The following is a 55,758-nucleotide window of genomic DNA, read 5'->3' on the forward strand; positions in this document are numbered from 1 at the left end:
GGCCCAGGCGAACGTGAGGGCGTCCTCGCCGCGCAGGAAGCGCTGGCAGCGGACACCGCCGGTGGCGCGGCCCTTGCGCGGGTACTGCTCGAAGGGGGTGACCTTCCAGCTGGACTGGGCCTCGCCGGTGAGGGTGCCGGAGGCACCGGCGACCGAGACGACCACCGCGTCGACGGCCGGGTCGACGGCGGTGAAGGAGAGCACGCGGGCGCCGTCGGAGAGCTTGATGCCGGCCATGCCGCCGGCCGGGCGGCCCTGCGGGCGGACCTGGCCGGCGGGGTAGCGGAGCAACTGGGCGTCGGAGGCGATGAAGACGAGGTCCTCCTCGCCGGTGCGCAGCTCGACCGCGCCGATCACCTCGTCGCCGTCCTTGAGCGCGATCACCTCGAACTCGTCCTTGTTGGCGGGCCATTCGGGGACCACCCGCTTGACGACGCCCTGCACGGTGCCGAGCGCCAGACCGGGGGAGGACTCGTCCAGCGTGGTGAGGGCGATGGCGCGCTCGCCGGTCTCCAGGCGCAGGAACTCGGTGACGGCGGCGCCGCCCGCGAGGGTGGGCGAGGGCGTGGGCGGGAGCGCCGGCAGGTCGATCACCGGCAGGCGCAGGACACGGCCGGCGCTGGTGACCACTCCGATGTCGGCGCGCGCGGTGCTGGGCACCGCGGAGACGATCACGTCGTGCTTGGCGCGCTTCTCGGAGAGCTCGAAGGGCTCGCCGTCGGCGGTGCGGGCGAGCAGTCCGGTGGAGGAGAGCAGCACCCGGCACGGGTCGTCGGCGACCTCCAGCGGCACGGTCAGGGAAGCGGCCGGCGCGGCGCCGGCCTCCAGCAGGACCGTCCGCCGCTCGGTGCCGAACTGCTTCGCCACGGAGGCGAGTTCGGTGGAGACGACGCTGCGAAGCCGGGTGTCCGAATCGAGGATCTCGGTCAGCTCGGCGATCTCGGAGTTGAGCTTGGCCTGCTCCTGCTCCAGCTCGACCCGGTCGAAGCGGGTGAGCCGGCGCAGCGGGGTGTCGAGGATGTACGCGGTCTGCGTCTCGGAGAGCGAGAAGCGCTCGATCAGGCGCTCCTTGGCCTGGGCGGCGTTGTCGCTGGACCGGATGAGGGCGATGACCTCGTCGATGTCGACCAGGGCGACGAGCAGGCCCTCGACCAGGTGCAGCCGCTCCTGCCGCTTGCGGCGGCGGAAGTCGCTGCGGCGGCGGACCACCTCGAAGCGGTGGTCGACGTAGACCTCCAGCAGCTCCTTGAGGCCGAGGGTGAGCGGCTGGCCGTCCACCAGCGCCACGTTGTTGATGCCGAAGGTCTCCTCCATCGGCGTCAGCTTGTAGAGCTGCTCCAGCAGGGCCTCGGGGACGAAGCCGTTCTTCACCTCGATGACGAGGCGCAGTCCGTGCTCGCGGTCGGTGAGGTCCTTGACGTCCGCGATGCCCTGCAGCTTCTTGGCGTTGACCAGGTCCTTGATCTTCGCGATGACCTTCTCCGGGCCGACGTTGTACGGCAGCTCGGTGACCACGATGCCCTTGCGGCGGGCGGTGACGGCCTCGATCGTGGTGGTGGCGCGGATCTTGAAGGTGCCGCGGCCGGACTCGTAGGCGTCCCGGATGCCGGAGAGGCCGACGATCCGGCCGCCGGTGGGCAGGTCCGGGCCCGGCACGAACCGCATCAGGGTGTCGAGGTCGGCGCTGGGGTGCTTGATCAGGTGCCGGGCGGCGGCGACCACTTCGGAGAGGTTGTGCGGCGGCATGTTGGTGGCCATGCCGACGGCGATCCCGGTGGCGCCGTTGACCAGCAGGTTGGGGAAGGCGGCCGGCAGGGCCAGCGGCTCCTGCTCGCTGCCGTCGTAGTTGGGCCCGAAGTCGACGGTCTCCTCGTGGATCGACTCGACCATCGCCATCGAGGCGGCGGTGAGCCGCGACTCGGTGTACCGCATCGCGGCCGGCGGGTCGTCGTTGCCGAGCGAGCCGAAGTTGCCGTGGCCGTCGATCAGCGGCAGCCGCATCGAGAACGGCTGGGCCATGCGGACGACGGAGTCGTAGATGGAGGCGTCGCCGTGCGGGTGCAGCCGGCCCATCACCTCGCCCACCAGGCGGGCGCACTTGACGTGGCCGCGCTCCGGGCGCAGTCCCATCTCGTTGGCCTGGTAGAGGATTCGACGGTGCACCGGCTTGAGGCCGTCCCGGGCGTCCGGGAGTGCTCGGGAGTAGATCACCGAGTAGGCGTACTCAAGGAACGAGCCCTGCATCTCGTCCACGACGTCGACATCGAGGATGCGCTCCTCGAAGTCTCCGGGCGGCGGGGTCTGCGAACTGCGGCGGGCCATCGCGGCGGGGCTCCCTTACGTCTCGCTTGCGTCTCGTCTTCGCTGTGGTGTCGCCGGCTGTCGTCGGGTGGTGTCAACAGGGCTCAGCGCCCCCATTGTGGACCCTCGCGCCGACAGTCCCGGCCAGCGCCCCTCTTCCGCCCCTGGCGAACGCCCTGTCCGCGCGGACACATCCACGCCATTCGCGCGTTGCACCACAATGGGGGACGCCACACGAACCCCGACATCGACGACGGGAAGGACCCGAGCGCATGGCCAACCCGGCCCCCGCCTCCCAGCGAGGCATCGCCATCACCGAGCACCGCCTGGCCAACGGCCTGCGCGTCGTCCTCTCCGAGGACCACCTGACGCCGGTGGCCGCGGTCTGCCTCTGGTACGACGTCGGCTCCCGGCACGAGGTGAAGGGCCGTACCGGACTGGCCCACCTGTTCGAGCACCTGATGTTCCAGGGGTCGGCCAACGTCTCCAACAACGGCCACTTCGAGCTGGTCCAGGGCGCCGGCGGCTCCCTGAACGGCACCACCAGCTTCGAGCGGACCAACTACTTCGAGACCATGCCGGCCCACCAGCTGGAGCTCGCGCTCTGGCTGGAGGCGGACCGGATGGGTTCGCTGCTCGCCGCCCTCGACGAGACGTCGATGGAGAACCAGCGCGACGTCGTGAAGAACGAGCGGCGCCAGCGGTACGACAACGTGCCGTACGGCACCGCGTTCGAGAAGCTCACCGCGCTCTCCTTCCCGGACGGCCACCCGTACCACCACACCCCGATCGGCTCGATGGCCGACCTGGACGCGGCGACCCTGGAGGACGCCCGGGCGTTCTTCCGCACGTACTACGCGCCGAACAACGCGGTGCTGTCCGTGGTCGGCGACATCGACCCGGAGCAGGCGATCGCCTGGGTCGAGAAGTACTTCGGCTCGATCCCGGCGCACGACGGCAAGCAGCCGCCGCGCGACGGCGCCCTGCCGGACACCGTCGGCCGGGAGGTCCGCGAGCTGATCCGCGAGGACGTCCCGTCCCGGGCGCTGATGGCCTCCTACCGGCTGCCGCACGACGGCACCCGGGAGGCGGACGCCGCCGACCTGGCGCTGACCATCCTCGGCAGCGGCGAGTCCAGCCGGCTGTACAACCGGCTGGTCCGCCGCGACCGCACCGCCGTCGCGGCCGGCTTCGGCCTGCTCCGGCTGGCCGGTGCGCCCAGCCTGGGCTGGCTGGACGTCAAGACCTCGGGCGACGCGACCGTCGAGCAGATCGACGCGGCCGTCGACGAGGAGCTGGCCCGGTTCGCCGCCGAGGGCCCGACCCCGGCCGAGCTGGAGCGGGCGCAGGCGCAGATCGAGCGCGAGTGGCTGGACCGGCTCACCACGGTGGCCGGCCGGGCCGACGAACTCTGCCGCTTCGCCGTGCTGTTCGGCGACCCGAAGCTGCTGAACGACGCCCTGCCGAAGGTCCTCGACGTCACCGCCGAGGAGGTGCGGGCGGTCGCCGAGGCGCGGCTGCACCCGCAGAACCGGGCGGTCCTGGTGTACGAGCCGACCACGGCCGACGACGCCGGGACCGGTGTCGCGACCGACACCGAGGACACCGACACCGAGGCCGCCGCCGGCCAGACCGCTGCCACCGCCGAGACCGACGAGGAGGGTGCCGCCGTATGAGCACCGACTACGTCCCCGCCATGACCTTCCACCCCCAGCCCGAGCCGGGCACCCCGAGCCCGTGGGCGTTCCCCGCCCCCGAGCGCGCGGCCCTCGGCAACGGCATCACCGTGCTGCACTGCCACCGCCCCGGCCAGCAGCTGGTCGCCGTCGACGTGCTGCTCGACGTCCCGCTCGCGGCCGAGCCGGAGGGGCTGGACGGCGTGTCGTCGATCCTGTCCCGCGCGCTCAGCGAGGGCACGGACACGCTCACCGCGGAGGAGTTCGCCGCCGAGCTGGAGCGGGCCGGCGCCACCCTGGACGCCCACGCCGACCACCCGTGCATCCGCGTCTCGCTGGAGGTCCCGGCCTCCCGGCTGGCCCGCGGCCTGGACCTGCTGGCCTCCGCGCTGGGCAGCCCGGCGCTGCCGGAGGGGGAGATCGAGCGGCTGGTCGCCAACCGCCTGGACGAGATCGTCCACGAGCAGGCCAACCCCGCCCGCCGGGCCGCCAAGGCGCTCTACGCCGAGCTGTTCGACGCGGCCGACCGGCTCTCCCGCCCGCGCAGCGGCACGGCCGAGACGGTCAAGTCGATCGACCGGGCCGCCGTCCGGGCGTTCTACGAGGCGCACGTCCGCCCGGCCACCACCACGGTCGTCGTGGTCGGCGACCTCACCGGCACCGACCTGCCGGCGCTGCTGGAGTCCACCCTGGGCGTCTGGAAGGGCACCCCGGCCGAGCCCGCCGCGCACGCGCCGGTGACCGCCGACGACACCGGCCGGGTGATCATCGTGGACCGGCCCGGCTCGGTCCAGACCCAGCTGCTGGTCGGCCGGATCGGCCCGGACCGGCACGACCCGCGCTGGGCCGCCCAGATCCTCGGCACCTACTGCCTGGGCGGCACGCTCACCTCCCGGCTGGACCGGGTGCTGCGCGAGGAGAAGGGCTACACCTACGGCGTGCGGTCGTTCGCCCAGCCGCTGCGCTCGGCGGCCGACGGCACCGGCCGGGCGCTGCTGGCGATCAGCGGCTCGGTGGACACCGCCTCCACCGCTCCGGCGCTGGCCGACACCTGGACCATCCTGCGCACGCTGGCCGCCGAGGGGCTCACCGACGCGGAGCGCGACGAGGCCGTGCAGTTCCTGGTCGGTGTGGCCCCGCTGAAGTACGAGACGGCGGGCTCGGTGGCCGCGACCCTGGCCGACCAGGTGGAGCAGCACCTGGCGGACGACTTCCAGGCCGAGGTCTACCGGCAGCTGGCCGAGCTGCCGACGGCGGCGGCGACCGCGGCCGTGGTCGAGGCCTTCCCGCCGGACCGGCTGGTGACCGTCCTGGTCGGGGACGCCGCTGCGTTCGCGGACCAGGTGCGGGAGCTGGGCATCGGAGAGGTCACCGTGATCAGCGCCTGACGCGGGCCTGACGCGGGCCTGACGAGCGCCTGACCAGGGCCTGACGAGGGCCTGATCAGCGCCCGGGCCGGTGCCCGGGCGGGCCCCGGCAGGGCCGGAACGAGGCTGTGGGCAGGGCCCGGTGGAGCGTGTGTGCGCTCCACCGGGCCCTGTGCGTTATTTCCCTTGCGGACACCGCGCGGGGCGTGGGTAGATAGCTCCCGGCACCCGGTACACACACGGAGAGGAGGCGGTCACCATGCGGGTCGAGCAAACCGTTCGGCGCTCCCCGAGACTGTCCTCCCGATGCCCCTCGGCCGCCTGAGCGCAGCCACCCCCTGACATCCCCCGGGCCGCACCGGGATTCTTCGCGCGGCACCCACCTAGGCTTGAACCAACCGACCCCAGGAGGTCGTTCCACCATGTCGTACACCGAGGTACCCGGCGTCCGGGTCCCGATCCGGATGTGGACCGATCCGGCCACCGTCGAGGGCCAGGCGATGCAGCAGCTGCGCAACATCAGCTCGCTGCCCTGGCTGCACGGGCTCGCGGTCATGCCCGACGTCCACCTGGGCAAGGGCGCGACGGTCGGGTCCGTGATCGCGATGCGCGGTGCCGTCTGCCCGGCGGCGGTCGGCGTCGACATCGGCTGCGGGATGAGCGCGGTGAAGAGCTCGCTCACCGCCGGGGACCTGCCGGACGACCTCTCCCGGCTGCGGACGCGGATCGAGCAGGCGATCCCGGTCGGGCGCGGTCTGCACAGCGACCCGGTCGACCCCGGCCGGCTGCACGGCGTCCCGACCGGTGGGTGGGACGACTTCTGGCAGCGGTTCGAGGCGGTGGCGCCGGAGGTGAAGTGGCGCCGCGACCGGGCGGCGCAGCAGATGGCGACGCTCGGCGGGGGCAACCACTTCATCGAGGTCTGCGTCGACGACGGCGGAGCGGTCTGGCTGATGCTGCACTCCGGGTCGCGCAACATCGGCAAGGAGCTGGCGGAGCACCACATGGGCGTCGCGCAGTCCCTGCCGCACAACCAGGGGCTGATCGACCGTGACCTCGCGGTCTTCATCGCGGACACCCCGCAGATGGCGGCCTACCGGCAGGACCTCTTCTGGGCGCAGGAGTACGCCAAGCGCAACCGGGCGCTGATGATGGCGCTGCTCCAGGACGTCGTCCGCCGCGAGTTCGCCAAGGCGAAGGTCGCCTACGACGAGGTGATCAGCTGCCACCACAACTACGTGTCGGAGGAGCGGTACGACGGCGTCGACCTGCTGGTGACCCGGAAGGGCGCGATCAGGGCCGGAGCCGGCGACTACGGGATCATCCCGGGTTCGATGGGCACCGGTTCGTACATCGTCCGCGGGCTGGGCAACGAGGCGGCGTTCAACTCGGCCTCGCACGGGGCTGGCCGGAAGATGAGCCGGACCGCCGCCAAGAAGCGGTTCACCACCCAGGACCTCGCCGAGCAGACCAAGGGCGTGGAGTGCCGCAAGGACTCCGGTGTGGTGGACGAGATCCCGGGTGCGTACAAGCCGATCGAGAAGGTGATCGAGCAGCAGCGGGACCTGGTCGAGGTCGTGGCGCACCTGAAGCAGGTCGTCTGCGTCAAGGGCTGACCCCCGGTCGCCCGAGTGCACGAGCACGCGAGCACGTGCGGACACCTGGGCCCCCGACTCCGGTCGGGGGCCCTTTCGCGTCCGGAGCCCGGCGTTCAGACGTGGTCGCGCTTGGGGTTGAGCCGCCGGTAGCCGGGGTGCACCCCGGCGGTGAGGTGCTGCGCCTCGGCGACCCGGCGCAGCAGGCCGGCCAGGACGACGCGTTCCTGCTGGTCGAGGCCGGTGCAGATGGCCTCCTCGTGGGCGAGCGCCGCCTCGGCCAGTCCGCGCATCAGCTCCTCGCCCTTGGGCGCGAGGTAGAGGTCCTGGAACCGGCGGTCCTTGGGGTTCCGCCGGCGCTCGACCAGCCCGCGCGCTTCGATGGCGTCAATGAAGGCGACGAACCGACTGGGTGACATTCCCAGCCGCCGTGCGAGTTCCTGCTGGTGCAGGCCGGGGGAGAAGGCGACGGACCTGAGCAGGCCCGCCTGGGCGGGCGTGAGGTCGAGCTCGGCCACCCGCTGGGCGAAGGCCTGAGCTGCGTGTTCACCCAACTGTGAGAGAAGAAAAGCTACTTGTGCTCCCTGCTGGCCGCGGTGGAGCGACGGGGCGCGGTCGGGAGTTTCGGTCATGGAAACACGATACCAGTGGACAATGATGTCCCCTAGTGAACTATTCTAAAGTCGGAACTACCGGTGCCGATCCTGTCCGGCGCCGGCCCAAGCGACCCGTTTCGACTGGAGTGCCCATCATGACCACGACATCCGCGGCACCGGCCGCCTCCGCCCGGCGCCAGCAGTCAGGCCCCCCCTTGCTGCTGCCCGCCGTGGCGTTCGCGGCGCTGATGGTGGTGTCCATCGTGTTGTCCCGCCAGACCCCGTTGCCCACCGACTCGGCGGCCGACACCCTGGCCTACTTCCGCGACCACGAGACTGCCGCCCGGGTTGCCGGGACGCTGCAGTTCGGCGCCTCGCTGCCACTGGCGGTCTGGGCCGCGATCGTCTACCAGCGGCTGCGCCGACTCGGCGTGAGCGCCCCGGGCCCGGGCATCGCCCTGGTCGCCGGTGTGCTCTCGGCGGTCTCGATGGCGACCTGCGGTCTCACCGTCTGGGCCGCCTCGCGTGCCGGCGGCCTCGGTGACGCGCCGCTGGTCCGCGTGCTGACCGACCTGCTCTTCGCCACCGGCGGCCCCGGGCACGTCGTCCCGTTCGGCGTGATGCTGGCCGGCGTGGCCGTCCCGATGCTCCTGCTGGGCTTCGGCCCGAAGGGCTTCGCCTGGACCGGCCTGGTGCTCGCCGGGATCGGCGTGCTGGGCACCCTGGCGCTGCTCTCCACGAGCCTCGGGTTCTTCCTGCCGATCGGCCGCTTCGGCGGTCTGATCTGGCTGATCGCGGCCAGCGTGATCCTGCCCAAGCAGCGCCCGCGCCGCACCGCGGGCTACGAGGGTGACGGGGTCGAGGCCTGAGGTACCACTGACCGACCGGTCGGCGGAAACGCCGGCCGGTCCCGACTGCTCCGGTACGGCGGCGGCCCGGCACCTCGTAGGTGGTGCTCCGAGGCGGGGCCGCCCCGGCCGGGGGAGAGCGGCGGGGAGCGTGGCGCCGGGAGGCGCGGCGGACCGGTCGCGACCGAGCGGGCCGCGGGGCTCGTGAGGAAAAGGGAAGGCGGCGCGGCGGCGTCCTGGGGAGGAAGGCCGCCGCGCCGCCGGCCGCCGTTCGGCGACCGGAGGGGGGTCGCCGGGCGGCGGGGGGTTCGGGACGTGAGGGGCGGGTGACGGGCCCTGGGGCGCGTGGTGCGCCGGCCGGGCGTCAGGAAGCCGCGAGCCGGCGGTCGAGAACGGCGAGAATCAGCTCCTCGATCCGGCGGGCGACCGCCGAGGTCTCACCCTCGGGACCGGCCAGCAGGTCGAAGGTCTCGAAACTGGTGAGCATGAACAGCAGCTCGACCAGTTCCTCCAGCTCGGCCTCGCCGACCTCGGCGTCCCGGTCGGCGAGCAGCCGGCCGAGGACCACCTGGAGGCCGCCGCGCCGACGCTCGCCGCGGCTCTGCAGCGCCGTGTCCAGCTCCGGATCGAGGATGCCCAGGCCGCGGAGCCGGCGCAGGGCGATCCGCCCGGATCCGTAGAAGCCGCTGAGGACGTCGAGGATCGCGGAGAGCGCCTCCCGCCCGCTGGGCCGCATGAAGGCCGCGGGCATTCTGTCCATTCCGCCGCGCAGCGCCAGATCGTCGAAGAGCGCCTCCAGCAGGCCGGTCTTCGAGTCGAACTGGTAGTAGACGGTCATCCGCGCCACCCCGGCGGTCTTGGCGACGGCGTCCATGCTGAACGAGGCCGGGCCCTTCTCCCCGGTCAGCAGCTCGCAGGCGGCTTCCAGAATGCGGGTGCGGGTCTGCTCGGCGGCTACCTGGCGTTGGCCGGCTCGGTACTGGCGTGGGCTCATGGGCTGTTGACGTCTCCTGAGGCGGGTGCTATCACATTCATTGTACACTCAGTCTATATAAAAATACGGGGGCAGGGAACGGCCTGGCGGCCGGCTCCCGTGACCGTCCGCCCCCACGGAGGACCAGTGCCACTCCTTCCATGACGTCTCTCCACTGCGGAGGCCACGATGAGGTACCGCCACGTGAGTGTGCCGAGGCTCGGCGGAGCCGAGGTCCTACGGCTGTCCAGCGAAGAACTCCCGGCCCCGGCCGTCGGTCAGGTCAGGGTCAGGGTGCTCGCCGCCGGCGTCTCCTACGGTGACATTCTGCTACGCGCCGGGGTCATCCCCGGCGGGCCGAAGCGTCCCTTCACCCCCGGATACGACCTGGTGGGCGAGGTCGACCAGGTGGGCCCGGGCACCCGGGCCCCCGCAGTGGGGCAGCGGGTGGTCGCACTGGTGCGAAGCGGCGGTTACGCGGAGTACGCGATCGTGCCCGCCAACCGGCTCGTCGAGCTGCCCGAGGGGGTGGACCCGGTCGAGGCCTCCGCGCTCGCGCTCAACTACTTCATCGCGCAGCAGATGCTCCACCGGGTCGCCCGGGTGCGGCGGGGCGGGACGGTCCTGGTGCACGGCGCGTCCGGCGGCGTCGGCACCGCCTTCCTGGAACTGGCGGCGCTCGCCGAGGTGACCGTCTACGGCACCTGCTCCGGTGCCCGCGCCGACCAGGTGCGACGGCTCGGCGGCCACCCGATCGACCGGGACACCGAGGACTTCCTCCGGGTGGTGCGCGGCCTGCCGGGCGGCGCGGTGGACGCGGTCTTCGACCCGGTCGGCGGACCGCACTTCCTCCGCTCCTACCAGGCCGTCCGGCGCGGCGGAGTGATGGTCGGCTACGGCCAGAACGCCGCGCTGCGGGGCGGCAAGCCGGACCTGCTGGTCGGTGCCCAGGGGTTCCTGGGCGGCATCGTGCTGCCCAAGCTGCTCCCGGACGGGCGGCGGACGCTGTTCTACAACGCCTGGAGCCTGGAGAAGTCCCAGCCGGCCGCGTACCAGCAGGACCTCGCGACCGTCCTGGAACTGCTGCAGAAGGGGCTGGTCAACCCGCGGGTGGGCCGCACCATGGCGCTGGACGAGGCGGCCGACGCGCACCGCGCGATGGAGACCGCGGCCGTCAGCGGGAAGATCGTCCTGGTCCCGGCTCCGGCGTAGCGGGCCGGGACGGGGCCAGGAAACTTTCCCAGCGCGATGGGGATTCCCGCCCCATGACGGTGGGACGGCAGGTCACCAGGATGGCGGTAGCACCGCTTCCCCCCGCTGCCGTCCCGCCGGAGGCCTTCCGATGCGATCCGCTCTGCGCCGTGCCCACCGTCGTCTCCTGCTGCGCCGGTGGGCGCGGCGCTCCGGCCGGTACCTGGCCGACGGCATGATCTGGCTCGGGCTGGCCATGGCCCCGCTGACCTCGCCCTCGGCGCTGCCGGGCGCGCGCCGGCCCGAGCCGGTGCTGCCGCCGCCGGGTGTGCCGGACTGGCACCCGGAGCGGGCCGGTGCCGAGGCCGCCCCGTTGAGCCGGAACGAGGCCGAACTCTGGGCGCAGCTGGAGAGGTGACGGCACCCCGGCCGGCCCGGTCCGCCCCGGGCCGGTCCGCTCCGCCCCGGGGCAGGTCCGCGGGCAGGTCCGCGGACCTGCCCGCAGGGACGGGCGCTAGCTGCCGAGCCCGGCCCGCCGGGCCCGGACCGCGGCCTCGGCGCGGTCGGTGACCTGCAGCTTGCTGAAGATCCGGGAGAGGTAGTTGCGCACCGTCTTCATCGACAGCCCGAACTCGTTGGCGATGAAGGAGTTGTTGCGGCCGTCCGCCAGCATGGTCAGGACGGCCATCTCCCGGGGAGTCAGGTCGGGGAACGGCTCGCGCTCCGGAGCCGGTCGCCTGACCTGGGCCAACAGGTGGGCGGCCGCCTCCGGGCCGAAGAGGGCCCCGCCCTGGCTGACGGCGGTGATGGCCCGGCGCACGTCGTCCAGGCCGGCGCCCTTGACCAGGTAGCCGCGGGCACCGGCCCGGACCGCGGCGACGATGGAGTCGTCGTTGTCGTCGGCGGTCAGCATCACCACCGCGACCCGGGGGTGGCGGGCGAGCAGGGTGCGGGTCGCCTCGATGCCGTCGGTGCCCGGCATGCTGATGTCCATCAGGACGACGTCCGGGGCCAGGCGTTCGACGGCGGAGAGCACGTCGGCGCCGCTGGAGGCCTCGCCGACGACGGTCAGGGAGTCGATCCGGTCCAGGAGTTGGCGTAAACCAGCCCGGAAAAGCTCGTGGTCGTCGACCACGAGGATACGAAGGTTTCGAGGCGCGACCGGGTCCATGGGAGCTCCTAGGAGAGGGTGCGGATAGCGGGAACCCGGGGGACGGGCCGGGGGAGGCACGGGTCGGTCGGACACGGACTCCGCCGTACCGGCGGGCCGTGGGAGAAAGGCGGGAACGCGTGGGTCAACCGGTCCGGTCCGCGTCGCCGGTGAGCACCGAGTGCGGCAGTCGCACCCGGATCACGGTGCCGTGCGGGGCTCTGGTCTCGACCGAGAAAATCCCGCCGAGTTCCCTGGTGCGGACACACATGGACGGCAGTCCTATTCCGCCGACGGAACCGCTGGAAATCCCCACCCCGTCGTCCTCGATCGAAAGGTCGAGGCCGTTCCGGCCGATGGAGGCCGAGATCCGGCAGACGGTGGCCTGGGCGTGCCGTGCGACATTGGCGACGGCTTCGCCGGAGATATTCTTCAATTCGTTCTGGACACGGTCCGGGAAACCGTCGACGAGGGTCGGCAGCTCGGTGACGAAACGGAGCCGACCGGCCCCGGCCTCCTCGAACGCGCGGACCTGCCGGTGCAGGAACTGGCGCAGCGTGCCGGGACTGGGCGTGGAGCGGGACTCGGACGTGTCGAGGTCGCGGATCACCTGCCGGACGTCGGCGATGGCGGTGCTGACGTCCTCCCGGGCCTGGGCCAGCAGGGCCGGGGCCTGGTCGGCGTCGCCGGTCAGCGAGAGGCCGGCCAGCTCCATCCGCATGTGGAGGGCGGCAAGCCTGGGGGCGAGCGAGTCGTGCAGCTCGCGGCGGACCCGACGGCGCTCGTCGAGCCGGGCGGCGTCGGCCGGACAGGCGGGCTCCGGCTCGTCGGCCCTCGCCCCGTCCGGCCGGCGGCGCGGATGGGACAGCGCCAGATGCAGCCAGGACAGGGTGAAGGGGCCGGGCGCGGGCGGCGGAGCGGAGTCCTTCGGCCGGCCGCCGCGTGGTTCCGGGGCCGGTGGCAGGCCGGCGGCGCCGAGACCCGTGACCAGCCCGATGAGGGTGCTCACCAACCGTCCGATCCGGTCGGAGGTGTTCCGTTCACCGCGCGTAGCGAGTGTCGCCACGCCGTCCATGGCCAGGCTGGTTGGTCTTCGGTCTTCCCCGCCGGAGGTTTTGGCTATCTGATCCAGCATGGTTCCTGAAATCCCCCCGTCGCTCGCGTCGAACCCACAGTGCACGGGCGTTTCTGGCGCGGGGAAAAGGAATTCGTCGGACATACGCGCAAACCGGCACGGCGAACCCCGCACAAACGGTCCGTCGCGTGTTCTGTGCCGTGATCCCAATCCACCCGGGACAAGACCTTAGGCGGGCTGTTGCACAGGGCGCAAGGGTGGGCGGGGGGAGTGGTGTATGGCGCCGTGGCGGATTCGGACACTTGGTTGCACCCATGTGAGTGAGCACTTACCCTCATGGGAGTCGGGCCACGAGCGCGGCCGGCGACCGGGTCGCGCGGCGACTCGCCGGCCGTCCCCCGGAGAGCCGAGGAGGCGACCCCATGGGCACATCCCGTACCACACGTTTGACGGTTGATCAGATCGCTGAGATCTACCGGACGATGAGCATGATCCGAGCTTTCGAGGACCGTCTGCACGGGCTGGCGAAGAACCTGCCCGGCGCGGTCCACCTCTACAGCGGACAGGAGGCCGTCGCGGCGGGCGTCTGTGCGGCGCTCGCCCCCGACGACTACCTGGCCAGCACCCACCGCGGCCACGGTCACGCCATCGCCAAGGGCTGTGACGTCGAGGCCATGATGAAGGAACTGCACGGGCGCCCCGACGGCCTCTGCGGCGGCAAGGGCGGCTCGATGCACATCGCGGACTTCGACCGCGGCATGCTCGGCGCCAACGGCCTCGCCGGCGGCGGCGTGCCGCTCGCCTGCGGCGCCGCCCTGACGGCCCGTCAGCAGGGCACCGGACAGGTCGCGGTGGCCTTCACCGGTGACGGCGGTGCCAACCAGGGGGCGGTGCTGGAGAGCCTGGTGTTCGCCCGCATGCTCGACCTGCCGGTGGTGTTCGCCGTCGAGAACAACGGCTACGCCCAGGCGACCCCCGCCGACCGGCACTTCTCCGGCACCGACATGGCCCAGCGCGCGGCCGGGTTCGGTATCCCCGGCGCGGTGGTCGACGGCTACGACGTCCTCGCCGTGCACGCCGCCACCACCGAGGCGGTCGAGCGCGCCCGGGCCGGCGACGGGCCGACCGTCCTGGAGTTCCGGGCCGAGCGGTTCCACGGCCACATGGAGCTCTGGGACGACCAGTCCTACCGCCCGAGCGCGGACCCGGACCGGCTCCGCGCCGACTCCGACCCGCTGCTGCTGCTCCGCGCCCGGATCGCCGACGGCACCGCCGCAGGGCCCGCCGCCTTCGAACTGGACCGGATCGACCGGGACGTCGCCGCCCTCGTGGAGGCCGCCGTCGCGGCCTCGGCGGAGCCGTTCACGGTGGACCGGGCGAGCCTGCTCACGGACGTCTACACCCGCTGACGCGCGCGGCCTTCGACGCGTCCGCCCGCGGGCGCGCACGGCCTTGGACGAGTCCGCCCGCCGACCGGCGCCGGCCGGTCGGGACCACCTCCGGAGGAGAGAGTCACGTGCGTACCATCACCTACCAGCAGGCCATCGGGGAGGCGCTCGCCCAGCAGATGCGCTTCGACCGCTCCGTGGTCCTGATGGGCGAGGACAGCACCAACGCGTGGGGCCCGACCAAGGGCCTGCACATCGAGTTCCCGGACCGCGTGCTCGACATGCCGATCACCGAGGCGGCCTTCGTCGGCGCCGCGGTCGGCGCCGCGGCGACCGGCCTGCGCCCGGTGGTCGACCTGCTCTTCGTCGACTTCGCCACCGTCTGCTTCGACCAGATCGCCAACCAGGCCGCCAAGCTGCGCTACATGTCCGGCGGCAAGGTCTCCGTGCCGCTGGTGCTGCGCGCGATGTGGGGCACCGGCCTGCGCCGCGGCGCCCAGCACTCGCAGGCGCTGCACCCGCTCTTCGTCCACCTGCCCGGCATCAAGGTGGTCGCGCCGTCCAACCCGTACGACGCCAAGGGCCTGATGGCGCAGGCGCTGGTGGACGACGACCCGGTGCTCTTCCTGGAGCACAAGATGCTGTACTTCGCGCCCGGCCCCGTCCCCGAGGAGCCGTACGCGATCCCGTTCGGCACGGCCAAGGTGGTCCGCGAGGGCGCGGACGCCACCGTGGTCGCGATCGGCCGGATGGTCTCGGTCGCGCTCACCGCCGCCGAGCGGCTGGCCGCCGAGGGCGTGGACGTCGAGGTGATCGACCCCCGGACGCTCTCGCCGCTGGACACCTCGACCATCTACGCCAGCGTCGAGAAGACCGGCCGCCTGGTCGTGGTCGACGAGGCGCACCCGCGGTGCAGCCTGGCCACCGACATCGCCGCCCAGGTCGCGCAGGACCGTTTCGCGGCGCTGCGCGGACCGGTCAGGATGGTCACCGGGCCGCACGCGCCGGTGCCCTTCAGCCCCGAGCTGGAGGACGCCTTCGCGCCCGGACCGGACGAGGTGGTGGCCGCCGTGCTGGCCACCAGCGCCGTCCGCACCGCGGCCTGACGCTCCGTCCGATCAGGCGCTCCATCAGTTTCCGCACCGTTTCCGAGCGGTCCCGCGCGCGGGACCGCCGACCGAGGAGGAACCGAGTGACGTCCCAACCGTTCGTGAAGCAGCCCGACGAGGGTCGCGCCATCTGGCACGTGGGCGCCCTGCTCAAGTTCAAGGCGACCGGCGCCGAGACCAACGGCCAGTTCTGGCTCGCCGAGCAGCTCTCGCCGGCGGGCTACGCCTCGCCCGTCCACCTGCACACCCGCGAGGACGAGTTCTTCATCGTCCAGGAGGGCGAGATGGTGCTGCGGATCGGCGACGACGAGCACAAGGTCGGCCCGGGTGCCACCGTGTTCGCGCCGCGCGGCATCGCCCACCAGTACCGGGTGGAGACCGAGGGCACCCGGTTCCTGGTGCTCGGGACCCCGGCCGGCTTCGAGGAGTGGTTCTTCCAGACCGGCGAGCCGGCGACCAGCCTGGAACTCCCCCCGCCGCTCCAGGGACCGCCGGACTTCGCCCGGCTGCTGGGCGCGCTGGAGCCGCTCGGCGTGCAGCTGGTCGGGCCGCCGCCCGGGCTGGGCGGCCCCGCCGGACCGCCCCGCTGAGCGGTGCCGCGTCTGGACAGTGCCGCGCCGGCCCTGCCGTCCAACCGGGCGGCAGGGCCGGCGCCGTGCGTACCGGAGCCGGCCACGGACCGGCCCGAACGGGTGAGCGGGCGCTCACCTACACGCTATCCTTCGGTAACCACTCCGCAGTCGCGGACCGGGACGACCCCGGCCGCACCCGTCCCTTCGGAGCCTTCATGAGTATGCGCGAGCAGATCGTCGACGCCGCCGAGCGGGTGATCCGGGACCTCGGCCTGGCCCGCTGCACCACCAAGGAGATCGCGGAGGTGGCGGGCTGCTCCGAGGGCACCATCTACCGGCACTTCCGCAGCAAGGAGGACGTCTTCCTGGCCGTCCTGGCCGAGCGGCTGCCCGGGCTGCTGCCCGTGCTGCGCGCCCTGCCGGAGGAGATCGGCACCGAGGGGGAGGTCCGCGCGACCCTCCAGCAGGTGGCCGAGGAAGCGCTCGCCTTCTACCGGGAGTCGATGCCGATGCTGCTCTCGGTCTTCGCCGAGCCCAAGCTGCTCGACCGGCACCGGGAGTGGATGCGGGCCAACAACGCCGGCCCGCACCGGGCCTCCGAGCTGCTGGCCGACTACCTGCGCCGGGCCCAGCGGGTCGACGTGGTCAGCCGGGACGCCGACCCGATGGCCGCGTCCCAGCTCCTGCTCGGCGCCTGCTACCTGGCCGCGTACGGGGGCGTGTTCGCCGCGCCGTCGGCCGGCCAGGAGGCGCTGCGCGAGGCGGAGGCCTTCGTCCGGCAGCTGTGGCGGACGCTGGCCCCGGCGCCCGTGTAAGCACCGGCCCGGCCCCTGCGGGCCCGTCCGGACCGGTCCGTCGCCCGGCGAGCAGTGCCGGGCGGCGGACCTTCCGCGTTCCGACGCCGCGGCGCCGGCGGCCCGCCCCGCCCGGGGCGCCCCGCCCGGCCCGCCACGCCCGGGGCGCCCCGCCCCGGCGCCGGACCGCCGGACCGCCGGACCTGCCGGACGCCCCCCGTCGCCGGACCCGGGCAGGGAACGGGGGAGGGGCGGGTGGCCACTGGCCGCCCGCCCCTCCCCGCCGTGCCGTGGTCAGCCCTGGAGCCCCAGCACCTCGGCCGCGGCCGTGACCTGGTCGAGGTCCCGGGAGCACGGCATCAACAGCAGCTCGTCGCAGCCCGCCTCGGCGTACTTGCCGACGATCCCGCGCAACTTGCCCGCCGAGTCGGCGGCGCCGCGCAGGATGTGCTCGACGAACGGACCGGCGTCCCGGTAGTAGGACCGCAGGTAGCCCTCGGTGTGCTTGGTCGCGTCCCCGCCCAGCGCGAAGTACGCCAGCGCCACCAGCCGGGGCGCGCCCTCGCGGCCCTCCTCCGTCCACAGCTCGCGCAGCGACTGCGCGCCCTGGGCGAACATCATCGGGCCGGTGCCGCCGCCGATCCAGCCGTCACCCAGCCGGGCAGCCCGGCGCAGTGCGGCCGGCGAGTGGCCGCCGAGGATCAGCTCCGGCCCGTTCTGCCGGACCGGCGCCGGTCCGACGGCCGGCTCCCGGCCGGCCTGCGCGTCGGCCCAGTGCCGGCGCAGCTCGGCCACCTGGGTGCCGGTCCGGGCGCCCCGGCCGGTCTTCTCGATCCGGCCGGCCTCGAAGTCGTCCGGTCGCGAGCCGACGGCCAGCCCGAGGGTGAGCCGCCCGCCGGAGAGCCGGTCCACGGTGGCGGCCTGCTTGGCCAGCAGCGCGGTGTTGGAGCGCAGCGGCGAGATCAGGATGCTGGTCGCCAGACCGATCCGCTCGGTGACCGCGGCGGCCGCGGCCAGCGTGGTGAGCGGCTCCCAACTGGTGTGCAACAGGCGGTCGATGGTGCCGAGCGTGGAGAACCCGGCGGCCTCGGCCTGAACCGCCCAGCCGACCACGTCCTCGCCCGCGGTACCTTCCAGCGAGGTCGGCAGTCCTATTCCGATCTTCATGTCACTCCCCCTGGAGGGGCTGGTCGTGGCGGCGGGAGAGCACGTTCTCCATCGAGGCCAGCCGGAAGAAGGCCTGGGCGCCCTCCCGGCTGGTCATGTCGCGGGGGACGGCCAGGTGGTTCTCCAGCTCCCGCTCGAACTCGCGGACGGCCGGCTGCTGGCTCATGTGCGCGGCCACCAGCGGGAGCGGGCCCTCGATCTCGATGACCCGGACGGCCAGCTCCTTGCCGACGAAGGCCTGGGTGCCGAGGAGCTTCCCGACGACCGTGCCGTCCGGGGTGCGGACGTCGAACTCCGGGCGGCCGCTCTTGCGGAACAGCTCCTTGACGGTGTCCTCGCTGCCCGGGAGCAGCGGGTAGTACAGCGCGTGCCACGTGCTCATGTCGTCTCCTGACGGTTCGGGGCCGGGTCCGGCCCCGTCGGGGTGGGGAGGTGGCGCTGTCACTGGCTGGCGGTGACGCCGCCGTCCACGTACAGCACCTGGCCGGAGATGAATCCGGCCCGCGGTGAGGCGAGGAAGGTCACGGCGTCCGCGACCTCGTGCAGCTCGGCGGTGCGGCCCAGCGGGATCCGGCCGATCACCATTTTCATGAACTCCGGGTTCTGGGCGTTCTCCTGGACGAAGTCGGTGCGCACGAAGCCGGGAGCGACCGCGTTCACCGCGATCCGGTGCCGGCCCCATTCGGCGGCCAGCTGCTTGACCAGCAGGTCCAGGCCCGCCTTGCTCGCGCCGTACGCGCTGAAGCCGCGCCGTGCGCCGAACTTGCCGCGGACGGAGGAGAGATGGACGATCCGGCCGCCGTCGCCCGCGATCATCGCCCGCCCGACCGACTGGGAGAGCCAGAAGGCGCCCAGCAGGTTGGTGTCGACGATGGTGCGCCAGTCCTCCTCCGAGATGGTCTCGGCGCCGACCGTCACCAGCGCGCTGGCGCAGTTGACCAGGACGTCGATGCCGCCCCAGCCGGCGACCAGGGTGTCCACCAGCCGGTCCACGTCGGCACGGTCGGCGACGTCGACGGCGTGGGCGACGACCTCCCCGCCCCGGGCGGCCAGCGGGGCGAGCCGGTCGGCGGTCTCCTCGGCCTTCTTCAGCGAGCGGCCGGCGACGGCCACCCGGGCGCCCTGGGCGGCGAGGTCCTCGGCGACGGCGGCGCCGATGCTGCCGTAGCCGCCGACCACCAGGACCCGGCTGCCGGCGAACTGCCGGTCGGCGGGGACTCGTTCGGGTGCGGGCTGGGGCGCTCCCGCGCCGGGCGGTCCTCCGCCGGGCGGGCCGAAGACCCCCGGCGGCGGCCCGCCCGGGCGTCCGCCGGGTGGGCCGGCGAAGCCCGGGGGCGGTCCGCCGCCCGGGCGTCCGGCGGGCGGGCCCGGCGGGTCGGTCGGTGCGGCTGCCGTCATGACGGCACCTCCCTGTCGCTTGTCGGTGGTGGTTCCAGGCGCGTGGCCCCTGGCCCCCGTGGTGGGTGGTTCCCGGTGCGTGGTTCCCGGTGGGTCGTGCCGGCGCGGAACCGCGGAACGCGGTCCCGGCGCGGTCCCGGATCCGGCGTGGAGCCGGGACCGCCGCGGTGCCGGGGCGCGGGCGGCGCCGGCGGGTCGGGGTGAGTCCGGGCCCGGTGCTACCCGGGTCCGCTCGGGATGTGCCGGGTTCAGGTGCGGTCCGGCGCGGCGGGCGCCAGGCCGAACAGCTCGGCGGCGTTGCCGTGCCGGATCCGGGCGACCGCGGTGGCGTCCAGGCCGAGCCCGTCGAGCCGGGCGAGCGAGGCGTCCAGCGGTGCGCTCATCGGCGGGGAGTCGGTGCCGAACATGACGTTGCCGACCCCGAAGGCGTCGACCGCGGCGGCGATGGCGCGCAGGCTCGGGGTCGCCGTGTCGACGTACACCCGGCCGAGCACCTCGGCGAGCGGCGGGACGGGGGGACCGGCCGGTGCCGCCGCACCCGGCCCGCCCGGCCCGCCCGTCCCCGGCCCTCCGGGACCGCCGGGCCGGCCCGCCGCACCGGGCCCGCCCGCCGGGGGTCCGCCGACACCGGGCGGGGGTCCGCCGACACCCGCCGGGGGCCCGCCGGCGCCGGGCGGCGGGCCGCCCGCGCCCGGCCGCCCGAAGGTGACCGGCATCCGCCGGGCCAGCTCCAGCCGCTCCAGCAGCAGCGGCAGCCCGCCGCCGCAGACCGGCGCGACGATCCGCAGGTCGGGGTACTTCTCCAGCCAGCCGGCGAAGAGCACCGCCGCCGTTCCCAGCGTGACGTCGCAGGGCCGGGCGATCTGTTCGACCAGCCGCAGGTCGTCCAGCTCGCCGGCACCGGCCGGCTCGGCCGGCGGGTGCAGCATGACCGGGGTCCGGTACTGTGCGGCCATCGCGAAGAAGGCGTCGGCCTCCGGGCCGTCGAGGAAGCGCCCCTCGATGCTGGAGTTCACCATCAGCCCCACGAACTCGGGCTGTTCGAGGCGCTTGGCGGTGGCGGCCAGCTCGGCGTCGGAGCCCAGCGGGTTGGTGTAGACGTATCCGCGGAGGGCTCCGGGCCGGGCCCGGACCTGCTCGCCGAGCCAGTCGTGGAACCGCTCCAGGGTGTCGAGCGGCTGGCGGTAGTTGTCCAGCCCCGGCGTGCGCACCATGGTGCCCGCGCCTACGGGACTGCCGACCAGGGACGTGGTGATCCCGGCCGCCGCCTTGAGTTCCACCATGCCGTCGACGTCGACGAGGCTCGGCGGCATGGGGAACCGGCGGAAGAGTTCGGGCGACGTGATGTGGCCGTGCACATCGATCGTCATCGGCTCGACACCTCCTGGGATGTCCGCCGGCCGGTCGGCTCGGCAGGGTGGTCGCGGGCCCGGACAATCAAGTGAGTGAGTGCCCGCTCGCACCGTAGGGTGCAGCCGGTGCGCGCGTCAACACGGCCTCCTCCCCGCCCGGTTGGTGCAACGAACCGGCTGGGCAACCGGCCCGGGAGGACCGGGACGCGGTCCGTGGACGCCCGGGCGACGTCCCAGCCCGGTGGAGACGGATGCCTCCTGACACTGGGACCACCCGGCGGCAAGGATGAGCCGGCGGGGCCGCCCCGGGGGCCGAGATGCCCCGGCCCCCGGGGTCCCGTGCCATCGCACCGGGCGACCCCGCCCCGGTTCGCCGAACACTCGGCGAACGTCCCGTGATCTCCAGGATCGATTCGAGGAATCGACATGAAGGACAATGCGAACGTCTGGCTGGTGACATCGTCCAGCGTTCAGCTCGGCACCTTGTGGATCATGAAAACCTCGATCCTGCCGATGCTGAACTCTCTGCCCTACGACCGGTACGTCAACACGTGCCAGCTCATCGACATGCACGTGTTCCACCCGATCGCCTTCTGGAACGGCATCGCCACCGCCACCGTGGGCGCCACCAAGGCCGTCCGCTCGGAGAGCAAGGTGGCCAAGGTGCTGTACGCGGCCGGCACCGTCGGCATGGCGACCGTCGCGGTCGCCTCCGAGGGCGTCAACCGCCCGATCTGGCGCCAGATCGAGCGCTGGAGCCCCCACCAGGACAGCGACGCCGCCTGGCGCGGCAAGCGCCGCCGGTGGCACCTGGCGCACGAGACCCGGACCATGGGCGCGATCGGTGCGGCGGTCTGCTTCACCCTCGCCGCACTTCTCTGACCTGCGCCGGTCCATCCCCGGGGCCTTCCCTGCCCCGCTTTGCGAAGCCCTGACTTCCGCCCACCCGGACCGCCCACGGCCTCGGCCGCAGGGTCGTCCGCCGAGCAAAGGAGTGTCATGACCTCGTCCACCGAGACCACGGTCGAGACCAACAAGGCCCTCATCCGCGACCTGACCGAGCGGGCCTTCAACGACGGCGACCTGTCCACCATCGGCGACCGCTTCGCCGAGGACTACGTGGTGCACGCCCCCGGCCTGCCCCCGATGCCGCCCGGCCCGGACTCGTTCCGCCAGGCCGTGCTGCTCTGGCGCAACGCCTTCCCCGACGTCCACGTGACCGTCGAGGACGTGGCCGGCGACGGCGACCGGGTCTACGCCCGCTTCACCACCCGCGGCACCCACCAGGGGCAGCTGTTCGACATCCCGCCGACCGGCAAGCCGGTCACGGTGCACGAGATGTCCTGCCACCGGATCGTCGACGGCCGGGTCGTCGAGTCGTGGATCGGCGACAACGTGCCCCGGATCCTGCTCGACATCGGTGCCATCCAGCCGGTCGGCCGCCCGCAGCACTGAGTCCACCAGCCCGAGCCCACCGCACCCCGAGGGGAGCCCCCATGCACCGCTCACTGATCATCGCCCGGATGGTGCCCGGATCGGAGGGCGACGTCGCCCGCATCTTCGGCGAGTCGGACGAGACCGAACTGCCGCGGATCGCCGGCGTCACCCACCGCTCGCTGTACCTGCTCGGCGACACCTACGTCCACCTGCTGGAGACCGACGACCCGGGTCAGGCAGCGGTTGACGCCGCCCGCCGCCACCCCGAGTTCGCCCGCGTCAGCGAACGGCTCACCCCGTTCATCTCCCCCTACCTGGCCACGTGGCGCTCCCCGCAGGACGCGGTCGCCCAGTGCTTCTACAGCTGGGAGTCCGGTACCGGCGGTCGGTGACCCGACCACCGCCGGCGCCCTGACCGACGGGGTCCGTTCACCCCGGAGCAGCGCTGTGCCCCGGAGCGGCACCCCCGCCCCGGAGCAGTCCCTACACCGGAGAAACGAGAGGCAGCACCATGACCGACCACCAGGCCGGCGGGACGACCACGGTCGTCACCGCGGCGGAGATCGAGAACGTCCTCATCACCAGCGCCGGCGCGGCGCCGGACGTCTTCGAGGGCTCCCGGCACGTCCCCCTGGAGGAGCTCGGCCTCGACTCGCTGGCCGTCCTGGAGCTGGAGGCGGTGATCGCCGACCGGTACGGCCTCAAGGTCCCGGACGGCGCCGTCGCCCTCAGCGTCGACGAGATCGTCGCCCAGCTGCAGGGCGCCGGGGCGGTGAGCTGACCGATGGCCGGACACACCGAGAACGGCATCGTCATCCAGGCCCCGCTCAAGCTCGTCTGGGACGTCACCAACGACGTCGCCGGCTGGCCCGAGCTGTTCACCGAGTACGCGTCCGCCGAGATCATCGAGCAGCGCGGCGAGACCGTCCGGTTCCGGCTCACCATGCACCCGGACGAGGAGGGGCGGATCTGGAGCTGGATCAGCGACCGGACCGTCAACGCGGCCGACCGCACCGTCCACGCCCACCGGGTCGAGACCGGGCCCTTCGCCTACATGCAGATCCACTGGCGCTACGAGGAGCTGCCCGAGGGCGGCACCCGGATGACCTGGATCCAGGACTTCTCGATGAAGCCCGCCGCCCCGGTCGACGACCAGGGCATGACCGAACGCCTCAACACCAACTCGCCCGTGCAGCTGGAGATCATCCGCCGCAAGGTCGAGGCACTCGCCGCCGACCGGGGCACCGCCCAGGCCGGCCCCGCCGAAGAGGAGTGAGCGCCATGGCCGTCAGGAACTACCGAATCGTCGGCATCGACGACGTCCCCGCCAACCGGAAGCGCGGTGGCGAGACCCGTGCGGTGCTCTCCCCGGCCACGGTCGGCTCGACCTCGGGCTTCATGGGGATCGCCCGGCTCCAGCCCGGGGAGCGGATCAGCGAGCACTACCACCCGTACAGCGAGGAGTTCGTGCTCCTCGTCCGGGGCGAGCTCACCCTCGACCTGGACGACAAGCCGTTCGAGCTGTTCGCCGGCCAGGGCCTGGTCATCCCCAAGGACGTCCGGCACCGGCTGCGCAACACCGGCAACGAGGAGGCCTTCGCGGTCTTCCACCTCGGCCCGCTGGCGCCCTCCCCGGAGCTGGGCCACGTCGACACCGAGGACGGCCCCGGCACCAAGGCGCACGAGGGACACATAGTGCTGGGGGAGCGATGACCGCATCCCCCTCCGCAGGCGCCCGCCGCGTGGTGGTCACCGGGATCGGTGTGGTGGCGCCCGGCGGCACCACCCGGGAGTCCTTCTGGGACCTCATCACCTCCGGCCGCACGGCGACCCGCAGGATCAGCGCGTTCGACCCGTCGGCGTTCCGCTCGCAGATCGCCGCCGAGGCGGACTTCGACGCAGTCGCGGCCGGCCTCACCCCGCTGGAGCTGCGCCGCGCCGACCGCTACGTCCAGTTCGCGCTGGCCGCCTCCCAGGAGGCGGTGTCCGACGCCGGACTGCAGCTCGACGAACAGACCCGTGAGGCCACCGGCGTGGTGCTCGGCTCGGCGGTCGGCGGCACCATCGTCCTGGAGGACGAGTTCGTGGTGGCCAGCGACTCCGGCCGGAACTGGCTGGTCGACCCGGACGTCACCAGTCCCTTCCTCTACCAGGGCCTGATCCCCAGCAGCCTGGCCGCCGACGTGGCCGCCCGGCACGCGGTGCACGGCCCGGCCGTGGTGGTCTCCACCGGCTGCACCTCCGGCATCGACGCGATCGGCCACGCCTACCAGCTGCTGGTGGACGGCGAGGCCGAGGTGATGATCACCGGTGCTTCCGACTCGCCGATCTCCCCGGTCACCGTGGCCTCCTTCGACGCGATCAAGGCCACCACCCCGGACAACGACGACCCGGAGCACGCCTCCCGGCCGTTCGACCGGGACCGGCACGGCTTCGTGCTCGGCGAGGGCTGCGCGGTGCTCGTCCTGGAGGAGCTGGAGCACGCCCGCCGGCGCGGCGCCCGGATCTACTGCGAGGTGGTCGGCTACGCCAACCGCGGCAACGCCTTCCACATGACCGGGCTGCGCCCGGACGGCCTGGAGATGTCCGAGGCGATCAGCGACACGCTCCGCCAGGCCCGGCTCAACCCCGAGGACGTGCACTACATCAGCGCCCACGGCTCCGGGACCAGGCAGAACGACCGGCACGAGACCGGCGCGTTCAAGCGCTCCCTGGGCCACGCCGCGTACGGCGTGCCGATCAGCTCGATCAAGTCGATGGTCGGCCACTCGCTGGGCGCGATCGGCGCGATCGAGATGGCCGCCTGCGCGCTGGCCGTCGAGCGCGGGGTCGTCCCGCCGACCGCCAACTGGCAGAACCGGGACCCCGAGTGCGACCTCGACTACACGCCCAACAACGCCCGTGAGGTACGGGTCGGTGCGGCGCTGTCGGTCGGCAGCGGGTTCGGCGGCTTCCAGTCCGCGATGCTCTTCGCCAAGCTCGGGAGGATCCGATGAGCGAGCGGCGCGCGGTCATCACCGGCGTCGGCGTGGTCGCGCCGAGCGGGACCGGCAGTGAGGCCCACTGGAAGACGGTCTGCGGCGGCGAGAGCCGGATCGGCCCGATCACGCTCTTCGACGCGAGTTCGTACGAGACCACGCTGGCCGGCGAGGTCGGCGACTTCGACGCCAACCGGTACGTCGAGCGCAGGCTCCAGGTGCAGACCGACCGCTGGACCCACCTGGCCTACGCGGCGGCCGAACTGGCCTTCGGCGAAGCCGAGTTGGATCCGTCCACGGTCGAGCCCTACAAGTTCTCGGTGGCGCTGGCGAGTTCGTCCGGCGGCAACCAGTTCGGCCAGCGCGAGCTCCAGCGGCTCTGGCAGCCGGACACCTCGCGGACCGTCGGCGCCTACCAGTCGATCGCCTGGTTCTACGCCGCGACCGTCGGCCAGCTGGCCATCCGGCACCAGGCCAAGGGCCCGTCCAGCGTCCTCGTCTCGGAGGGCGCCGGCGGCCTGGACTCCCTGGCGCACGCCGCCCGCCTGATCCGCCGCGGCGCGGACGTGGTGCTGGCCGGCGGCACCGAGGCGCCGCTCGGCCCGTACGCGCTCGCCTGCCAGCAGCGCAGCGGCCGGCTCTACACCGGCACCGACCCGGCGGCGGCGTACCTGCCGTTCGACGAGCGCGCGGCCGGCTACGTGCCGGGCGAGGGCGGCGCGGTCTTCGTGGTCGAGGACCTCGAACACGCGCTGGCCCGGGGTGCCCGGATCCGCGCCGAGATCTCCGGCTGGGCCGCCACCCACGACGGCGCCTCCACCACCCGGACCGGCGCGGGCTCGGTCCGCCAGTACGCCCGCGCGCTGGGCACCGCGATCGAACGGGCCGGGCTCACCCCCGGCGACGTCGACGTGGCCTTCCCGGACGCGGTCGGCGTCGCGGCGTACGACCGCACCGAGGTGCAGGCGCTGCGCGAGGTGTTCGGCGAGGCCGGCCCGGCCGCCGTCACCACCCAGAAGCCGCTGACCGGGCGGCTCTACCAGGGCGGCAGCGCACTGGACGCCGCCACCGCGGTGCTGGCCATGGACAACGGCCTGATCCCGCCCTCGGCGGGCCCGGCCCGCCCGGCCGACGGCTGCGAGCTGGCCTTCGTCCGCGAGGAGCAGGCCGTCGAGGTCGGCGCCGCGCTGATCGGTGCCCGCGGTTTCGACGGTTTCAACAGCGCCGTCGTCCTGCGCGCGCACTCCTGACACCCAACGACCTCGGAAGGGAGACCGCCATGCCGGTCGACGAGGGCGCGGCGCGAGGCCGCGTGCTCTTCCTCATCACCGTCAAGGAAGAGCGCCGCGAGGACTTCCTCAAGGCGTACGAGCAGGTCCGCCACCTGGTGGCCGAGGGTGTCCCCGGACACGTCCGTGACCAGGTCTGCCAGTCGTCCACCGACCCGGAGCAGTGGCTGATCACCAGCGAGTGGCGCGCCCTGGACGACTTCGTGGCCTGGGAGGAGACCGAGGAGCACCGGGACCTGGTGCGCCCGATGCGCGAGTGCTTCACCAACGCGAAGTCCATCCGGTTCCACATCCAGGCCGAGACCTCGCGGGACACCCCGCGGGCGAGCCTTTCCACTCCCACCACCACGGGTTGAGGTCATGACACGGACACTGATCATCGGTGGCAGCGTCGCGGGCCTGGTGGCCGCGCTGGCGTTCGCCGACCTCGGGCACGACGTCACGGTGCTGGAGCGTGACGCCAACGAGGCGCCGGACACCGTCGACCTGGCGCACAGCGACTGGCAGCGGCCCACCGTGCCGCAGATGCACCAGTCGCACGCCTTCGGCTCGCTCGGCACCAACCTGCTGCGGGACCGGCTGCCCGCCGTCTACCAGGCCCTGGTCGCGGCCGGTGCCCGGGAGATCGAGCTCGGCCGGGCGATGCCGCCGTCGCTGGCCGACAAGACCCCGCACCCGTCCGACGCCGAGCTCCGGATGATCGGCAGCCGGCGCTCGACCTTCGAGCTGATCCTCCGCCAGGAGGCGCTGCGCCGGCCCGGGATCTCCTTCCGGCGGGGCGAGACGGTGCGCGGTCTGACCGTGGCCGACCGCGGCCCGGCCCGGGTGACCGGCGTCGTCACCAAGGACGGCCGCAGCGTCGCGGCCGACCTGGTGATCGACGCGAGCGGTCGCCGCTCGCAGGGACACGAGTGGCTCCGCGAGCACGGCCTGGCCGAGCCGGAGCAGGTCGCGCAGAGCGCCGACATCACCTACTACACCCGTTACTACCGTGCGCTGAGCCCGCGTCCGGCCGGTCCGCTCAACCGCGGCTTCGGCGCCGGCGGGCTCTGGGACCACTACACCGGCGTGCTGTTCCTCGGTGACAGCAACACCTTCACCATCTCCTTCGGCGTGCTGCCGGACGACACGGAGCTGAAGGCGCTGCGCATCGAGGACGCGTTCACCGCCGCGGTCCGCGCCACCCCGCTGCTGGCCCCCTGGGTGTCGCCGGAGGTCGCCGCGCCGATCTCGCCGGTGCACGCGATGGGCGGCCTGGACAACTCGCTGCGGCTGTACGGGCAGAACGCGCAGCCGGTCCCCGGCTTCCTGCCGGTCGCCGACGCGGTCTGCACCACCAACCCGGCGTACGGGCGCGGGGTCTCCCTGGCCATCGCCCACGTGCTCGGCCTGGCCGACCTGGTGCGCGAGCACCCGGAGCCGGACGCCGAGCAGGCCGCGCTGGCGGCCGGCCTGGCCGGGCGGACCTTCCGCCCGTGGTTCGAGGACGCGGTCCGCAACGACGCGGGCCGGGCCCGGCTCTGGCGGGCCACCGTGGCCGGCCAGCAGCTGCCGCCGCTGCCGCCGGACGTCATCACCTTCGGCACCGTGGCCGAGGCGGCCGCCACCGACGAGGTGGTCTGGCGCCGGCTGGCCCGCACCATGATGTCGCTCGACAACCCGGCCGGCCTCTACGAGGACGAGGAGATCCGGCTGCGGGTCAAGCAGGCCGCCGCGGGCGGGCCGCCGCCGTTCCCCGCCCCGGACCGGGCCTCCCTGGTCGACGTCGTCCGCCGCGCCGCGGGCTGACGTCCTCACCTTTCCCTTCCCGCCCCGCAAGGCACCACCCACAGGAGGAGAATCATGAAGGTCGTCGACCACCCCAACGCCAAGCTCATGGAGGCGGTCTACGCCGCGTTCACCGTGGGCGACGTCCAGAAGGCCGCCGGCTACTGGACCAAGGACTGCGTGCACTACTACCCGGGCACCAGCGAACTGTCCGGCGCGCACGAGGGCATCGAGTCCGCACTGGCCTTCGCCGGCCGGATGTTCGAGATCTGCCAGGGCCGCATCCAGATGGAGATCCACGAGATCGGCGCCAGCGACACGTTCGCGTTCGCCACGGTCTTCACCCGCTACGAGCGCGAGGGCAAGAGCCTCGAGATGCCGTTCGTCAACGTGGCGCGCATCCAGGACGGCCTGATCGCCGAGTTCTGGACCTACCCCGAGGACCAGTACGCCGTCGACCAGTTCTGGGCCTGACGCTCCCCGACGATTGAGAGGTGGCATCACCATGGCAGGGATCATCAGCAGTTGGGGTGACAACACCAACGGCCAGCTCGGCGACGGCGGGACCGTCAACCGGGCCGCCGCGCAGGACATCAAGGGCCTGGAGGGCGTGGTCCGGGTCGTGGCCGGCAGCGGTCACGCCCTGGCCCTGACCGCCGACGGCGAGCTCTGGGGCTTCGGCCGCAACGCCTTCGGCCAGCTCGGCGACGGTTCGACGGAGAACCAGGCGAGCCCGGTCCGGACGATCGGCCTGCCCGGCCGGGTCCGCTCGGCCGGCGCCGGCGGCGGGCACAGCGCCGCGCTGCTGGAGGACGGCACGGTCTGGGCCTGGGGCGCGGGCTTCTTCTGCGCCCTCGGCGAGGCCAACTTCGGCGTGCAGCCGGTCCCGGTCCGGGTCGACGGCCTGGAGGACGTGATCGAGCTCGCCGTCGGCGGCGCGCACAACCTGGCCCTCAAGGCCGACGGCACCGTCTGGTCCTGGGGCCGTGACGACCGCGGCCAGCTGGGCGACGGCCCGAACTCCACCCGCGAGGGCCGGATCGTCCGCTCCTACATGACCGCCTCCTTCGACTGCCGGCCGCGTCCGGCCGTGATCGAGGGCCTGGAGCCGGCGGTCCGGCTGAGCGCCGGCGGCGGCCACAGCCTGGCCGTGCACGCCGACGGCTCCGCCTCGGTCTGGGGCTTCAACGACCGCGGCCAGCTCGGCGACGGCACCCTGGTCGACCGCGCCGCCCCGCAGAAGGTGCAGGGCCTCGGCCCGGTCACCCAGCTGGTCGGCGCCTACCACCACACGGTGGCGCTGCTGGCCGACGGCACCGTCGCGGCCTGGGGCCTCAACGACGGCGGCCAGCTCGGCGACGGCACCACCGTCGACCGCGCGGTGCCCGCCCCGGTGCCGGGTCTGACCGGCGTCAAGGCGGTGACGGCCAGCGGTGGCGGCACCGACGCCAACCCGGGCACCGGCGGCCACGCGCTGGCACTGCTCGCCGACGGCTCGGTGCTCGGCTGGGGCTGGAACAACTGGGGCCAGCTGGCCGCCGGTGACGCCGAGACCGTCCCGACCCCGGCCCGGATCGCGCTGTCCGGCCCGGCCGTGGGCATCGCCGCCGGCGGGGAGATCCCGCCGACCAACAAGTTCATGGCCAACCCGGGCGGCGGCTTCGCCTTCGCCCTGCTGGGCTGAGCCCCTTCCGGGCAACCGCCGCGTGGTCCCGGCCCGTTCGGGGCCGCGCGGTGCCGGGCCGACGGGCCCGCCGCGCACGCACCACCGGGTCCGCCCGGCGGTCCGTGCAGGGCGGACCGGTCCGTCGTCCCGTCCACCCATGACCGCTCGGGCCGCGGGCACCGTCCGCCCGCGGCCCGGTCCCCGCAGGGAGGCCTCACCCTTATGACCGCCGTTCCCCAGACCGCCCCTGCCTCGGCCGGCGCGGTGTTCCTCTCCGAACTCATGTTCCCGTCCACGCCGCGCTGCCTGGCACTGGCCGCCGAGTACCGGATCGCCGAGCTGCTGGCCGACGGCCCGCTGCCGGCCGCCGAACTCGCCGAGCGCGCCGAGGTGGCCGCCGGCCCGCTCGCCAAGGTGCTGGGGCTGCTCGCCGAGGACGGTGTCTTCGAGGAGACCGAGCCCGGCGTCTTCGCCAACACCGGTCTCTCCGAGCTGCTGCGCCCCGGCGTGCCGGGCTCGATGGACGCGATGGCCCGGATGGTCGGTGCCGAGTGGCTCTGGTCCTCCTGGGGCGCGCTGGACCACAGCCTGGTCACCGGCAAGCCCGGCTTCGAGAAGGTGCACGGCACCGCGCTCTGGCCGTGGCTCCAGCGCAACCCGGGTGCGGCCGCCACCTTCAACCAGGCGATGACCGACTTCACCGACGCGCTCTCCGACGCCCTGGTCTCCTCCTACCCCGAGTTCGCCGAGGCCGGTGCGGTCTGCGACCTGGGCGGCGGGCAGGGCACCTACCTGGCGGCGATCCTCCAGAAGTACGACGCGCTCGGCCGCGGCGTGCTGGCCGACCTGCCGAGCGTGATCGAGCAGGCCCGGACCCAGCCGGACGTCGCCAAGCTGGCCGAGCAGGGCCGCCTGGACTTCGAGCCGGTCGACTTCTTCGCCGGCGTCCCGGCCGGGATCGGCGCGTACGTCACCAAGCAGGTCTGGCACTCCTGGCCGGACGACGCGCTGGTGCGACTGCTGCGCAAGTGCCGGGAGGCCTCGCCGGGCGCCCGCTTCGTCGCGGCCGAGCTGGTGCACCGCGAGGGTGTGCCGCGCTTCGTGAAGAACTTCGACCTGGTCATGCTGGTCACGATGAGCGGCGAGGTCCGGACCGAGGAGCAGTTCGCCGAGGTCTTCCGGCGCGGCGGCTTCCGGCTGAACCGGGTGGTGCCCACCGGGACGGCCTTCTCGCTGCTGGAGGCCGTGCCCGACCCCGACCCGCTGGACTGAGCGACCACGTGCGGCCGTGCGGTCGGGTGACCGTACGGCCGCGCGGCCGTACGCCGCAGGACCGTGAGCGGCCGGACCGAGGACCCTCGGCCCGGCCGTCGGCGTGCGGTCGTCGCGGCCCGTCGGCGGCGCCGGAACAGCCGCCGAAATATCCGTCCGCATATTCGCTCCACCGTCCGTCCGCGTATTCTCCGGTGATTTTCCGGAGCGCCATGGAAAAGGGCCCGGATCCGTGACGGATCCGGGCCCCCGGTCGTCCTCCCGGGTGAATTCCCGGAAGGTCTTTCGGCTCAGTCGAAGCGGAATTCCGACAGCCCCCCGGCCGGCCGGAACCCGAACGACTCGAAGAGTGACCGGATGGCGCTGTTGCCCTCGCCGGTGACCGCCAGGCAGATCACCGTCTCGCGTACGGCCAGCTCGGCCAGCATCTCGCCGAGCAGCGCCCGGCCGTACCCGCCGCGGCGGATCTCCGGCCGCACGTACATCGGGTTGAACCGCACCACGCCGGCGACGGAGGCGGTCCGGCCGAGGATGGCGACGGCGTCGCCCTCGTGCTCCCAGACCCGCAGCAGACCGGAGGAGATCTGCTGCTGGACCGACCGCCGGGCCGTCTCCCGGCTGAGCCCGGCGCCGTGTGCGGCCTCCAGGCACCAGTCGGTGAACAGCTCCAACTCCTCGGCCAGGGCGGCCCGGGACTGCCCGGCCGGGGCCGGCCGGTCGGAGGTCACGGCGGGGCCGGACAGGCTCAGTACCCGCTCACGCCGGCCCGCGTGAGCGGGTCGGCCGGTGGCCTCGGACCACGCGGCGGCGAACGCGGCGGCCGCCGCGTCCGGTCCGATCACGCCGGGAAGCCGGTCGGGGCCGGCGCCCAGCTCGGTGCCGAGCGCGGCCGCGGCGGCCTCCGGCATCCCGCTCAGCACGACCAGGTGCGGGGGTGTGAAGGCCGCCACGCCGACCACCGGCGCCGAGCCGGAGGTCGGGTCCTCGACCCGGCTCCAGTTGATCGGCGGGGCGGTCGGCGGCCGGAACTTCGCACCTGCCAGCATGGTCAGCAGGATGGAATTCTCGACGGGGTTGCCAGCAATCCACCCACCGGTTTCGGAGATGAACTCTTCGGTGTTTCTCGTGGTTTTTACGAGCATGTCGAAAAAATATCCCGAGGGTGGTTCGATGGCAATGGGGCAATGCGCTTTTCCCGACTCAGCCCGCGTTCGGCCGACCGGCTCCGGGGCCGCCCTGTCCCGGACGGCCCTGGCCGCCCGCGCCGGGGCCGCCCTGACCGCCTCCGCCCGGGCCTCCCTGGCCGCCCGGCCGCTGCATCATCCCGGCCGAGACGCCGGCCGTCATGCCGCCCTCCAGGCCGAACAGCGAGCCGGTGACGAAGCTGGCCGCGTCGCTGCTCAGGAAGACCACCGCGTTGGCCACCTCCTCCTCGGTCGCGATCCGCCCGAGTGCGGTGCCCGACCCGGCCCGCTCCAGCGCGCCGGGCTGGCTGCCGACCCGCTGGCGGAACTCCTCGGTGTCGACCGGGCCGGTGATGAGCGCGTTGACCCGGATGCCGGCCGGACCGGCCTCCAGGGCGGTGGCCCTGGTGAGGCCGACCACGCCGTGCTTGGCCGCGGTGTACGCGCCCAGGCCGAAGGCGGTGCCCTGGACGCCGGCGGTGGAGGCGTTGTTGATGATGCTGCCGCCGCCGCTCGCCCGCATGGCGGCGATCTCGTGCTTGAGCGAGTGGTAGGTGCCGGTCAGGTTGACGGCGAGGACCGCGGCGAAGGCCTCGGCCGGGACGCGGTCCAGCGGGCCGAACGCGCCGCCGCCGCCGGCGTTGTTGAAGGCGACGTCGAGCCGGCCGTGTCGCTCGACCGTGGTACCCACGAGGCGGGCGACGTCATCCTCCACGGTGACATCGGCGGCGATGAAGTCCGCCTGCCCGCCCTTCTCGCGGATCCTGTTCACCACGGCCTCGCCCAGCTCGGCCCGGCGGCCGGAGACCACGACGTGCGCCCCGGCGGCGGCGAGTGCGAGCGCGGCCGCCGCCCCCATGCCGGAGGTGGATCCGGTCACGAGCGCGATTTTCCCCTGGAGTTGGCTCATCGTTCGCTGCCCTTCCGGGCGGCCGTGGCCGCCCTGACGTTGGCTCTTGACGGCTAATTTTGATTGTATAGTCTATACGAATTCAAGCTCGGAGCAAGGACTCCGAGCCGGCGGACGCCTCCTCAAGGAGTACCCAATGAGCGCCCCGTACGCTGCACCCGCCCCAGAAGTGCCACGGAAGACCTTCTTGACGATCTTTGCTGCCCTGGTGCTTGCCATGTTCCTGGCAGCCCTGGACCAGACGATCGTGGCGACGGCCCTTCCGACCATCGCCGGCGACCTCGGCGGTGTCACCCACCTGGCGTGGGTGGTCACCGCCTACATGCTCGCGGCGACCGCCGCGACGCCGCTCTGGGGCAAGCTGGGCGACCTCTACGGCCGCAAGCTGATGTTCCAGTCGGCCATCACCATCTTCCTCCTCGGCTCCGCGTTGTCCGGACTTTCCGCCAACATCGGCCAGTTGATCGGTTTCCGGACCCTCCAGGGTCTCGGCGCCGGCGGCCTGATGGCGTTGGCCATGGCCCTGATCGCTGAGCTCGTCCCGCCGCGCGAGCGCGGCAAGTGGCAGGGCTACGCGCAGTCCTGCTTCGTGCTGGCCGGCGTGGTCGGCCCGCTGGTCGGCGGTGCCTTCGTCGACCACCTCAGCTGGCCGTGGATCTTCTACATCAACCTGCCGATCGGCGCCGTCGCGCTGGTGGTGGTCACCTCCGTGCTGAAGCTCCCGGTCAACCGGCAGAAGCACCAGCTGGACTACCTCGGTTCGGCGCTGCTCAGTGCCGCGATCGTCTCGATCCTGCTGGTCTCGGTCTGGGCCGGCGACCAGTACGCGTGGGGCTCCGTGCAGGTCATCGGCCTGCTGGTGCTCGCCGTGGTGCTGCTGATCGGGTTCGTGCTCCAGGAGAAGCGGGCCGCCGAGCCGGTCGTCCCGCTGGAGCTGTTCAAGGACCCGGTGGTCCTGGTCGCCACCCTGGGTCTCTTCCTCACCTCGATCTCCCTCTTCGTGGCGACCGTCTACACCCCGCTGTTCCTCCAGGTCGCCAACGGTGACACCGCCACCGAGTCCGGCCTGCTGCTGGTCCCGATGATGCTCGCCACCGTCGTCAGCCTGACCGTCTCCGGCAAGGTCGTCGCGGCGACGGGCAAGTACAAGATCTTCCCGATCATCGGCCTCCTGGTGATGTCGCTCGGGCTCTTCCTGATGTCGACGCTCAAGGCCGACTCCTCGGAGGTGGCGGCCGGCGGCTTCCTGGCCGTCTTCGGCATCGGCTTCGGCATGGTGACCCAGGTGCTCATCGTGGCGGTCCAGAACTCGGTCGAGATGCGGCAGTTGGGCGTGGCCACGGCCGCGGCGAACTTCTTCCGCTCGCTCGGCGGCGCGATGGGCGTCACCGTCTTCGGTGCCATCCTCAACTCGCAGCTGCGTGACCTGCTGCCGAAGAAGGTGCCGGCCGAGGCGCTGGAGCGGCTCGGCACCGATGGCGTGCTGACCGCTCCCGCCAAGGTCCGGGCGCTGCCCGAGCCGGTGCGCGACGGCGTGTCCGACGCGCTGGCCCAGTCGCTGCACGTGGTCTACCTGGTCGGCATGGTGGTCTCGCTGATCGGTGCCGTGGTGGTGCTCTTCCTCCAGGAGCGTCCGATGCGGGCGCCGATGGGCGCGCCCGGCGGCAAGGGCGGCCCGGGTGGGCCCGGCGGACAGGGTGGCCCCGGTGGTCCCGGCGGTCAGCACCAGGGTCAGCACCAGGGTCAGGGCGGCCCCGGCGGCCAGTGGCAGGGTGCGCAGGGCGGTCAGGGTGCCCCGGGTGCCCAGGGCGTCGGCGCGCAGGGTGGCCCGGCCGGCCAGGGTGCCCAGGCCGGCCAGGGCGGCGGGCGACCGGAGGCCGCCGGCCCCGGTGCCCGTCCGGAGGCCGCAGCCGGCTGACGGCTGCCGGACCGGTGTCCCGCCGATGTGACGACCTCCTCCCCCTCCGCCCTCGCCGGGTGGTGGGGGAGGAGGTCTGTCCGGGCGGCGATTTGACGCCAGATCAGTGCACGGTACGGCTCGAAACGGACGTCGAAAGACAGTGCGGAGTGAGTGTTCACCCGCTAGGCTGGACGGGCAGTCGGCACCCCGGCCGCGGTGGGGCGGGGTGCCTGGCACGGCCTTCCCCGCCGCACTCCGAGCGCCGGGAGTCCCGGCGCGACCAGCCCACCAGGAAGCGGGTCGACTCCATGGCCGACATACCCAGCCAGCAGCGGCGTGCACTCTCCCGGGACCTCCCGCCCGCAGACGCCCCCACCATCCCGCCGGTGACCAGGATCGGTGTCATCGGCCTCGGTGTGATGGGCGGCGGCATGGCCTCCCGGCTGCTCGACCAGGGCCACCGGATCGTGGTCCACAACCGGACCCCCGAGCGCGCCGCCCCGTTCGCCGCCCGCGGCGCGGAGGTCGCCGACACCCCGGCCGCGCTGGCCGAGCGGGTCGACGTGGTCCTGCTCAGCCTCGCGTCCGAGGCCGCCGTCGACGAACAGCTCTTCGGCCCCGGCGGCGTCCTGGAGACGCTGCCCGCGCACGGCATCGTGATGGACACCAGCACCGTCTCCCCCGACTTCGCCCGGTCGGTGGCCCAGCGGGTGGCCGGCCGCGGCCGCAACGCCGTCGACGCCTGCATCATCGGCAACGGCCAGCACGCCAAGGACGGCGAACTCCGCTTCATGGTCGGCGGATCGGCCGAGACCTACGACCGGCTGAGCGCCGTGCTGGAGCCGCTGGCGAAGGAGATCCGGCACCTCGGCCCGAGCGGTCTGGGCGCCACCGCCAAGGTGATGCTCAACGTGCTGATGGGCGTGGAGATGCAGGTGCTCGCCGAGTCGGTGACGCTGGCCCAGGCAGCCGGCATCGACCGCGAGCTGGCGCTCCAGATGATCAGCGAGAGCGGCTTCAGCTCGCCGGTGATGCGGTTCAAGGCCGGCGTGATGCGCCGCCGGGCCTACGGGGACCCGCAGTTCCGGCTCGACCTGATGCGCAAGGACCTCCGGCTGGCCACCGCGGAGGCCGACCGCCTCGGCGTCGACACCCCCGTCTGCGACGCCACCCATGAGACGCTGATCGCCGCCGCCGAGGCGGGCCTCGGCGAACTGGACTGTGCCGCCGTGCTCTCCCACGCGGAGGCCGCCGCAGGCCTGGCCGCCACTCCGGACCGTACGTGAACCACACGCCTTCACCGAGGAGTTGATTTACGTGTCCCAGTACAGACGGCCCCGGGCGGCCAGGTACGGCTCCGCCCTGGTGGCGTTGCTGACCGCGCTCGTGATGCTCACCGTGACCAACGGCGCCGGAGCCGAGGACGCCGAGGGCTCCCGCCACCGCTCCGCCGACTGGAGCAGCTGGCAGTTCGACGCCACCGGTACCCGGTTCAACGGCCAGGAGCACCGGATCACCCCCGCCAACGTCTCCGGTCTCGGCCTCGAGTGGGCCTTCGGCCACGCCAAGGTGCCCGGGGTCTACCTGGGCAGCCAGCCCGCCGTGGCGGACGGCACCCTCTACGTCGGCGGCGCCGAGGGCACCTTCCACGCGATGGACGCGAAGACCGGCGCGGCCCGGTGGACCTTCGACGTCGCCCCGGTGGCCGGCGCCCACTCCACCAGCAACCCGGACCCGGTCCGCAGCAGCCCTGCGGTCGAGGGGAACACCGTCTACTTCGGTGACAACCGCGGCTACCTGTACGCGCTGGACCGCCGCAACGGCGCGCTGCGGTGGTCGCTGAAGCTCGACACCCACCCGCTGGCCCAGATCACGAGCTCCCCGCTGGTCCACGACGGCAAGGTCTACGTCGGCGTGTCCAGCAAGGAGTCCGGCGCGACCTTCGACCTCACCTACCCGTGCTGCACCTTCCGCGGCTCGGTGGTCGCGGTCAACGCCTGGACCGGGCAGCTGGAGTGGCGCCACTGGACCAACCCCGAGCCGCAGCTGGTCGGCACCTGGCCCAACGGTGCGAACCGCTACGAGCCCTCCGGCGTCGCCGTCTGGAGCTCCCCGGTCCTCGACCGGGCCAGCAACACCGTCTACGTCGGGACCGGCCAGAACTACACCGGCGCGGCCGGCGACACCGACTCGGTGCTCGCCCTGAACGCCCGCACCGGCGCGGTCCGCTGGCGCACCCAGGAGACCTTCCCGGACACCTTCACCGTCGCCTGCGGCACCCCGGGCGCCGACGCCTACTGCCCGAGCAAGGCCGACGGCACCGACCACGACTGGGACTTCGGCGCCAGCGCCAACGTCTTCAGCATCGGCAACCGCCGGGTGGTCGGCATCGGCCAGAAGAACGGCGTCTACCACGTCTACGACGCACTGACCGGCGCCAAGGTCTGGGACCGCGCGGTCGTCGCCAACCCGAACACCAAGGGCGGCAGTTCGGGCATCCAGTGGGGCACCAGCTACGACGGCAACCGGCTCTACGTCGCCACCTGGTTCGCCAACCCGGGCACCCTGTACGCGCTCGACCCGGCGACCGGCGCGATCCTCTGGCAGACCGAGAGCCCCGCCGACGGCTGCCAGTGGGGCGGCGCCGCCGCCTACCCGCAGCTCTGCCAGCGGGCCTTCACGCCTGCGGTCACCGCGACCCGCGGCCTCGTCTACGAGGGCGGCGCGGACGGCAAGATGAGGGTCTTCTCGGCCGCCACCGGCGCGGTGCTCTGGCAGTACGACGTGGTCCGCGACTTCACCACGGTCAACGGCGTGCCGGCACACGGCACGGCCCTCTCCGGTGGTGGCGGCGCGGTGGTGGCCGACGGCATGCTCTACATCCAGGCCGCCTACTACCCGCAGTATCCGAGCAACTCGGGCGGCGTACTGCTCGCCTTTTCCCTACCGTAGGACACGTTGTCGTAGCGAAGGTCAACTCACGGCCGGCGGCGAACAGTTGCCGCCGGCCCCGGCAAGGAGGCACATCATGGAGATCGTCGTGGTCGGAGCGGCCGGTCGTACCGGACGACTGCTGGTCGAGAAGGCACTGGAGAACAAGCACAGCGTCACCGCACTGGTGCGCGACCCGGCCAAGCTGCCGGTCGAGCACGAGCGGCTGACCAAGGTGCGCGCGGACGTCTTCGACGTGGCGTCGCTGAACGGCCCGCTCGCGGGCAAGGAGGCCGTCCTGGTCGCGCTGGGGGTCACCAGCCGCACCACGACGACCGTCTTCTCCGAGGGCGTGCGCAACGTCATCGCCGCCGCCCGGGCGGGCGGGGTGCGCCGGCTGGTCACGATGTCCTCGGCGGGGCTGGAGACCAAGCACCTGCCGGCGATGCAGCGGTTCGTCGCCGAGTTCGTGGTGGACCGGGTCTACCGGAACATCCACCTCGACCTCGCCCGGATGGAGGACGAGGTCGAGGCCAGCCCGCTGGACTGGACGATCGTCCGGGTGCCGATGCTCACGGACGGCCCGGCCACGCCCAACTACCAGGCGGTCGTCGGCGGTCACATCGCCAAGGCCTCGCGCATCGCGCGGGCGAACGTCGCCGACTACATCGTCACCCATCTGGATGACACGGCCACCTACGGCCGTCGCGTCGAGGTGGCCAACTGATGGACCCCGGCGGAGGCCGGCCCGCCCGCGGCACGTCCGCGGCGCGGGCCGGCCGCGCGCCCGGACCCGAGGACCCGAGCGAGGAGGGGAACGCTCCGTGAACATCGTCGTGTTCGGCGCGACCGGGGGTACCGGCCGCCACGTGCTGGACCTGGCCGCCGAGGCCGGGCACTCCACCGTCGCCTTCGCCCGTGACCCGCTGGCGCTGGTCGACGCCCGGCCGCACAGCATCCGGCAGGGGGACGTCCTCGACCCGGACGCGGTGGCCCGGGCCGTCGAGGGCGCCGACGCGGTGGTCTCCGCGCTCGGCATCGGTTACAGCCGGGCCGCCACCACCGTCTACTCGGCCGGCACCGACCACATCCTGAAGGCCATGCGCGCGGCCGGCGTCGGCCGGGTGCTCTGTGTCTCCACCACCAGCATGGGCCCGCCGCCCTGGCGGGCCGCCCCGTTCCAGCGCGCGCTCACGTCCTGGGTGCTGCACCCGATGCTCCGCCGGCCGTACGCCGACATGGCGCGGATGGAACGGCTGGTGCTGGAGGACACCGGGCTGGACTGGACGCTCGTCCGGGCCGCCCGGCTCACCGGCGGCCGGGCCCGCGGCCGGTACCGCACCGGCGTCGGGAGCCGGCTGCCCGGGGCCTGGTCGATATCCCGGGCCGACCTCGCGCACTACCTGGTCGGCGCGCTCGCCGAGCCGTCCACCCACCGCGCGGTGGTCGAGATCGCCTACTGAGACCGCGTACCGAGACCGCGTACCGAGACCGCGTACCGAGACCGCGTACCGAGACCGCTCGCCGGTGGGGCCGGCCGGGCACCGTTCCGCCGGCCCGGCCGGGGGCCGGGTCTCCTCCCGACCGCCCCCCCGACCTCCCTCCACTCCCTCCCGACGGCCGCCCGTCGGGGCGTCGCCCGCCCGGACCGTGTACGGACCGTCTCCCCGAGGACGGTCCGTACTCAACGGGGGGTACGGCCGGCTACTCCCGTGGTGCGATGCCCGGCCTTCCCGGACGGGGCAGAGTATGGAGTGATCCGCGGATCACCCAAGCCGTGGGCCGGCGGCCTCATCACCATCCACCCCCGGTGGCCGCCGGCCCGTGGCCCGCGTCGCCCCTCGCCTTCCGGAGCACAGCCGATGCCCACACCTCCCGGCCCGCCCGCCGCCGACACGTCCGTGCCGCCCGGCCGGGCGACCGCGGCGACCACCGAGACGCCCGAGCCCCCGGCCGACCGCGCCGCGCGGTTCCGGCTGCCCCGGCACGCCCGCCGGATCTGGCTCGTCGCGCACGTCGCCCTCTCGGTCGGCTGGCTGGGCCTCACCGCCGGCGTGCTCGCCCTCGGCATCGCCGGCCGCTTCTCCGACGACCCGGACACCGTCAAGGCCGCGTACCTGGCCCAGGAGATCTTCGCCGACTGGCTGCTGATCCCGGTCAGCCTGCTCTCCCTGCTGTCCGGTCTGGTGCTGTCCCTCGGCACCACCTGGGGCCTGCTCAAGTACCGCTGGGTGGTCACCAAGTTCTGGCTGACCCTGGCCGCCACCCTGGCCTCGATCTTCGCGCTGCGCGCCTTCATCCACGACGCCGCCGGCCAGGTCGCCGCCGGGACGGTGCCGCCGGACGGCCGGTCCCCGCACGTCCTGGTGATCGCCCCGTCGGTGGCACTGACCATCTACCTGACCGCCACGATCCTCTCCGTGCTGAAGCCCTGGGGCATGACCCGGCGGGGCACCCGGCTGGCCGCCGCCGCCCGGGCCGGCCGCGTCCGCCCGTCCGGTGCCGGCAGCGCGTCCGACCCCGCTGCCGCCCGGAACGTCCGGTCCGCCCCCGGCGCCAAGGACGCCCCCGGCGCCAAGGACGCCGCCGCGCCCGGTACCGCCGACACCGACACCGACGCCGCCGCGGTGCGGCCGGGGCGGTGAGCGGGAGTCCCGGCATGAGCACCGACCACGACCCGCTCGGCGGCCCGCCCTGGACCAGGCCCTCCTGGACGGTGGTCTCCGCCGTCCTGGTGGCGCTGTTCCAGGTGGTCGGTTCCACCGCCGCTGCCCGCCAGCAGCAGGACTACCGCGTCCCGCTGGACGCCGCCGGATACGCCCTGCTGCTGCTCGGCCCGGTCCTGCTGCTGTTCCGCAACCGCTTCCCCGGCCCGGTGGTGATCGCGGTGACCGCCGTCACCACCGGCTACCTGCTGGCCGGTTACCCGTACGGGCCGGTCTTCTTCAGCCTCGCCGTCGCCGTGTACGGCGCGCTGTCCCGGGGCTACCGCCGGGTCGCCTGGATCTCGGTCGGCACCGGCTACCTGGTCCATCTGGCCAGTTCCCACCTGCTGCCGCAGAGCTGGCTGCGCGCGCCCGCGCAGAGCCCCGGCTGGTGGCAGGAGGCCGGGGTGGCCGCCTGGCTGCTGCTGGTCCTGGCCGTGGCCGAGATCATGCGCTCGCGCGGAGAGCAGCTGGCCGCCCGCCGGCTGGCCAGGCGGCAGGCCGAGGAGAACCGGGCCGCCGAGGAGCGGCTCCGGATGGCCCGCGAGCTGCACGACATCCTGGCCCACTCCATCTCGGTGATCCACCTGCAGGCCGGGGTGGCGCTGGAGCTGATCGACCAGCACCCCGAGCAGGTCCGGGCCGCGCTGACCGTCATCAAGGCCACCAGCAAGGAGGCCCTCGGCGAGGTCCGGCAGGTGCTCGGCACCCTGCGGGGCCCCGACGGCCAGGCCCCGCGCACGCCCGCACCCGGGCTGGCCCGGTTGCCCGAACTGGTCACCCAGGCGGGCCACGCCGGCCTCACGGTCTCCGTGGAGACGGCGGGGGAGGGGCGGCCGCTGCCGTCCCAGCTGGAGCTGGCCGCGTTCCGGATCGTCCAGGAGGCGCTCACCAACGTCATCCGCCATTCGGCCGCGCGCAGTGCCACGGTTCTGATGGACTGGACCTCCCCGGAGGGGCTGCTGCTCCGGGTGGACGATCCGGGTCCGGCCGCCGGCGGTGAGGGCGGCGGCTCCGGCAACGGCCTGATCGGCATGCGCGAGCGGGCCGCGGCGTTCGACGGCGAGCTGACGGTCGGTCCGCACGGCGGCGGCTTCCGGGTCCGGGCGTGGCTGCCCGATCCGGCGGGGAAGGACCGGGCGGGGAACGGCGCCGGGCGGACCGGCGCGGAACGGCACGGGCGGTAGCCGGCAGGGCGAGCACAGCGAGGGACGACGAACGACATGATCCGAGTACTGCTGGCGGACGACCAGGTCCTGGTCCGGGCGGGCTTCCGGGCGCTGCTCGACGCCCAGCCCGACATCGAGGTGGTCGGCGAGGCCGACGACGGGGACGCGGCCGTCCGGCTGGTCGGGGAACTCCGGCCGGACGTCGTGCTGATGGACATCCGGATGCCGGGCACCGACGGGCTGGAGGCCACCCGCCGGATCTACGCCGTCCCCGAGCTCTCCGGCGTCCGGGTGGTCGTGCTGACCACGTTCGAGATGGACGAGTACATCTTCGAGGCGCTCCGGCTCGGCGCGGCCGGCTTCCTGGCCAAGGACACCGAGCCGGCCGACCTGCTGCGCGCCGTCCGGGTCGCCGCGGTCGGGGACTCGCTGCTCTCCCCGGGCGTGACCCGCAGGCTGATCGACGAGTTCGCCAGCCGCTCCCGGGAGCCCTCCGACACCGGCCGGTTGCTGGCCTCGCTCACCGACCGTGAGCGCGAGGTGCTCACCCTGGTCGGTATGGGCCTCACCAACGACGACATCGCGCGCCGGCTGGTGGTCAGCCCGCTCACGGCGAAGACGCACGTCAGCCGGGCCATGGTGAAGCTCGGCGTCCGCGACCGGGCGCAGCTGGTGGTGCTCGCCTACGAGTCCGGCCTGGTCCGCCCCGGCTGGCTGGGCTGACCACCGCGCCCCGCCACCGGCCCGCCCGCCACCGGCCCGCCCGCCACCGGCCCGCCCGGCACCGGTCCGCCGGTCTCGCGTGCCCCGCGCCCGAAGCGCGCCGCGCCCGCTCCCCGCGCCGCAACGCCGCTCCTCGCCCCGCCGCCGGCGCGGGAAGTCGGCGGGTCCGACGCCCCGCGCGCGACCACCCGCGCGGAAGGCGCACGACCGGAAGCCGTCCGGCCGGAAGCAGCCCGGTCGCCAGGCCGTACTCCCCGTGTCGTAGCCCGGGTGCCGCTCCCCGGAGGACGCGCCGGACCCCTCCCCGGCGAGAAGCTCGTGGTGGCCTCGGGGAGCGTCCCGGGGCAGGGCCCCCGCCGGAGTGCGCGGGGGGCACACCGAGGAGTTGAACGACATGCAGAGCACCGCGACACTGCTCGCCGACACCGTCTGCCGGGAGGGCTGGGGCCCGTGGGGCGGCGGCCCGGGTCCGTGGTTCCTGATCTTCCCGCTGTTCTGGCTGCTCGTCCTGGTCGTGGTGGTGACCACGCTGCGCCGCCGCGGCGGAGCCGGCCGCGGTCCGTGGGGCCCGCCGTGGGCCGGTGGCCCGTGGGGCGGCGGCCCGGGATGGCGCGGCGGCTGGCCGGGCGGCCCCGAGGGCCCGCTGGCCTCGCTGGCCCGCCGGTACGCCGAGGGCCAGATCACCGAGGAGGAGTACCGGATCCGCCGGGACACCCTGCTGGAGCACCTGGAGGGCCCCGACGACACCAAGCCGGGCCGGGGCGGTGCCAAGTGACGGCGTTCCCCGTCCTCGAACTGGTCGGGACCGACCGGATGGCGGCCCAGGTCTCCGAGGCGGTGAAGGTCTACGGCATCGGCCGGACGGAGGTCCGCGCCCTGGACCACGTGACGGTCGGGTTCCCGGCCGGCCGGCTCACCGCGATCATGGGCCCGTCCGGTTCCGGCAAGTCCACCCTGCTGCACTGCGCGGCAGGGCTGGACCGGCTGACCGCCGGCACCGCGATGATCGGCGACACCGAGCTGGACGGGCTGAGCGACCGCAAGCTGACGGTGCTGCGCCGGGAGCGGATCGGTTTCGTCTTCCAGTCCTTCAACCTGGTGCCGGTGCTGACGGCGCGGGAGAACATCACCCTGCCGGTCGACCTGGCCGGCGGGACGGTGGACGAGTCGTGGGTGGAGACGCTGATCGACGCGGTCGGTCTGCGTGACCGGCTGGGCCACCGGCCGACCGAGCTCTCCGGCGGGCAGCAGCAGCGGGTCGCGCTGGCCCGGGCGCTGGCCGGCCGCCCGGAGGTGGTCTTCGCGGACGAGCCGACCGGCAACCTGGACTCCCGTACCGGGGCCGAGGTGCTGGGCCTGATGCGCCGCGCGGTGGACGACATGGGCCAGACCGTGGTCATGGTCACCCACGACCCGACCGCCGCCGGCTACGCGGACGAGGTGCTCTTCCTCGCCGACGGCCGGCTGGTGGACCGGATGGAGCGGCCCACCCCGGACGGGGTGCTGGACCGGATGAAGGCCTTCGAGCGCGGCTCCGGCGCCGGCCGGGGAGGCGTCCGGTCATGAGCAGCACCACCGCCACCCTCAGGATCAGCCTGCGCTCGCTGGCGGCGCACAAACGGCGGCTGGCCGGGACGTTCACCGCGATCATGCTCGGGGTGAGCTTCCTGGCCGGGACGCTGGTTCTCGGCGACACCCTGCGCAACAGCTTCGACACGCTCTTCGCCGACGCCAACCGGGGCACCGACGCGGTGGTGCGCAGCGCCGACGTCATGGACACCGAGAACACCCCGGGCGGCGTCCGGGCCCCGGTGGACCTCGCGCTCGCCGACCGGCTGCGGTCGGTGCCCGGCGTCGCGGCGGCCGAGCCGGCCGTCCAGGGCTTCGGTCAGCTGATCGGCAGCAACGGCAAGGCGGTGGGCGGCCAGGGGCCGCCCACCCTGGCCGGCTACTGGCAGGCGGACAGCGGGCTGAACCCGTACCGGCTGGCCGAGGGCCGGGCGCCGGAGCAGCCGGGGGAGGCGGTGATCAACCGGGGCGCGGCCAAGGCAGGCGGTCTGGCGGTGGGCGATTCCACGCTGCTGCGCACCCCCGACCCGGTGACGGTGAGGATCGTCGGGATCGCGACCTTCGGCCCCGAGGCCGACGGCATGGGCCAGAACACCTACACCGGGCTGACGCTGGCGGACGCCGAGCGGTACCTGACGCCGAAGGGGCAGGGCCAGGCCAGCTCGATCCAGTTCCGGGCGGCGAGCGGTGTCTCCCAGCAGGAGCTGGTGACGGCGCTGTCCGCGAACCTGCCGTCCGGTCTGGAGGCGGTGACCGGGGCCAAGGTCACCCAGGAGGCCACCGACCAGGTGTCCAGCCGGTTCCTGACCATGTTCACCACGCTGCTGCTGGTGTTCGCGGGTATCGCGCTGCTGGTGGCGACCTTCACCATCTACAACACGTTCGCCATCGTGGTGGCGCAGCGGACGCGGGAGAACGCGCTGCTGCGGGCCCTGGGTGCGGCGCGCGGCCAGGTGCTGGCGGCGACCCTGGCGGAGGCGGTCGCGGTGGGCCTGGCGGCCTCGGTGGCCGGTCTGCTCGGCGGGATCGGTGTGGCGGCGGGGTTGAAGTCGCTGTTCAAGGTGATCGGGTTCAACCTGCCCACCGGCGGGCTGGCGATCAGCGCGGTCTCGGTGGCGCTGCCGCTGCTGGTGGGGACGGTGACGGCGGTCGGTTCGGCGGTGCTGCCGGCGGTCCGGGCCGGTCGGACGGCTCCGCTGGCCGCGATGCGCGCGGTGGCCGTGGACACCGCGGCGGCCGGCCGGGCCGGCCGGATCCGCTGGGCGGTCGGTTCGCTGCTGGTGGCGGCGGGTGTGGTCGGCACGGTGGTCGGTGCGACGAACGGGCCGTCGGTGGCGTTGACGGCGGGCGGTGCGCTGGGCACGCTGCTCGGTGTGGTGGTGCTGGGTCCGGTGTTCGCGACCTTCGTGGTGCGGGTGCTGGGTGCCCCGCTGCCGAGGCTGCGCGGGATGCCCGGCGTGCTGGCGGAGCGGAACGCGGCCCGCAACCCGAAGCGGACGGCGGCGACGGCCAGCGCGCTGATGGTCGGGGTCACGGTGGTGTCGCTGTTCACGGTCTTCGGTGCCTCGATCAAGGCCACGATGGACGACACGGTGAAGAAGACCTTCGCCGGGGACCTCGCGGTCTCGACCGGCGGGTTCCGCGGCGGCGGGCTGAGCCCGAAGCTGGCGGAGGCGATCGGCGGGCTGCCGGAGGTGCAGCAGAGCGTGGGGCTCGGCCGGGGCGTGGCCCGGGTGGACGGCCACGGCCGGACCCTGGACGTCACCGACCCGACGAAGCTGTCCGGCATCGTCGACCTCGGCCGGGTGGACGGTTCGCTCCAGCTGGGGGCGGACGGCCTGGCGGTCTCCCGGACGGAGGCCGAGAAGCACGGCTGGCAGGTGGGTACGCAGGTCCCGGTGCGGTTCAGCGACGGCGCCGAGGCCCCGTTCACGGTGAAGGCGCTCTACCGGGGCGGCGAGCTGACCGGGGACTACCTGATCACCCGGGAGGCCTGGGCGCCGCACAAGGGCCAGGACGCGGACTCGCTGGTGGCGGTGGCGCTGCGTGACGGCGTCTCGCTCGCGGCGGGCAAGGCGGCGGTGACGAAGGCGGCGGAGCCGTTCGGCAACCCGTCGGTGCAGACCAGGTCCGAGTACGCGAAGAGTGCCGCCTCGGTGGTCGACATCATGCTCTCGGTGGTCTACGCGCTGCTGGCGCTGGCGGTGCTGATCGCGCTGCTGGGGATCGCCAACACGCTGACCCTGGCGGTGCACGAGCGGACCAGGGAACTGGGGCTGCTGCGCGCGGTCGGGCAGACCAGGAGCCAGCTGCGGGCGATGGTCCGCTGGGAGTCGGTGCTGGTGGCGCTGTTCGGCACGATCGGCGGGCTGGGCCTGGGGGCGTTCCTCGGCTGGGCGCTGGTGCGGGCGGCCGACACCGAGGGGACGGGCAGCTTCGCGGTGCCGCCGTTGCAGCTGTCGGTGGTGCTGGTGGCCGGGCTGGTGGCGGGCGCGGTGGCCGGGTTGCGGCCGGCCCGCCGGGCGGCCCGGCTGGACATCCTGCGGGCGATCGCGGCCGGCTGAGCGCCGGGGCGGACGCGACGGAGCCCGGGCCCCCCGACCAACGGGGCCCGGGCTCCGGCGCGTGCGCGGAGGCGGTCGGCTCAGGCCGCGGCCGGCAGCTCGTCCAGGCCCTCCTGGACGAGCCGGGCCAGGCGGTCCAGGGCCTCGTCGGCGCCCTCGGCGTCGGAGGCCAGGACGACCTCCTCGCCGCCCTCGGCGCCGAGGCCGAGCAGGCCGAGCATGGAGGCGGCGTTGACCGGCTTGCCGCCGGGCTTGGCGATGGTGATCGGCACGCCGGTGGCGGTCACGGCCTTGACGAAGACGGAGGCGGGACGGGCGTGCAGGCCCTCGGCCCAACCGATGGTGACGCGGCGCTCAGCCATGAGACGTGCCTTTCCGGTAAAGCTGGTCATGGCCGTGATGGGGGAATCGACCATGTTGTCTAGACCAGTGTTGCATGCAGCCGACCCCTGCGAGGAGCTGCGTTCGGGACTTGTGATTGTTTCTTTCGGGGGCATAACCGGCGCATAACCCCCGGCCAACGGCCGTGTCCACCCTGCCTCGTGCGCACGCCCGGCGCCATTCGGCTCGCCGCCGGATAACCTGACGAATGTGGACGACCCCGCGGCACCGCCCCCCCAGCAGGACCAGCAGGACCGGCCGGTCCGGCCGGGCGAGAAGGACCGGCAGCACGGCCGGCCCGCCGAGCCGGACTACCCCCAGCACTGGGAGGCGGACATCCTGCTGCGCGACGGCGGCACGGCCCGGATCCGGCCGATCGGCACCGCCGACGCCGGCCGCCTGGTCGAGTTCTACGAACAGGTCTCCGACCAGTCCAAGTACTTCCGCTTCTTCGCGCCCTACCCCAGGCTCTCCGACAAGGACGTCCGCCGCTTCACCCACCACGACTTCGTCAACCGGGTCGGCCTCGCCGTCGTCGTCCGCGACCGCTTCATCGCCACCGTCCGGTACGACCGGATCGACGCCGACGGCCGCCCCTCCGAGACCGGCACCGACGCCGAGGTGGCCTTCCTGGTCCAGGACGCCCACCAGGGCCGCGGCGTCGCCTCCGCCCTGCTGGAACACATCGCCGCGGTCGCCCAGGAGCGCGGCATCCGCCGCTTCCAGGCCGAGGTGCTGCCCGAGAACCGCAAGATGGTGAAGGTCTTCACCGACGCCGGTTACACCCAGCACCGCAGCTTCGCCGACGGCGTCGTCCACCTGGAGTTCGACCTCGAACCGACCGCCGCCTCGCTCGCCGTCATGCGGGCCCGCGAGCACCGCGCCGAGGCCCGGTCCGTCCAACGGCTGCTCACCCCGCGCTCGGTCGCGGTGATCGGCGCCTCCCGTAACCCGCAGACCGTCGGCCGGGCCCTGCTCCGCGACCTGCTGGCCGGTTCCGCCGACGAGGACCGGCCCGTCTACGCGGTCAACCGCAACGCCCCGCCCGGCACCGAGCTGGACGGCGTCCCGGTGCACCGCTCGATCCTGGACATCCCCGGGCCGGTCGACCTCGCGGTGATCGCCGTCCCCGTCTCCGCCGTCCCCGCGGCCGTCGCCGAGTGCGGCGCGCACGGCGTGCAGGGCCTGGTGGTGGTCACCGCCGGGTACGCCGAGACCGGCCCCGAGGGCCGCGACCGGCAGCGCGCCCTGGTCCGCCAGGCCCGCGCGGCCGGCATGCGGGTGATCGGCCCGAACGCCTTCGGCCTGATCTCCACCGACCCCGACCGCCCGCTGAACGCCTCGCTGGCCCCCGTCCTGCCCGGCCGGGGCGGCTTCGGCGTCTTCTGCCAGTCCGGCGCGATCGGCGTCGCCCTCCTGGAGTCCGCCCACCGGCGCGGCCTCGGCATCTCCTCCTTCGCCTCGGTCGGCAACCGCGCCGACGTCTCCGGCAACGACTTCCTCCAGTACTGGGCCGAGGACCCGTCCACCGACGTCGTCCTGCTCTACCTGGAGTCCTTCGGCAACCCGCGCAAGTTCACCCGGATCGCCCGCCGGCTCGCCCAGGCCAAGCCGGTGGTCGTGGTCAAGGGAGCCCGCCACACCGGCAGCCTCCCGCCCGGTCACGCCGTCCCGTCCACCGCCACCGGCCTGCGCGACGCCACCGTCGACGCGCTCTTCCAGCAGGCCGGCGTCACCCGGGTGGAGACCATCACCGAGCTGTACGACACCGGCGAACTGCTCGCCCTCCAGCCGCTGCCGCCCGGCGACCGGGTCGCCGTCGTCGGCAACTCCGACTCGCTCGGCCTGCTCACCCACGACGCCTGCCTCTCCGCGGGCCTGCGCCCGCGCACCCCCGTCGACCTCACCACCGCCGCCACCGGCGAGAACTTCCGGATCGCCCTGGACACCGCGCTGGACGACCCGGCGGTGGACGCGGTGATCGCCGTCGCCATCCCGCCGATCGGGACCTCCGCGCACGCGTTCATGGGCGGCCGGCTCACCGGCCCGGACGACCCCGAGGTCGGCTCCGACGACCCCGAGATCGCCGCCGCCCTGCTGGAGGCCGGCACCCGCGCCCGGGCCCTGGGCAAGCCGCTGCTCCTCGCCCACCTGGCGCTCACCGACCTGCCGTCCCGGCTGCGCCCCGGCGGCATCCCGGCCTACCCCGCACCGGAACGGGCCGTGCACGCGCTGGCCCACGCCGTCCACTACGCCGACTGGCGCCGCCGGATGGCCGAGGCCGAGGAGACCGCCCGGGTCCCCGAGCTCGACCGGATCGACGAGGCCGGCGCCCGCGGCCTGGTCGAGGCCGCGCTCTCCACCCGCGCCGCGATCGCCGCCCGCACCCAGCCCGGCGGAGCCCGGATCACCCTGCCCGACGCCGACACCGTCGCGCTGCTCGCCCGCTACGGCATCGACGTCTCGCCGACGCTGCCCGCCCCCGACGAGGAGACCGCCGTGCGGGCCGCCGCGACCCTCGGCTACCCCGTCGCCCTCAAGGCCACCGCGCCGCACCTGCGCCACCGTCCCGACCTCGGCAGCGTCCGGCTGGACCTGACCGGCGAAGCCGGGCTGCGCCGTGCGCACCGGGAGCTGGACGCCCTGCTCGGCGGCGCCGCCGAGGCCGCGCTGGTGGTGCAGCGGCTCGCCCCGCGCGGGGTGGACACCGTGATCGGGGCCACCGTCGACTCGGCGGTCGGCGCGATCCTCTCCTTCGGCCTGGCCGGTGCCCCCGCCGAACTCCTGGGCGACGTCGCCCACCGGCTGGTTCCGGCCACCGACCAGGACGTCGCCGGGCTGGTCCGCGAGGTCCGCGCGGCCCCGCTGCTGTTCGGCTGGCGCGGCGCCGAGGCGGTCGACACCGGCGCGCTGGAGGAGCTGCTGCTGCGGGTGTCCCGGCTGGTCGACGACCTGCCGGAGGTCGCCTCGGTGGATCTCGAACCGGTGGTCGTCGCCCCGCACGGGCTGGCGATCCTGGGGGCGCGCGTGCGGATCGCGCCCCTGCCGGTCCGCAGTGATCTGGGTCCGCGCGCGATGAGCACGCTGTAACCTTCCTTGGTTGCGTCCGGACCGCGGGCGCCGTTGTCCGAAGCTCGGCGCCGTGCCGCCCGCTTCGTCGGCGGACCATGCCAGGATGGAGTTATGGCGAAGACCGGTACCACCACCACGCAGGACCTGCGCTCGGCGATCGAACGCAGCGGCTACTACCCGGCCCTGGTGTCCGAGGCGGTGGAGTCCGCGGTGGGCCCCGAGCCGATCAGCTCCTACCTGGTGCACCAGGAGACCACGTTCGACGCCAACGAGGTCCGCCGGCACGTCACGGTGCTGGTCCTCACCTCCACGCGGTTCGTGGTGAGCCACACCGACGAGCAGTCCGGTGACGCGACCACCCCCGCCGTCCCGTACGCGACGACCTCCACCGAGAGCGTCCGGCTGGACCGGATCAACTCCGTCGTGGTGAGCCGGATGGTCGCCAACCCGGAGACCTACACCCCGGGCACCCTCCCGCGCGAGGTCGTGCTCACCATCGGCTGGGGCGCCGTCCAGCGCCTCGACCTCGAACCGGCCGGCTGTTCCGACCCCAACTGCGAGGCGGACCACGGCTACACCGGTTCGGCCACGGCCGACGACCTGTCCCTGCGGGTCAGCGAGGCCGGCGACGGCCCGGAGACGGTCGCCCAGGCGCTGGTCTTCGCCCGCGCGCTCTCCGAGGCGACGACCGGCGGCGGCTCCCGGGTCTGAACCCGGGTCTGAACCCGGTTCCCGCCCGACCCCCGCCCGCCCGACCCCGAAGGACCGATCGCCACCGGACCGACCCGTACACCGGACCGGTCCCCGCCGGACCGACCCGTACCGACGCACGCCCGGACGCGGCCCCGCCACCGCGCCCGTGACGCACCGGCCAGCCAGGAAGCCACCCCCGCCACATGCCCTTCGCCCCCGACGACTACGACGCCTTCGAGTTCCTCGACCCGGCCGCCGCCCCCGCGCCCCCCTACGGCAGCGGCTCGCTCTGCGACCTGCTGCCCTCGGTGGCGGCCGGCCTCGGCGTCCCGGGCTTCACCACGACGCTGCCGATCGCGCCCGCCGACCGCGTGGTGGTCTTCCTGGTCGACGGCCTCGGCTGGGAGCTGCTGCTGCGCCACCCCGAGTACGCGCCGTTCCTCTCCTCGCTGACCTCCGGCTCGCTCGGCGGCACCGGTCGCCCGCTGACCGCCGGCTTCCCCTCCACCACCGCCACCTCGCTGGCCTCGGTGGGCACCGGCACCCCGCCCGGTCTGCACGGCCTGGTCGGCTACACGGTGGCCGTCCCCGGCGCCGGGCACCTGATGAACCAGCTCCGCTGGCAGCCGCCGACCGACCCGGCGGCCTGGCAGCCGTACCCGACCGTCTTCCAGCAGACCCACGCCGCCGGGGTGGCCACCGCCCAGGTGTCGTCCCCGCTCTTCGCCCAGACGCCGCTGACCAGGGTGGCGCTCTCCGGCGGCACCTTCCACGGCCGTACCACCGGCGAGGAGCGGATGGACCTGGCCGCCGCCTGGCTGGCCGAGCACGACCGCGCGCTGGTCTACACCTACGTCAGCGAACTGGACGGCGCGGGGCACCGCTTCGGCGTGGACTCCGACGAGTGGCGGATGACCCTGGACGCGGTCGACCGGCTCGCCCGCCGGCTCGCCGAACAGCTGCCGCCGCGCTCGGCGATGTACGTCACGGCCGACCACGGCATGATCGACATCGCCCCCGAGGACCGCATCGACTTCGACGAGGACTGGGAGCTCGGCGCCGGCGTCGCCCTGCTCGGCGGCGAGGGGCGGGCCCGGCACGTCTACGCGGTCCCCGGCGCGGCCGCGGACGTCCACACGGTCTGGAGCGAGGTGCTCGGCGACCGGATGTGGGTGGCCACCCGCGACCAGGCGATCGCCGCCGGCTGGTTCGGCCCCGCGGTGGACGACCGGGTCTACCACCGGATCGGCGACGTGGTCGCCGCCGCCCGGGACGACATCGCGATCACCGCCTCCCGCAACGAGCCCGGCGAGTCCGCGATGATCGGCCTGCACGGCTCGATGACCCCGGTCGAGCAGTTCGTGCCGCTGCTCGAAGTCCGCAGCTGAACTCCCCCGATCCGAAAGGCCTCTGCACCACCCATGGCTGAACTGGTGTTCTTCTCGGGCACGATGGACTGCGGCAAGTCGACGCTCGCGCTCCAGATGGACCACAACCACGCCGCCCGCGGTCGGCAGGGGATCATCCTCACCCGTAACGACCGGGCCGGAAAGGCCACCATCTCCAGCCGCCTCGGCCTGCGCGCCGACGCGGTCGAGGTGGCCGACGGCTTCGACTTCCACGCGCACGTCGTGCAGCGGCTCTCGGCCGGCGGTCGGGTCGACTACCTGATCTGTGACGAGGCCCAGTTCTTCGCCGCCGAGCAGGTCGACCAGCTCGCCCGGGTGGTCGACGAACTCGACATCGACGTCTACACGTTCGGCATCACCACCGACTTCCGCACCCGGCTCTTCCCCGGGTCGCAGCGGCTGATCGAGCTGGCCGACCGGGTCGAGGTGCTCCAGGTCGAGGCGCTCTGCTGGTGCGGTGCCCGCGCCACCCACAACGCCCGGACCGTCGGCGGCGTGATGGTGGTCGAGGGCGCCCAGGTCGTGATCGGCGACATCTCGGTCCGCGACGACGAGGTCGGCTACGAGGTGCTCTGCCGCCGCCACCACCGCCGCCGGCTCACCGCCGCCACCGCCCGGGCCTCCGTCCTCTCCCCGGACGTCCTCCCCTTCGAGGAGCAGCAGCCCACGCTCTGAGGCACACGGACCGACAGGTCCGCGGTCGGGTCGCGTCAGGCCCCGGGTCGGGTCAGGTCAGGCCCCGGGCTTCGAGCACCGAGAAGTGCCCGCCACGCGGGTCGGCCAGCCGGGCCGCCCGGCCGCGCACCGTCTCCTGCGGCGGGACCAGCACCCGGCCGCCCAGCTCCGCCGCCCGGCGGGCCGTCAAGTCGACGTCCCGCACGGCGAAATGGGACCGCCAGCGCGGCGGGTGGCCGCGCAGCTCGTCGCCGCGGCGGATCCCGGCGACCGGCCGGCCGCCCACCAGCAGCGCCGACCCGCCCTCGGCCGCCGCCGCCGACACCCCGAGCACCGCACGGTAGAAGGCCGCCGCCCCGTCCGCGTCCGGGGTGAGCAGTTCCGCCCAGGCCGGGCCGCCCGGCTCGGGCCCGGTCTCCCGGCCCGGGTGCTCCTCGCCCTGCCAGAGCCCGAAGACCGCGCCGGAGACGTCGGAGGCGATCGCCAGCCGCCCGGCCCGCTCGGCCTGCAGCGGCCCGACCGCGACCGTCCCGCCGCACTCCCGCACCGACTGGGTCGCCCGGTCGGCGTCGTCCACCGCGAAGTACGTGGTCCACTGCACGGGGAAGCCCGTCACCGAGGACTCCCCGAGGCCGGCCACCGACTCCCCGCCGAGCCGGGCCCGGACGTACTCGCCGAGCGGGCCGGGGCCCGGCGCGAAGTCCCAGCCGAGCAGTTCGCCGTAGAACGCCCGGGAGCCGGGCAGGTCGTCGGTCATCAGGCTGACCCAGCACGGGGTGCCCTGGGCCAGCCGGAGTGTCACCGCGGGCATGACAGTCTCCTCACGGGCGGTAGGCGCACGAAACGGCGCAGTGAGGGTGATGCTTCCACCGTGGCGTGCATCGAACCCTCGGGCCGCGCGGAAAGTCCGGCAAAGACCGGACAAAGAGCACCGGCCGGGTCGCGCTGCGCCAGAATGGCCGCCATGACGACCCATCACGATGATTCCCCGCTGGTCTCGGTGACCGACCTGCGGGCGGCGCTCGACTCCGCGCACCCGCCGGTTCTGCTCGACGTGCGCTGGCAGCTCGGCGGCCCGCCCGGCATCGACGACTACTCGGCGGGCCACCTGCCCGGCGCCCACTTCGTGTCCCTGGACACGGATCTCGCCGCCCCGGCCGGCCCGCCCGGTCGCGGTGGCCGTCACCCGTTGCCCGACCCGGAGGCGTTCGGCGCCGCCCTGCGGGGCTTCGGCGTCAGCGCCGACCGCCCGGTGGTGCTGTACGACGGCGCGACCTCGCTGGCCGCGGCCCGCGCCTGGTGGCTGCTGCGCTGGGCCGGCCACCCGGACGTCCGCGTCCTGGACGGCGGTTTCGCGGCCTGGCAGGAGGCCGGCCTGCCGGTGACCACCGAGGTGCCGCCCGCCGGGGAGGGCGACTTCAAGCCGGTCCCGGGGCAGTTGCCGACGGTCGACGCGGAGGGCGCCGCCGTCTGGGCCCGTGAGGGTCTGCTGCTGGACGCCCGGGCGGGGGAGCGCTACCGCGGCGAGACCGAGCCGATCGACCCGCGTGCCGGGCACATCCCGGGTGCGGTCTCGGCGCCGACCACCGAGAACGTCGGCCCGGACGGCCGCTTCCTGGCGCCCGCCGAACTCGCCGCCCGGTTCCGGGCGCTGGGAGCGGGGGAGCGGGGGACGGCCGTCTACTGCGGCTCCGGGGTGACCGCCGCGCACCAGATCCTGGCGCTGGCGGTGGCCGGCCTGCCGGCCACCCTCTACCCGGGCTCCTGGAGCGAGTGGTCCGGTGACGAGACCCGGCCGGTCGCGGTCACCGACCAGCCGGGCTGATCCCGGGCTCGGCCGACGCCACCCCGTGACGGGTGACGGGTGACGGTGTGACGAAGGGGCGGGAGGCCACGGCCTCCCGCCCCTTCGTCACACCGTCGTGCCCGGTGTCACTCCTGCTTCTTGCGCCGGCTGCCGAAGACGATCTCGTCCCAGCTCGGCACGGTGGCCCGGCGCCCGGGCCGGACGCCGTCCGCCTCGGCCTGCCGGTCGGTGGTGCCGACCAGTCGCTCCCGGTGCGGCGCGACCGCGCGCGGCATCAGGATGTCCGCGTACGCGGAGCCCGCGCCGACCGCCGGAGCGGCGGCCGCCGGTTCCTCGGCCTCCTCGGCGACCTCGGCGGGCATCGGCTCGACCGGCGGCGGGGCGCCCACGGCGAGGTCGCCCCGGAACGCCGGGACGACGTCCAGCAGGCTGGTCAGCGAGTCCCTGGCCTCGGCCGTCGCCTCGCGGGACTCGCGCACCTCGCGGGACGACATGATCCGGTCCGCGGAGGGACGGTCGATCATCGGCCGCAGCGGCCGGTCGTGGGGGAGCCGGGCGATCCGCGGGATGAACGGGAAGACCGACTCCTCCTCGCGCTCGACGTTCTCGCCGATCAGCGCGCGGGCCTCGTCGTCGTTGGGCTGCACCAGGCGCCGGGGCGGGTCGTACGTCCAGGCCGCGCTGCGGCCCTCGCCGTCGGCCCGGTAGGAGAGGATGACCTCCCACGTACCGTCGTCGCGGCGCCAGGAGTCCCAGCGCTCGGTGTCCTTCTCCGCGCCGCGCAGCGCCAGCCGCTCGGCCACCGCCTCGCCCAGCTGGGGGCCGGAGGACTCGCCGTGCCGGCGGATCGCGGTCTTCCGGGCCCGCTCGGCCATGAAGGCGCGCTCGGCCAGGACGGGACCCTCGAAGCGTCGGACGCGGTCGACGGAGATGCCGGCCGCCTGCGCGACCTCCTCGGCGGAGGCACCGGCTCGTATCCGGGCCTGGATGTCCCGAGGACGGAGGTGGCTCTCCACCTCGATCTCGATCTGGCCGAGACGCGGACGGTCACCACGGATGGCGGCACGAAGCCGCTCGTCGATGGGAAGGGTGTACTCCGTGCTGT

At 73.8% G+C, this 55,758-nt stretch carries 53 protein-coding genes (2 of these 53 only partly in view); 39 read left to right on the forward strand and 14 right to left on the reverse strand.

Annotated features, from left to right (window positions below):
• A protein-coding gene (locus PUR56_RS20920) for a DNA gyrase/topoisomerase IV subunit A (RefSeq protein ID WP_329950023.1) crosses the window boundary here: on the reverse strand, window positions 1–2,322 show its 5' portion. 129 nt of this gene lie to the left of the window's left edge; the window shows 2,322 of its 2,451 coding nt (coding positions 1–2,322); the start codon lies at window positions 2,320–2,322; its stop codon lies off the left edge, out of view.
• Between the two features lie 251 nt (window positions 2,323–2,573).
• Here PUR56_RS20920 and PUR56_RS20925 point away from each other — a divergent pair, with 251 nt between their 5' ends.
• From PUR56_RS20925 to PUR56_RS20935, 3 genes are all read left to right on the forward strand, one after another.
• Window positions 2,574–3,977, forward strand: coding sequence for a M16 family metallopeptidase (locus PUR56_RS20925; RefSeq protein WP_329950024.1), 1,404 nt, complete (start codon window positions 2,574–2,576; stop codon window positions 3,975–3,977).
• 20 nt (window positions 3,978–3,997) lie between these two features.
• Window positions 3,998–5,365 (forward strand): M16 family metallopeptidase, encoded by a 1,368-nt coding sequence (locus PUR56_RS20930; protein ID WP_329882681.1) that lies wholly within the window; start codon window positions 3,998–4,000, stop codon window positions 5,363–5,365.
• A 401-nt stretch (window positions 5,366–5,766) separates the two neighbouring features.
• Complete coding sequence (locus PUR56_RS20935) at window positions 5,767–6,960, forward strand: RtcB family protein (RefSeq protein WP_329950025.1); 1,194 nt, start codon at window positions 5,767–5,769, stop codon at window positions 6,958–6,960.
• 95 nt (window positions 6,961–7,055) lie between these two features.
• Here the strand turns inward: PUR56_RS20935 and PUR56_RS20940 are convergent, their stop codons facing one another.
• Complete coding sequence (locus PUR56_RS20940) at window positions 7,056–7,493, reverse strand: MarR family winged helix-turn-helix transcriptional regulator (RefSeq protein ID WP_329882622.1); 438 nt, start codon at window positions 7,491–7,493, stop codon at window positions 7,056–7,058.
• A gap of 197 nt (window positions 7,494–7,690) precedes the next feature.
• Between PUR56_RS20940 and PUR56_RS20945 the strand changes: the two genes are divergently transcribed.
• Entirely contained in the window at window positions 7,691–8,404 is a 714-nt protein-coding gene (locus tag PUR56_RS20945) for a DUF4386 domain-containing protein (protein WP_329882623.1), read from the forward strand.
• Window positions 8,405–8,747: 343 nt separating this feature from the next.
• Here PUR56_RS20945 and PUR56_RS20950 read toward each other — a convergent pair whose 3' ends face one another.
• Window positions 8,748–9,377, reverse strand: coding sequence for a TetR/AcrR family transcriptional regulator (locus PUR56_RS20950; RefSeq protein WP_329882624.1), 630 nt, complete (start codon window positions 9,375–9,377; stop codon window positions 8,748–8,750).
• A 183-nt stretch (window positions 9,378–9,560) separates the two neighbouring features.
• Between PUR56_RS20950 and PUR56_RS20955 the strand changes: the two genes are divergently transcribed.
• Window positions 9,561–10,568: a medium chain dehydrogenase/reductase family protein gene (locus PUR56_RS20955; protein ID WP_329950026.1), complete on the forward strand. Its 1,008-nt coding sequence runs from the start codon at window positions 9,561–9,563 to the stop codon at window positions 10,566–10,568.
• Between the two features lie 130 nt (window positions 10,569–10,698).
• Window positions 10,699–10,965, forward strand: coding sequence for a hypothetical protein (locus PUR56_RS20960; protein WP_329882626.1), 267 nt, complete (start codon window positions 10,699–10,701; stop codon window positions 10,963–10,965).
• A 96-nt stretch (window positions 10,966–11,061) separates the two neighbouring features.
• On the opposite strand, the gene PUR56_RS20965 is transcribed toward PUR56_RS20960, so the two are convergent.
• Both PUR56_RS20965 and PUR56_RS20970 read right to left on the reverse strand, forming a co-directional pair.
• Window positions 11,062–11,718, reverse strand: coding sequence for a response regulator transcription factor (locus PUR56_RS20965; RefSeq protein WP_329882627.1), 657 nt, complete (start codon window positions 11,716–11,718; stop codon window positions 11,062–11,064).
• A gap of 124 nt (window positions 11,719–11,842) precedes the next feature.
• A complete protein-coding gene (locus PUR56_RS20970) occupies window positions 11,843–12,706 on the reverse strand; it encodes a sensor histidine kinase (protein WP_329882628.1) in 864 nt (287 codons plus the stop codon).
• Between the two features lie 548 nt (window positions 12,707–13,254).
• On the opposite strand from PUR56_RS20970, the gene PUR56_RS20975 reads away from it, so the two are divergent.
• The 4 genes from PUR56_RS20975 (at window position 13,255) to PUR56_RS20990 (ending at window position 16,656) form a co-directional block, all read left to right on the forward strand.
• Window positions 13,255–14,181, forward strand: coding sequence for a thiamine pyrophosphate-dependent dehydrogenase E1 component subunit alpha (locus PUR56_RS20975; protein ID WP_329950027.1), 927 nt, complete (start codon window positions 13,255–13,257; stop codon window positions 14,179–14,181).
• Window positions 14,182–14,288: 107 nt separating this feature from the next.
• Window positions 14,289–15,266, forward strand: a complete 978-nt coding sequence (locus tag PUR56_RS20980; protein WP_329882630.1) for an alpha-ketoacid dehydrogenase subunit beta — start codon at window positions 14,289–14,291, stop codon at window positions 15,264–15,266.
• 86 nt (window positions 15,267–15,352) lie between these two features.
• Window positions 15,353–15,859 (forward strand): quercetin 2,3-dioxygenase, encoded by a 507-nt coding sequence (locus tag PUR56_RS20985; protein ID WP_327681265.1) that lies wholly within the window; start codon window positions 15,353–15,355, stop codon window positions 15,857–15,859.
• Window positions 15,860–16,056: 197 nt separating this feature from the next.
• The gene (locus PUR56_RS20990) at window positions 16,057–16,656 is read left to right on the forward strand and encodes a TetR/AcrR family transcriptional regulator (RefSeq protein ID WP_329882631.1); all 600 of its coding nucleotides are present in this window, start codon (window positions 16,057–16,059) and stop codon (window positions 16,654–16,656) included.
• Between the two features lie 273 nt (window positions 16,657–16,929).
• On the opposite strand, the gene PUR56_RS20995 is transcribed toward PUR56_RS20990, so the two are convergent.
• The 4 genes from PUR56_RS20995 to PUR56_RS21010 all read right to left on the reverse strand — a co-directional run bounded on the left by PUR56_RS20995 (window position 16,930) and on the right by PUR56_RS21010 (window position 20,570).
• On the reverse strand, window positions 16,930–17,802 hold the full coding sequence (locus PUR56_RS20995; protein WP_329882632.1) for an LLM class flavin-dependent oxidoreductase: 873 nt from the start codon (window positions 17,800–17,802) through the stop codon (window positions 16,930–16,932).
• A gap of 1 nt (window position 17,803) precedes the next feature.
• Window positions 17,804–18,184: a SchA/CurD-like domain-containing protein gene (locus PUR56_RS21000; protein WP_329882633.1), complete on the reverse strand. Its 381-nt coding sequence runs from the start codon at window positions 18,182–18,184 to the stop codon at window positions 17,804–17,806.
• 59 nt (window positions 18,185–18,243) lie between these two features.
• A complete protein-coding gene (locus tag PUR56_RS21005; RefSeq protein ID WP_329950028.1) occupies window positions 18,244–19,200 on the reverse strand; it encodes an SDR family NAD(P)-dependent oxidoreductase in 957 nt (318 codons plus the stop codon).
• Window positions 19,201–19,448: 248 nt separating this feature from the next.
• Complete coding sequence (locus tag PUR56_RS21010) at window positions 19,449–20,570, reverse strand: amidohydrolase family protein (RefSeq protein WP_329950029.1); 1,122 nt, start codon at window positions 20,568–20,570, stop codon at window positions 19,449–19,451.
• 408 nt (window positions 20,571–20,978) lie between these two features.
• Between PUR56_RS21010 and PUR56_RS21015 the strand changes: the two genes are divergently transcribed.
• The 13 genes from PUR56_RS21015 to PUR56_RS21075 all read left to right on the forward strand — a co-directional run bounded on the left by PUR56_RS21015 (window position 20,979) and on the right by PUR56_RS21075 (window position 30,961).
• Window positions 20,979–21,434 (forward strand): hypothetical protein, encoded by a 456-nt coding sequence (locus tag PUR56_RS21015; RefSeq protein WP_329882636.1) that lies wholly within the window; start codon window positions 20,979–20,981, stop codon window positions 21,432–21,434.
• Window positions 21,435–21,551: 117 nt separating this feature from the next.
• Window positions 21,552–22,007 carry an ester cyclase gene (locus tag PUR56_RS21020; protein ID WP_329882637.1) on the forward strand — a complete coding sequence of 152 codons (456 nt, stop codon included), beginning with the start codon at window positions 21,552–21,554 and terminating at the stop codon, window positions 22,005–22,007.
• A gap of 41 nt (window positions 22,008–22,048) precedes the next feature.
• On the forward strand, window positions 22,049–22,381 hold the full coding sequence (locus tag PUR56_RS21025; protein WP_329882638.1) for a TcmI family type II polyketide cyclase: 333 nt from the start codon (window positions 22,049–22,051) through the stop codon (window positions 22,379–22,381).
• A 119-nt stretch (window positions 22,382–22,500) separates the two neighbouring features.
• Window positions 22,501–22,770 carry an acyl carrier protein gene (locus PUR56_RS21030; protein WP_329882639.1) on the forward strand — a complete coding sequence of 90 codons (270 nt, stop codon included), beginning with the start codon at window positions 22,501–22,503 and terminating at the stop codon, window positions 22,768–22,770.
• Between the two features lie 3 nt (window positions 22,771–22,773).
• Window positions 22,774–23,265, forward strand: coding sequence for an SRPBCC family protein (locus tag PUR56_RS21035; protein ID WP_329950030.1), 492 nt, complete (start codon window positions 22,774–22,776; stop codon window positions 23,263–23,265).
• A 5-nt stretch (window positions 23,266–23,270) separates the two neighbouring features.
• Window positions 23,271–23,702, forward strand: coding sequence for a cupin domain-containing protein (locus PUR56_RS21040; RefSeq protein ID WP_329950031.1), 432 nt, complete (start codon window positions 23,271–23,273; stop codon window positions 23,700–23,702).
• Complete coding sequence (locus PUR56_RS21045) at window positions 23,699–24,985, forward strand: beta-ketoacyl-[acyl-carrier-protein] synthase family protein (protein ID WP_329950032.1); 1,287 nt, start codon at window positions 23,699–23,701, stop codon at window positions 24,983–24,985. Before PUR56_RS21040 ends, PUR56_RS21045 begins: the two co-directional genes overlap by 4 nt.
• Window positions 24,982–26,217 (forward strand): beta-ketoacyl synthase N-terminal-like domain-containing protein, encoded by a 1,236-nt coding sequence (locus tag PUR56_RS21050; RefSeq protein WP_329882643.1) that lies wholly within the window; start codon window positions 24,982–24,984, stop codon window positions 26,215–26,217. The genes PUR56_RS21045 and PUR56_RS21050 overlap by 4 nt, the downstream gene beginning before the upstream one ends.
• A 29-nt stretch (window positions 26,218–26,246) precedes the next feature.
• Window positions 26,247–26,612: an antibiotic biosynthesis monooxygenase family protein gene (locus PUR56_RS21055; protein ID WP_329882644.1), complete on the forward strand. Its 366-nt coding sequence runs from the start codon at window positions 26,247–26,249 to the stop codon at window positions 26,610–26,612.
• A gap of 4 nt (window positions 26,613–26,616) precedes the next feature.
• Window positions 26,617–28,044 (forward strand): tryptophan 7-halogenase, encoded by a 1,428-nt coding sequence (locus PUR56_RS21060; RefSeq protein ID WP_329882645.1) that lies wholly within the window; start codon window positions 26,617–26,619, stop codon window positions 28,042–28,044.
• Between the two features lie 54 nt (window positions 28,045–28,098).
• Window positions 28,099–28,497: a nuclear transport factor 2 family protein gene (locus PUR56_RS21065; RefSeq protein ID WP_327681289.1), complete on the forward strand. Its 399-nt coding sequence runs from the start codon at window positions 28,099–28,101 to the stop codon at window positions 28,495–28,497.
• 31 nt (window positions 28,498–28,528) lie between these two features.
• Window positions 28,529–29,707 (forward strand): RCC1 domain-containing protein, encoded by a 1,179-nt coding sequence (locus PUR56_RS21070; protein ID WP_329950033.1) that lies wholly within the window; start codon window positions 28,529–28,531, stop codon window positions 29,705–29,707.
• A 204-nt stretch (window positions 29,708–29,911) separates the two neighbouring features.
• Window positions 29,912–30,961, forward strand: coding sequence for an ArsR family transcriptional regulator (locus PUR56_RS21075; RefSeq protein WP_329950034.1), 1,050 nt, complete (start codon window positions 29,912–29,914; stop codon window positions 30,959–30,961).
• A gap of 290 nt (window positions 30,962–31,251) precedes the next feature.
• Here PUR56_RS21075 and PUR56_RS21080 read toward each other — a convergent pair whose 3' ends face one another.
• Window positions 31,252–32,007 carry a GNAT family N-acetyltransferase gene (locus PUR56_RS21080; RefSeq protein ID WP_329950035.1) on the reverse strand — a complete coding sequence of 252 codons (756 nt, stop codon included), beginning with the start codon at window positions 32,005–32,007 and terminating at the stop codon, window positions 31,252–31,254.
• 154 nt (window positions 32,008–32,161) lie between these two features.
• Window positions 32,162–33,025 carry an SDR family NAD(P)-dependent oxidoreductase gene (locus PUR56_RS21085; RefSeq protein WP_329950036.1) on the reverse strand — a complete coding sequence of 288 codons (864 nt, stop codon included), beginning with the start codon at window positions 33,023–33,025 and terminating at the stop codon, window positions 32,162–32,164.
• A 217-nt stretch (window positions 33,026–33,242) separates the two neighbouring features.
• On the opposite strand from PUR56_RS21085, the gene PUR56_RS21090 reads away from it, so the two are divergent.
• From PUR56_RS21090 to PUR56_RS21140, 11 genes are all read left to right on the forward strand, one after another.
• Window positions 33,243–34,973 (forward strand): MDR family MFS transporter, encoded by a 1,731-nt coding sequence (locus PUR56_RS21090; RefSeq protein WP_329950037.1) that lies wholly within the window; start codon window positions 33,243–33,245, stop codon window positions 34,971–34,973.
• Window positions 34,974–35,263: 290 nt separating this feature from the next.
• A complete protein-coding gene (locus PUR56_RS21095) occupies window positions 35,264–36,241 on the forward strand; it encodes an NAD(P)-dependent oxidoreductase (RefSeq protein ID WP_329882651.1) in 978 nt (325 codons plus the stop codon).
• Window positions 36,242–36,272: 31 nt separating this feature from the next.
• Complete coding sequence (locus tag PUR56_RS21100) at window positions 36,273–37,907, forward strand: outer membrane protein assembly factor BamB family protein (RefSeq protein ID WP_329950038.1); 1,635 nt, start codon at window positions 36,273–36,275, stop codon at window positions 37,905–37,907.
• A 76-nt stretch (window positions 37,908–37,983) separates the two neighbouring features.
• On the forward strand, window positions 37,984–38,613 hold the full coding sequence (locus PUR56_RS21105; protein ID WP_329950039.1) for an NAD(P)-dependent oxidoreductase: 630 nt from the start codon (window positions 37,984–37,986) through the stop codon (window positions 38,611–38,613).
• Between the two features lie 97 nt (window positions 38,614–38,710).
• Window positions 38,711–39,349: an NAD(P)-dependent oxidoreductase gene (locus PUR56_RS21110; protein WP_329882654.1), complete on the forward strand. Its 639-nt coding sequence runs from the start codon at window positions 38,711–38,713 to the stop codon at window positions 39,347–39,349.
• A gap of 399 nt (window positions 39,350–39,748) precedes the next feature.
• Entirely contained in the window at window positions 39,749–40,531 is a 783-nt protein-coding gene (locus tag PUR56_RS21115; protein WP_329950040.1) for a DUF2269 domain-containing protein, read from the forward strand.
• 14 nt (window positions 40,532–40,545) lie between these two features.
• On the forward strand, window positions 40,546–41,778 hold the full coding sequence (locus PUR56_RS21120) for a sensor histidine kinase (protein WP_329950041.1): 1,233 nt from the start codon (window positions 40,546–40,548) through the stop codon (window positions 41,776–41,778).
• A 36-nt stretch (window positions 41,779–41,814) separates the two neighbouring features.
• Complete coding sequence (locus PUR56_RS21125) at window positions 41,815–42,483, forward strand: response regulator transcription factor (protein WP_329882657.1); 669 nt, start codon at window positions 41,815–41,817, stop codon at window positions 42,481–42,483.
• A gap of 394 nt (window positions 42,484–42,877) precedes the next feature.
• Complete coding sequence (locus PUR56_RS21130) at window positions 42,878–43,258, forward strand: SHOCT domain-containing protein (protein ID WP_329882658.1); 381 nt, start codon at window positions 42,878–42,880, stop codon at window positions 43,256–43,258.
• 38 nt (window positions 43,259–43,296) lie between these two features.
• On the forward strand, window positions 43,297–44,049 hold the full coding sequence (locus PUR56_RS21135) for an ABC transporter ATP-binding protein (RefSeq protein ID WP_329882682.1): 753 nt from the start codon (window positions 43,297–43,299) through the stop codon (window positions 44,047–44,049).
• A complete protein-coding gene (locus tag PUR56_RS21140) occupies window positions 44,046–46,616 on the forward strand; it encodes an ABC transporter permease (protein ID WP_329950042.1) in 2,571 nt (856 codons plus the stop codon). The genes PUR56_RS21135 and PUR56_RS21140 overlap by 4 nt, the downstream gene beginning before the upstream one ends.
• Window positions 46,617–46,696: 80 nt before the next feature.
• Here PUR56_RS21140 and PUR56_RS21145 read toward each other — a convergent pair whose 3' ends face one another.
• The gene (locus PUR56_RS21145) at window positions 46,697–46,978 is read right to left on the reverse strand and encodes an HPr family phosphocarrier protein (protein ID WP_329882660.1); all 282 of its coding nucleotides are present in this window, start codon (window positions 46,976–46,978) and stop codon (window positions 46,697–46,699) included.
• A gap of 355 nt (window positions 46,979–47,333) precedes the next feature.
• On the opposite strand from PUR56_RS21145, the gene PUR56_RS21150 reads away from it, so the two are divergent.
• The 4 genes from PUR56_RS21150 to PUR56_RS21165 all read left to right on the forward strand — a co-directional run bounded on the left by PUR56_RS21150 (window position 47,334) and on the right by PUR56_RS21165 (window position 52,846).
• On the forward strand, window positions 47,334–50,087 hold the full coding sequence (locus PUR56_RS21150) for a bifunctional acetate--CoA ligase family protein/GNAT family N-acetyltransferase (protein WP_329950059.1): 2,754 nt from the start codon (window positions 47,334–47,336) through the stop codon (window positions 50,085–50,087).
• Between the two features lie 93 nt (window positions 50,088–50,180).
• Window positions 50,181–50,780 carry a DUF5998 family protein gene (locus PUR56_RS21155; RefSeq protein WP_329950043.1) on the forward strand — a complete coding sequence of 200 codons (600 nt, stop codon included), beginning with the start codon at window positions 50,181–50,183 and terminating at the stop codon, window positions 50,778–50,780.
• Between the two features lie 185 nt (window positions 50,781–50,965).
• Window positions 50,966–52,150: an alkaline phosphatase family protein gene (locus PUR56_RS21160; RefSeq protein ID WP_329950044.1), complete on the forward strand. Its 1,185-nt coding sequence runs from the start codon at window positions 50,966–50,968 to the stop codon at window positions 52,148–52,150.
• A gap of 33 nt (window positions 52,151–52,183) precedes the next feature.
• Window positions 52,184–52,846, forward strand: coding sequence for a thymidine kinase (locus PUR56_RS21165; RefSeq protein ID WP_329882663.1), 663 nt, complete (start codon window positions 52,184–52,186; stop codon window positions 52,844–52,846).
• 52 nt (window positions 52,847–52,898) lie between these two features.
• On the opposite strand, the gene PUR56_RS21170 is transcribed toward PUR56_RS21165, so the two are convergent.
• Window positions 52,899–53,657: a VOC family protein gene (locus tag PUR56_RS21170; RefSeq protein ID WP_329950045.1), complete on the reverse strand. Its 759-nt coding sequence runs from the start codon at window positions 53,655–53,657 to the stop codon at window positions 52,899–52,901.
• A gap of 153 nt (window positions 53,658–53,810) precedes the next feature.
• Here PUR56_RS21170 and PUR56_RS21175 point away from each other — a divergent pair, with 153 nt between their 5' ends.
• Window positions 53,811–54,671: a sulfurtransferase gene (locus PUR56_RS21175; RefSeq protein ID WP_329950046.1), complete on the forward strand. Its 861-nt coding sequence runs from the start codon at window positions 53,811–53,813 to the stop codon at window positions 54,669–54,671.
• Window positions 54,672–54,778: 107 nt separating this feature from the next.
• On the opposite strand, the gene sepH is transcribed toward PUR56_RS21175, so the two are convergent.
• Window positions 54,779–55,758, reverse strand: partial view of a septation protein SepH gene (gene sepH, locus PUR56_RS21180; protein ID WP_329882666.1) — the 3' portion only. 97 nt of this gene lie beyond the right edge of the window; only the last 980 of its 1,077 coding nucleotides appear in the window; its start codon lies beyond the right edge, outside the window; the stop codon is at window positions 54,779–54,781.

The organism is Streptomyces sp. BE303, from assembly GCF_036290945.1.
Lineage (GTDB): Bacteria > Actinomycetota > Actinomycetes > Streptomycetales > Streptomycetaceae > Kitasatospora.

What these genes read in the sequence shown, in the direction of transcription:
- PUR56_RS21025 (WP_329882638.1), top strand. Translation starts at nt 22,049, where the DNA reads ATGCACCGCTCACTGATCATCGCCCGGATGGTGCCCGGATCGGAGGGC.
- PUR56_RS21155 (WP_329950043.1), top strand. Translation starts at nt 50,181, where the DNA reads ATGGCGAAGACCGGTACCACCACCACGCAGGACCTGCGCTCGGCGATC.
- PUR56_RS21030 (WP_329882639.1), top strand. Translation starts at nt 22,501, where the DNA reads ATGACCGACCACCAGGCCGGCGGGACGACCACGGTCGTCACCGCGGCG.
- PUR56_RS20930 (WP_329882681.1), top strand. Translation starts at nt 3,998, where the DNA reads ATGACCTTCCACCCCCAGCCCGAGCCGGGCACCCCGAGCCCGTGGGCG.
- PUR56_RS21160 (WP_329950044.1), top strand. Translation starts at nt 50,966, where the DNA reads ATGCCCTTCGCCCCCGACGACTACGACGCCTTCGAGTTCCTCGACCCG.
- PUR56_RS21175 (WP_329950046.1), top strand. Translation starts at nt 53,811, where the DNA reads ATGACGACCCATCACGATGATTCCCCGCTGGTCTCGGTGACCGACCTG.
- PUR56_RS20965 (WP_329882627.1), bottom strand. Translation starts at nt 11,718, where the DNA reads ATGGACCCGGTCGCGCCTCGAAACCTTCGTATCCTCGTGGTCGACGAC.
- PUR56_RS21065 (WP_327681289.1), top strand. Translation starts at nt 28,099, where the DNA reads ATGAAGGTCGTCGACCACCCCAACGCCAAGCTCATGGAGGCGGTCTAC.
- PUR56_RS21075 (WP_329950034.1), top strand. Translation starts at nt 29,912, where the DNA reads ATGACCGCCGTTCCCCAGACCGCCCCTGCCTCGGCCGGCGCGGTGTTC.
- PUR56_RS20975 (WP_329950027.1), top strand. Translation starts at nt 13,255, where the DNA reads ATGAGCATGATCCGAGCTTTCGAGGACCGTCTGCACGGGCTGGCGAAG.
- PUR56_RS21170 (WP_329950045.1), bottom strand. Translation starts at nt 53,657, where the DNA reads ATGCCCGCGGTGACACTCCGGCTGGCCCAGGGCACCCCGTGCTGGGTC.
- PUR56_RS21010 (WP_329950029.1), bottom strand. Translation starts at nt 20,570, where the DNA reads ATGACGATCGATGTGCACGGCCACATCACGTCGCCCGAACTCTTCCGC.
- PUR56_RS21120 (WP_329950041.1), top strand. Translation starts at nt 40,546, where the DNA reads ATGAGCACCGACCACGACCCGCTCGGCGGCCCGCCCTGGACCAGGCCC.
- PUR56_RS21060 (WP_329882645.1), top strand. Translation starts at nt 26,617, where the DNA reads ATGACACGGACACTGATCATCGGTGGCAGCGTCGCGGGCCTGGTGGCC.
- PUR56_RS21140 (WP_329950042.1), top strand. Translation starts at nt 44,046, where the DNA reads ATGAGCAGCACCACCGCCACCCTCAGGATCAGCCTGCGCTCGCTGGCG.
- PUR56_RS21035 (WP_329950030.1), top strand. Translation starts at nt 22,774, where the DNA reads ATGGCCGGACACACCGAGAACGGCATCGTCATCCAGGCCCCGCTCAAG.
- PUR56_RS20945 (WP_329882623.1), top strand. Translation starts at nt 7,691, where the DNA reads ATGACCACGACATCCGCGGCACCGGCCGCCTCCGCCCGGCGCCAGCAG.
- PUR56_RS21145 (WP_329882660.1), bottom strand. Translation starts at nt 46,978, where the DNA reads ATGGCTGAGCGCCGCGTCACCATCGGTTGGGCCGAGGGCCTGCACGCC.
- PUR56_RS21000 (WP_329882633.1), bottom strand. Translation starts at nt 18,184, where the DNA reads ATGAGCACGTGGCACGCGCTGTACTACCCGCTGCTCCCGGGCAGCGAG.
- PUR56_RS20925 (WP_329950024.1), top strand. Translation starts at nt 2,574, where the DNA reads ATGGCCAACCCGGCCCCCGCCTCCCAGCGAGGCATCGCCATCACCGAG.
- PUR56_RS21070 (WP_329950033.1), top strand. Translation starts at nt 28,529, where the DNA reads ATGGCAGGGATCATCAGCAGTTGGGGTGACAACACCAACGGCCAGCTC.
- PUR56_RS20990 (WP_329882631.1), top strand. Translation starts at nt 16,057, where the DNA reads ATGAGTATGCGCGAGCAGATCGTCGACGCCGCCGAGCGGGTGATCCGG.
- PUR56_RS20950 (WP_329882624.1), bottom strand. Translation starts at nt 9,377, where the DNA reads ATGAGCCCACGCCAGTACCGAGCCGGCCAACGCCAGGTAGCCGCCGAG.
- PUR56_RS21040 (WP_329950031.1), top strand. Translation starts at nt 23,271, where the DNA reads ATGGCCGTCAGGAACTACCGAATCGTCGGCATCGACGACGTCCCCGCC.
- PUR56_RS21080 (WP_329950035.1), bottom strand. Translation starts at nt 32,007, where the DNA reads ATGCTGGCAGGTGCGAAGTTCCGGCCGCCGACCGCCCCGCCGATCAAC.
- PUR56_RS21005 (WP_329950028.1), bottom strand. Translation starts at nt 19,200, where the DNA reads ATGACGGCAGCCGCACCGACCGACCCGCCGGGCCCGCCCGCCGGACGC.
- PUR56_RS20995 (WP_329882632.1), bottom strand. Translation starts at nt 17,802, where the DNA reads ATGAAGATCGGAATAGGACTGCCGACCTCGCTGGAAGGTACCGCGGGC.
- PUR56_RS21095 (WP_329882651.1), top strand. Translation starts at nt 35,264, where the DNA reads ATGGCCGACATACCCAGCCAGCAGCGGCGTGCACTCTCCCGGGACCTC.
- PUR56_RS21015 (WP_329882636.1), top strand. Translation starts at nt 20,979, where the DNA reads ATGAAGGACAATGCGAACGTCTGGCTGGTGACATCGTCCAGCGTTCAG.
- PUR56_RS21125 (WP_329882657.1), top strand. Translation starts at nt 41,815, where the DNA reads ATGATCCGAGTACTGCTGGCGGACGACCAGGTCCTGGTCCGGGCGGGC.
- PUR56_RS21055 (WP_329882644.1), top strand. Translation starts at nt 26,247, where the DNA reads ATGCCGGTCGACGAGGGCGCGGCGCGAGGCCGCGTGCTCTTCCTCATC.
- PUR56_RS21050 (WP_329882643.1), top strand. Translation starts at nt 24,982, where the DNA reads ATGAGCGAGCGGCGCGCGGTCATCACCGGCGTCGGCGTGGTCGCGCCG.
- PUR56_RS21105 (WP_329950039.1), top strand. Translation starts at nt 37,984, where the DNA reads ATGGAGATCGTCGTGGTCGGAGCGGCCGGTCGTACCGGACGACTGCTG.
- PUR56_RS21135 (WP_329882682.1), top strand. Translation starts at nt 43,297, where the DNA reads ATGGCGGCCCAGGTCTCCGAGGCGGTGAAGGTCTACGGCATCGGCCGG.
- PUR56_RS20960 (WP_329882626.1), top strand. Translation starts at nt 10,699, where the DNA reads ATGCGATCCGCTCTGCGCCGTGCCCACCGTCGTCTCCTGCTGCGCCGG.
- PUR56_RS21115 (WP_329950040.1), top strand. Translation starts at nt 39,749, where the DNA reads ATGCCCACACCTCCCGGCCCGCCCGCCGCCGACACGTCCGTGCCGCCC.
- PUR56_RS21020 (WP_329882637.1), top strand. Translation starts at nt 21,552, where the DNA reads ATGACCTCGTCCACCGAGACCACGGTCGAGACCAACAAGGCCCTCATC.
- PUR56_RS21165 (WP_329882663.1), top strand. Translation starts at nt 52,184, where the DNA reads ATGGCTGAACTGGTGTTCTTCTCGGGCACGATGGACTGCGGCAAGTCG.
- PUR56_RS20935 (WP_329950025.1), top strand. Translation starts at nt 5,767, where the DNA reads ATGTCGTACACCGAGGTACCCGGCGTCCGGGTCCCGATCCGGATGTGG.
- PUR56_RS21130 (WP_329882658.1), top strand. Translation starts at nt 42,878, where the DNA reads ATGCAGAGCACCGCGACACTGCTCGCCGACACCGTCTGCCGGGAGGGC.
- PUR56_RS21045 (WP_329950032.1), top strand. Translation starts at nt 23,699, where the DNA reads ATGACCGCATCCCCCTCCGCAGGCGCCCGCCGCGTGGTGGTCACCGGG.